Below are 51,336 nucleotides of genomic sequence, written 5' to 3' on the forward strand. Positions count from 1 at the left end.
ACGACAACGGGCATCACTCCGGCCCACCTCCCCGCGCCCCGTCGCGCCCCTATCCGCCAGGGCCTGTCCGGTGTTCCTCCCGCCGATCGGACAGGCCCTGGCCCCTGTTCAGGACCGATGGAACGGCCGCAGACGAGGACGGCCCTACGTCGTACCTGTCGGTCAACGCCCGGCGACGTCCCGTGTCAACGCGGTGTCGACACGGACGAGTTCTGGCAACTGGGCAGGGGCCGCCGGGGTGAGCGGAGCGCCGGTGGGGGCTTCGGCCGGCTCGGCCGGTGGCGTCGGCAGGATGCGGTCCTCCCACCAGGACAGGGCCATCACGGCGGCAAGCAGCACGAAGGGGGTCGAAGTGGAAAGGATCAGCGCGTACATGTGTGCCGCCTGCGGGAAACGTGCGACGCGACGGGCAGCAGATCGGTGCCCGCTTGGAGCACATCGGGAGAGCGTCAGGATCATGTGACGACAGACACGTGCGGGAACGGCTCGCTCGTGGCGACGCGGGTTCCGGCACCGATGCGCAGGGTGCGCCCCCTGGGGAGCGCGTGGGTGGTGCGACGCTGCCGGGGGCAGGGGCGGCATGTCGCACGCTAGCCCTCGCGGCAGTTCCCCGACAGGTGTCAAGCAGCCATTCACACAAGGCAGGACGCGTGGACGCCGCACGGTATCCGCAACCCTTGGGCAGGACTACGCTGTGGGGTGAGGCCCCAGTCCCCGGTATCGATGCTGTGTTCCGTTCCCCGGGGAGGCCCACCATGTTCGTTCCGCTCCTCTTCCTCAGCGCGGCCCTGTTCGGCCTCGGCTTCCTCGACCCCCTCTGGTGGGTGGCAGCGGCGGTGCTGGTCTTCGTCGCCACCCGCCACGGCCGCGATCGCGGGGGAGGCTGGATCCGCGGCGACGGCTCCGATCTCGGTGACTATCGGGACTACGAGAACCGCCGGGATCGTCAGGACCGCTGGGATCGCCGCTACAGCCGTCAGTACCGGGCGCGCCGGCGGCGCGAGGACCGCCGAGACCGCGAGCGCGGGTGACGGTCAAGTGGCCGGAGAAGCGGCGGGATCCGCGGTCCGAGGCCATGCGGGGGAACGCGCCTGTGGCACCGGATGCCGGGTGCGGACGCAGCGGAAAGCCGCGTCGTGCGCTGCGGCGAGCTCCCGTGCGAAACCAGGGGCGCGGATCACGACCCCCACGCACGTCGTCCAGGTAGGGAGAGACCATGATTCACGCAGCCGACGTCCGAGAATGGCGCAACCGCGATGTCGTTGACGCCGAGTCGCGCAAGATCGGGGTCCTTGAGGCGGTCTATGTGGACACCACCACCGACGAGCCGGCCATGGCCACGGTACGGACCGGACTGCCCACCCGGCACCGTCTGCTCTTCGTCCCCATCGAGAACGCGATCGTCGGGCCGGACTATCTCAGGGTCGGCTATGTCAGAACGCTGGTGAAGCAGGCCCCTTCGATCGGTACCGACGACGTACTGCCGGCCGAGCAGGAGGAAGCGATCTTCCACCACTACGGACTGGCCTACCAGCCCGGGGCGGCCGGAGAACGGCAGCTGGCGCGCCGCTGACCACCTATGGACGGGATGACTCCTCTGTGAAGTACGGACCGTGCCCCAGATGACCCCGCCCGGTGTGGAACATCGGTTGTCGAGGATTGTGCCGTCAGCGGGGAACGAGGCTCTGCTGGCCGAGGTCGTCGAACTGCGCGCCAGGAACCAGCAGTTGGGGCGCGCGATCGAGAGCCGGGAGGTGATCGACCAGGCGCGCGGCATGCTCATGGTCCTGGCGCCGTGTTCCAGCGAGCGAGCCTGGGACCTGTTGGTGGGCGTGTCGCAGCACAGCAACACCAAGCTCCGGGACGTGGCCGCCGCTCTGGTCGCCACGACGAGGGGCCGGACGCTTCCGGAACCGATACGGCGGGAGCTGCGCCGAGAACTGCGACGCCTCCATGAGGCGGACCGGAGATGACGGCGTACGTGCCCGGCGGACGGCACCGGGAGCTGTCCGGCTCAACTCTCCGGTGCCCTCATCCAGGACGGCCGTCGGACGTGTCTGTCGCGTAGCCCGCGTCGTGGACCCCCCACCATCTCGTGCGTTCCTTCTCCGTTCTGACTGATCACTGTTTCGCTGTCGACGCTTCGTCGGAAGTCGGCCGCCCCCTGCTTGGCGGCAGGCAGGCCGGGGAGCGCAGCAGTTCCTCGCTCTCGAAGAAACCGGTGCCGTCCGTTGTGAGCGACGCCACCGATGCGGCCTCCGCATGGTGCGGGTCAGGCCCCCAGGCCGGCGAGGGGTTCGGAGTTGTCGATGAGGGCGCGGGCCACGTCGGCCAGGCGCCGGTTGTGGGCGCGGGCGTAGCCGCGCAGCGCGCGGAACGACTGCTCCATGTCGATGCCCTGCCGTTCGGCGAGTTTTCCCTTGGCCTGTTCGATCAGCACTCGGCTGTTCAGCGCCGTCTGCAGCTGCTCGTTGAGCACCGTGCTGCGCTGAGCGGTGCGTTGTTGCAGCAGGCTGATGGTGGCGACGTCCGCCAGTGCCTGGGCGACCAGTGTGGCGGCCGGGTCGAAGGGACCGGGGGCGGCGCGGAAGAGGTTCAGGGCGCCCACGGTCTCCGCCCGCAGGCGCATGGGCAGGGCCTGGACCGCCCCGAAGCCGCTGCGGTGGGCCGCCGTGGCGAAGCGCGGCCAGCGGTCGATCTCCCGGGTCAGGTCGTGGATGATCACCGGTGTGTTGGTGCGGAAGCACTCCAGGCAGGGGCCTTCGTCGTTCTGCAGCTGGAAGAGCTCCAGCAGGCGCACCTGTTCGTCGGAGGCGGCCATGAGGCGGAGTTTGCCGTCCTGGTCGGCGAGCAGCACCCCGGCGGCGCTCGCGTCGAGAATGCCGACGCAGCGGTCGGTCAGCAGGCACAGGAAGTCGATGAGGTCGAAGTCGGCGACGAGGCTGTCGGCCAGCTCGACGAAGGTCTTGGCCAGAAGTTGTTGATCCATGGTGGGCACCCTCGATTGAGACTGTTCCCGGCCTGAAGGGACGGGAAGGACGGCACGTTCCTGGGTCGGCACCGACGCGTCAGATTTCCTCATCGGAATCGGACTGCTCCGGCTCCGTGTCCGGCTCCGTGTCCGGTGAGAAGCGAAGCCGACGGGCCACCACATCCGCGGCCACGTCGGCGAGTCGGTGTCCCCGCGTATAGGCGTAGGCGCGAAGCCGGACGAAGGCCTCCTCGATACCGACTCCGAGCTGGACCGTGAGCATCCCGCTGGCCTGGTCGATCTCCGCCCGGTACGCGCCCAGGTCCGCGAAGCCGTAGTCCGGCATCGGTCCGTCGGTGGGTGCGCCCGCTTCGTCGATCCTCGTGTCGAGCAGGAGCAGCGTCGCGAGATCGGCGAACGCCAGCGCGTCGGCCAGTTCCTCCGCGTCCAGCACGGTCGGAATGCCGGCGTACAGGTCCAGGACTCCCGGGCTGATCGCGCCCTTCTGCAAGGGGAGGGAGAACACCGCGCGGGCCCCTGCTTTCAGGGCCGCATCGGTGAACACGGCCCAGTGATCCCGAAGTTCAGCGGTGAGCAGATCGGGTGTCAGGACGGCCGAGCCGCTGGCAAAGGCGTCCACGCAGGGCCCCTCGCCCAACGTGAGCTGGAGCTCCTCCAGTTGCTCGCTGATGTCGTCGGTGCTGCACAGAGGATGACTTGCCGCGGTCCGTGACATCGCCGACAGCCCGGCCCCGCCGACCGGCAGCGCGGCCACGGCCGCGGTACACACATCCACGACACCGACCCGGGCACCTCGTCGGGCCGCCTGCTCGGCCACCAGCAGCCGTATGCGGTCCGATCGCCTGTCAGGTCCCACCGGGGTCACCGCCGCCGGGCATCGTGACAAGCCCCTCCAGCCGCGCCGTGGCGCGTTCCCCGAGGGGATAGACCAGCGCGCGGAACGTGGTGGCACCCAGTGGCCTGCGAAGCTCTCCGATGTCCAGCCATCCCCAGGAGCGGAGCGCGGCGAGAGTCGGGCGGTCGGCCTGGTCCACCAGGGTGGCGCCGAGCGATGCCTGACGGTCGGTCAGTAGCCGTTCCTGCACATGCCGGGCGATCCTCCGGTCCTGCGGGTGTGGCCGGATCATGATGCCGGCGAACGCGAAGACGCCGCCGGACACGGTGAGTTGCCCGACACCGCGCGGCAGTGTTCCCTCGAAGCCGAGCCACCAGGAGCCGTCGCCGCCCACCGGGAATCCGAAGGCGCACCCCGTCAGGCCGTCCGTCTCGGCGACCACCATGGCGAATCCCGGTCGGCGCATGTCCGTGGTGAGACGGTCCGAGAAGTTCTGACGGCTGGGACAGCGGTACGGATCACCCGTCGCCGTCGCGCGGGACTCCCCGTACAGGTCCACCAGGTCCTCACGCAGGCTCTCCACCAGCCAACGGTTCAGCCGGCGCAGCCGCGTCGGAGCCATGGCGCAGGGCTCGCCGTCCCTCGGTTGCCGTGACTGCCCCCGCCCGGGTCCGGCCGTCATCGCGCATCGCCCGCGAGAACAGGCGCAAGCGGGACAGAGCGGTGCGGCGGGGCCGGTCGGGGCACGGCCGCGGTGTCGCATCCGCGAGGCGAGGGCAGGTGGCCGAGCGGAAGGCCGAGGAGTACGGACCCGCAGTCGGAGAGGTCGACGATCCGAGCCAGGCCGGTCGGCGGGTGATGCAGTCGCAGTATCCCGCCGGCCAGGGTGGTCTGCCGCGCGGCGTGGAGGAGTGCGTTGAGTCCGCTGCAGTCGCAGAAGGTGACGGGGGTGAGGTCGACGTCGATGGTGCGGACACCGTCTCGCAGGCACCGAGCCAGGGACACGCGCACCAACGGCGCGGAGGCGAGGTCGATCTCACCGGCCAGGGTGATCAGCGCCCGTGCCCTTCGGTCGTGGCGGTAGACGGAGAGTTGTGGCTGGGGCATGACGCCTCGGTTCGCAGGGCCATCCGGCAGCGGACGCGCGGGTGCCGCAGTCCCGGCTCCCTGGGCGCGCGCTCCCGGCAGGGGCGATTTTCGGCGGAGGCAGAGCAGCGGCCGGCCCGGCAGCCTGCGTAGCAGGGCAATGGACCCACCCGGTTCCCTCCAGGGATGCCGCGGGTGACGGACGAAGTCCGCACCCCGCAGCCATCTGTGTTCAGCAACAGCAGGCCGCCGGGGTCTGGGGCGTCTCCACACCAGCGTAGCCCTCGCGTCGCTTGACGGACGGTCGGAAGCAGCCCGATCCCAGGATGCGGACTGTATCGACGTCGCCGCAGAGGTTCGGTTGACGGCGACGCGGGTGATGCGGCCCCACGAGGGCCAACACGTGCGTCAGTGCGGGCAGTTCGACCAGCTGATCTCGGGATCGGGGTCAGTCACCATGCACTGTCCAGGAGTCCGCGGAACCTGCCGTCGGTCTTCGACGCGAGACGCGCGACCGGTGCTGCGCCGGGCGCGTGGTGCGGCAGAGTGGGGAGCAAGGTCGTCGGCATGATGCGGACGCGTCTCCGGGCCGACTTTGCGGCGACCCGGGTTTCGTCCTCTCGCCGAGGACGACCGGCGGAAGCCGGTGTGCGAAGTGCCCTTGTCAGTGCCCTTGCCAGGGCCCTCGGTCGTGTCCGCGCTTCTTCGATTTCCTCCCACTCCTCCGCGCTCCACCGCGACGCGGACCTACGGCTGCCTAGGCCCTGCCCAGGCCGTGTTTTAGGTAGCGGGTGAGTCCTGGGCGGAGAGTTCTTCGGCCAGTTCCATACAGCGCAGGCGGGCTGGGGAGAAGTCGTAGGGCATCTTGCCGGTGGCTTCGAACACGCTCATGGACTGAGCCTCACGCCTGCCAGAGCTGAGGTCGGCCTCGCCCTCGCCCTCGCCGTCATCGGCGGTGGCAGGGTGCAAAGTGTCCCAGGCGTCGAAGAGGTCATCGTCGTCCTTACCCAGGCCGGACTCCTCGATGACGGCCTGTAGGGCGCTTTCGAAGGTGTGCCGCTCGACGGCCACTTGAGCCACCCGTGGATCATCGACGGCGACACTGTCATCGAGTGCCTCCTCGGCGTCATCGATGCGGTCGGAATCCTCCCGCAGAGTGGGATGCGTGGCCAGGACGACGAAGCGGGTGGCCTGGACGGCCGCGCCGAGCGGGCCGAAGATCCGCTCAGTGACCAGCAGACTGTCCAGGTCCGCCTGCCGCAGGGAGCCCTCGGGCAGGCTCCTGAGGCGTTCGGTGACGAAGTCGGAGAGCAGGCCCATCCGGCTGCCTTCGGTGCGCATCCGCTGCACGGCGGTCCGTTGCCGCCGCAATTCCGCCTCCTGCTCGGCGAGGGTTTCCTCCAACCGCTCCAGGATGCCCGCGACACCTTCTCCGCTGTCCGCACCGGCGGAAGCCGTGCCGGTGGTAAAGGCGTCACGGATGTCGTCCAGGGCGATCCCGGCATCGGCCATCCTGCGAATCCACAGCAGGCGGATCATGTCCTCGTACCCGTAGCGGCGGCGGTCATCGCCGCCCCGCTCAGGCTCGGGGAGCAGCCCGATCTCGTGGTAATGGCGTATCGCCCGTGGCGTGCTGCCGGCGAAGGCCGCCGCGTCACCGATCTTGACCTGGCGGGGTGGCATGAAAGACGAATGCATGAGCGGGGACCTTTCCTCAAGGCATCGGGACGTAAGTCCACCGGACCACATGCCGCTACGGAAGGTGCAACCCCATACACACCGCTCCGCCCAATGCCAAGGAATGCGCCCTTCCTCCGTAACGACCGCAGGGCCGTCCTTTCCTGCTGTGGTATCCGCACGACGGCAGGCTGAGGGTTCACAGCCACTGATGAGTCGCCGCGACCTGAACCGTCGCCTCGAACCGAACCGCAAGAGGGGGCCTAGAGGTTGAGCAGCCGTTGGGTGACCTCCCGGTACTGCCTCAGCGCCTGCCGGAGGTCGTCGGGCTGTGTCTCGGGGTCTCGGTCCTGCCACCCGGCGCGCAGGGCACGCCGCCGTTCCGCGAGGGCGCTCATGAGCTGGTCGGTGGCCTCGTCGTAGGCGCTCTCGGCTTCTTCCAGCGCCTCGCGCGGAGTGTCGGCGAAGGTGTTGAGGACGTGTCGGAGGCGCAAGAGGATCTTGTCCTTCTCGGCCGACGGGAGCAGAGGCTCCGTGCCCGAGGCACGGCGTTCGGAGGGGCCCCGGGTCTTGTCCGCGGGCTGCTGGGCGCGAGTCTGGTCGTACATCATGAGGTGCCGCTTCCGTCTCGTCCGAAGGCGTCCTTGGTGTTGTCGGCGGCCTGTCCAGGGCTCCGGGAGCCCCGGCCGGTCCTGTCCCGGCAGCGCGGTCGCCTGTGGCGGGCGACCCGGTCGAGGTCTTCGGTGATCCGCCCCTTCAGCGTCCCCGCTCTGTTCCTGGTCCGGCCCGTTGCCCCCTTGGTTTCGCGGTGTGTTCGAGCCTGTCCACGGCCGGTGATCGTAGGGGTGTGCCCTTCACGGTGCCCCAGCTGTGGCGGGGTCGAGCCGGGGGCGCAGCCCCCTACGGCTCTCGACCAGGCGGGTGAGTGCCGTGGGCGCCGTCCGCTACACATCACTGCCACCGAGGGGCGCCGCACGTCCCTGGGCCCGGACGCGGGAGTGTCGGAGTGGCGCTCCGGCCCGATGAAGACTGGCGAGGGCCAGCCGGTAGGAGGTGAGCAGCCCGGTCTCGACGTACTCCAGACCCAGTTCCTGGCAGTAGCGCCGCACGATGGTCCGGGCCTTGCGCAGGTTGGGGCTGGGCATGCTGGGGAACAGGTGGTGCTCGATCTGATGGTTCAGCCCGCCCAGTGCGATGTCGGTCAGCCTGCCGCCGCGCACGTTGCGTGAGGTGAGCACCTGGCGGCGGAGGAAGTCCGGGCGGTCCTCGCCCGTCACGATCGGCATGCCCTTGTGGTTGGGTGCGAAGAGGGAGCCGAGGTAGACGCCGAACAGGCACTGGTGGACGGCGAGGAAGGCGATCGCCAGGCCGGGCGGCAGCAGCCAGAGCAGGACGGTCAGGTAGAGCGCGAAGTGTGCGAACAGCAGGGTGCCGTCGAGCCGTCGGTGCTTGAGCGAGGGGTTGGCCAGCGCCTTCACGCTCGACACGTGCAGGTTGAAGCCCTCCAGTGTGAGAAGCGGAAAGAACAGGAACGCCTGCCAGCGGCCGATCAGGCGGGGGAGCCCCTTGGCGGCCCGGGCCTGCTCCTGGGACCAGACCAGCAGGTCGGGATCGAGGTCGGGGTCGAGTTCCTCATGGTTGGGGTTGGCGTGGTGGCGGGTGTGCTTGTCGTGCCACCACGCGTAGCCCATCCCGATACCGGCACCGGCGATCCGTCCGGACACCTCGCTGGCCCGGCGTCGCCGGAACACCTGACGGTGGGCCGCGTCATGGGCGAGCAGGGCGACCTGGCCGAAGACCACGGCCAGGAAGGCGGCGGCCGCCAGGGTCCACCAACTGTCGCCGACGAGTGCGACGGCGGCCCACCCACTGACGTAGAGCCCGGCCACTCCTGTGATCCGCAGTGCGTAATAGCCGGGACGGCGACCCAACAGGCCGGCATCAGCGATCTTTCTCGACAATCGGGCGAAGTCACTGCCGGACGTCTGCGAGGGCGGGGGACGGACCGTCGTATTTCTGCTCATGACGATGCAACTCTCTCCGAAGGAGGCAGTGGCCCGGCGCCGCCTTGGGGGCCGCTGAGACCGGGCCGCAGCTGGGTATGCGCTGCCTCCACTGCGGGAAGCGCATCGCGCGACCGCTGAGCGAGGACGACGTCTGTTTCGTCGACCAGAGGCCGCGCAGACCTCCTGTCGGGCTGCGAGTTCCCTGCCGGGCAGGTCTCACACCGTGACAGGGGAGGGCTTCCGGAGCGATCCGCGCGCCTTCATGGCAGAACGACACCGGCCGGGTGATGCGCGTCCGGCTGATCGCCGAGGAGCGCTCAGCACGGTGACCGGCCGGGTCCGTACGAGTCCGGCCGGGTCCGCATGAGTCCGGCTGGGTCCACATGAGTCCGCATGAGTCCGCATGGGTTCGTACGAGTCTGTACGGGCCTGTACGGGTCTGTACGGGTCGTCCCCGGCCGGCGGACCGGAGGTGAGGCCATTCGGGCCGTTCGTGGCCGAGGGCAGCGCAGCCTCGCAACGGCGGCCGTTGCGGCCCGGCCGGCTAGGCCGCGGTGTCCGTGATGAGGACGGCGACGGTGACCGGGCCCGCGGTGCCGGTGGTGGCTGCGGCTCCTACGGCTTCCCGGACGGCGCGGGCGACTACCCATGGATGGTGTCCGGCGGCGACCGCGAATTGGATCTCGACGTGCCGGCCGGGCGGATCGTCATGGTCCTCCGTCCTGACCGGGCGGCTTCCCAGCACGGCGGTGAGGCGAGCGACGCCCGGAACACCCGTCGCGACGCCCGCGAGCTCCCCGGCGAGCCCCTGTGTGGACCCTGTTCCGGTGACCAGGGGCGAGCTTCGCGCGACTGCCGCTTCCGGCGCCGGTCTCATGGGCCTCGCCGTGGTCCGCGACTTCACGCCTGTCTCATCAGGGCCCTCATGGAGATCCGTTACCCGCAGGTCGGCGGACACGGTGGCCAGGCCGAGCCGTTCAGTGGCCGCGTGGAGCAGTGTGCTCCTCAAACGGTCGGCGGTCTCAGACAACGGCTGTCCGAGGGGCGCTGTGAAGGCGGCTTCGATCCTGAGCGGGCCGGGCGGCAGCGCGCTGACCGGTGGAGGAACGGGCGGTGGCGGAACGGCCGACTCGGGCTCGGGCTCGGGCTCGGGCTCGGGCTCGGGCGGTGCCGACCCGATGCGCAGGGTCCCCAGTCGGACGCCGGGAATCCCGGAGGCCGCGCGCCCGAGGGCCCGGACGGCCGCTTGCTCGGTGATCCATGTCCCGTCGCCGGGGCCGCCGAGCGGGAGCAGTCTGCCCAGGCCGAGCTGGTGCCGTACTGCCTGCGTGCACGCCTCGGTCTTCACCGTCCGCTCACCCTCCTTCTTCCGTGCGCTGCGGGGCAGGGGTGCGCAGACCGCTCGGCCGACCACTCCGCCTCACGATCTGCAATTCACTCAAAAGGTGCTAAAACGACTATACTTTCAACGGTGAGTGCTGTGTGAGCCTCATGAGGGAGGAGTGTCCCGATGACTGAGAACACCGGCATAAGGGGCGGCGGCGCGCCCGGTTCTCGCGGCCGGACGTCCATCGCCGATGTGGTGGTGGAGAAGATCGCCGGGTTGGCGGCACGGGACGTGCTCGGCGTCCATGCCCTGGGCAGCGGGTTCGCGCGCTCGATGGGATCCATGCGGGAGCGGATGCCTGGCGCCGGCAGTGGCAAATCCGTCACACGCGGAGTGGGCGTCGAGGTCGGAGAGCTGCAGGCGGCCATCGATCTGGAGATCGTCGTCGACTACGGCGTCTCGATCACGGACGTGGCCGGTGCGGTGCGGGAGAACGTGATCTCCGCGGTGGAGCGGATGGCGGGTCGGGAAGTCGTGGAAGTAAACATCACGGTCAGCGACGTGAAGCTGCCCGACGACGAGGAGGACGAAGGGGTGGAGCGGCAGCGGATCCAGTAGCCGGGGCGGAGCAGCCCGCTTGGGTGCTTGAGTGAAGGAGCGCGTGATGAGCAGGGCCGTGGTGGGCTTGACAGCCGGAATGGCGCTGGGTTTCGCCGCGTATTTCGGTGGCTTCTGGGCTTTCGTGCTGGTGCTGGGGCTGGGCGTCGTCGGTCTCGTGGTCGGGCGGCTCATGGAAGGCGATCTCGAACCGGGCGACTTCGTCCGCCGCCGGGACCGATCGGAGCGGATCCGCGATGACCGGCGAGGGGCTCGGGGAGACTGGCGGCAGTGACCGGTGAAGCGGATCGGCGGCCGGGCATCCCCCGCGGGGAGCGCGGCGCGATCACCGTCGCCGACCGGGCCGTCGCGAAGATCGCTTCCCGGGTGGCGCGCGAGGCGCTGAGCCGGTTCACCGAGTCGACCGGCCACGTACCACCCGGACGCCGGACACCACACGTGACCACATCCGTGCGGCGGGCACCGGAGCGGAACACCGCAGGGCCAGACGCCGAATCCGCCGCCGGACGGCAGACGGCGCTCGGCGCGGCACGGATGCGCATCACCGTCGAGCTCGGCTACCCGTCGGACATCGGGGCGCAGTGCGCCGCAGTGCGCCGGGAGGTCACCGAACGACTCAGGACATGGGCCGGCATGGAGGTGTACGACCTCGTGGTGTCGGTGGAGAGGCTGCACTCGGTGCACGCGCGGCACACGAACCAGGAGAGGGTGAGATGAGCGCGAACACGAGGCGGCAGCCGACCGGCGACAGCGCCCCTCCCTCCGATTCCGGACCGGCAGCGCCGTCCGCCGACGGCACCCCGGGGGCGGGGACGGACCCGGGCGCGACGACGGCGAGGGATGAATCAGGCCGGACGGCGCGTCGTTTCTGGTCGGCGCGGCGGATTCCCGCGGCCTTGGTGGCCCTGCTGTCGGCCGCTGCCACGGGACTGCTCCTCTACGACGTGATCGCGGTGCGGGCAGGCCGTACCGCGATGGGTTGGAGGCGGCGGCTCGCCGAGGAACTGGCCACACGGCCACTGGACGACAGCTGGATGATCGTCGGGGCCGCAGTGGCGATGGCCCTCGGCCTGTGGCTTTTCCTGCTGGCGGTGACGCCGGGGCTGCGCAGGCTGCTGCCCATGCGCCGGCCCACCGGTATTCCCGGGACGGAGGAGCTCCGCGCCGGGCTCGACCGCCGCGCGGCCGCCCTGGTTCTGCGTGACCGGGCCGTGGGGGTGCCCGGTGTCCGGTCGGCACAGGTCACTGTCGGCCGTCGGAAGGTCAAAGCCCGGGCACAGGCCCATTTCCGCGATCTCGAAGAGGTCCACGCGGACCTGGACGCCTCACTGGGGGAAGCCCTCACGTCCTTGGGTCTCGCCCGGCAACCCAAGCTGACCGTGCACGTCCGGCGCCCGAAGAAGGGCTGAGGTGATCCTGATGCTCAAGACGGTGAACCGGGTGCTGCTGGGGCTTCTCGGCCTTGGACTGTTCGCCCTGGGCGGCGGCGTACTGCTGGGCGGGCTGGATCTGCAACGCCACTGGGATTTCGGCATGCCGGGCTGGTGGCCCTTCGTGGGGCCGGACGATGTCGTGCTGGGCGCCGAGGGACGCACCCGGTGGCGGGAAGAGGGCTGGTGGTGGCCGACCGTCATCGCGGTGCTCGCGGTGCTGCTGGCCCTGCTGCTGTGGTGGCTCCTCGCACAACGCAGACACCGACTGGGCCAGGTCCTCGTCCACAGCGAAGACGGCGTGGCGGCCCGGCTCAACGGCCGCACGCTGGAGGACGCCATCGAGGAGGAGGCACAAGCCCTGGACGGGATCGCGCGGGCTCATGTCCGGCTGACGGGCCGACGTACCGCTCCCACCGCACGCGTACGGCTGCTGCTGGAGCCTCACGCCGATCCGGCACGGAGTCTGGGGCGACTCAGCCGCGAAACGCTCGCACACGCACGAGACTCGGCCGGCCTGGACCGGCTCCCGTCGAAGGTCCGACTCCGGGAAGCCCGCCACCGCGCCCAACGTGCCGCCTGAGATCCCCTGACCGAAGCCCACAGGGGCTACCGGCCGCGAGATGTCCCGGCTTCCTGGAACCCGGACGCCTTGGCACACAGAAGATCAAAGGATCCGCACACCGCCTGGCGCACCCGCTTCGCTGTCAGCGTGTTCGAAGGCACCGGCCTTGGCCGTCGTCGGCATCGTCCTGAGAACCCTGGGGTCGGTGGGCCCGCCGTCGGCGGACGCCGCCCCTTCTGGTTTCCGCCATCGGCTCGGCACGACGCGGGAGTGCTTCCCGAGCCCGAGACGTAGCCTGCTCGACCCAAGGGCCGTCGCCTGCGGTATTCGCGGCCTCGGCTACGAAAGCCCTGGTCGGCGGCAGGCTTCAATCAGGGAGCGGGTGCATCGTCGCGGCTCAGTCGAGGCTGGTGAGGTGATCGGCGTCGCCCCCTCGCCACTCGACGAGGAAGATGGTCGCGTCGTCGGTCGTGGTGCCGCCGCGTTCGTGTTTCAGGGCGTGGGAGAGCGCTCGCACCACCGCCCGTACCTCCGCGCGGTCGCGGAGGATCCGGTTGGTCCACTCGATGAGCTGCTCCTCGCCGAACGGGTCCCCGCCGGCCTGGTGCTCCTCGATCAGGCCGTCGGTGAAGCACAGCAACCGGTCGCCGGGCCGCAGCATCCGCTCGCTGACCACCGGCTCCTCACCGCCGAAGCCGACCGGCAACGTGGTCGGGCTGTCCAGCCGGTCCACCACGGCGCGGTCCCGGATCAGGAGCGGGGCCGGGTGCCCTGCGTTGACCCACTGCAGTCGGCCTGTGGTGATGTTCAGAATCATCATCTGTGCGGTGACGAAGTGGTCGGGGCCGAACTGCTCGTTGATGGCCCTGTCCATGAACGCGTACACCTGGGACAGGTCGGTGTGGGCCCGTCGCGTGTGGCGATAGGCGCCGATCGCCACCGTCGCCATGGTCGCCGCGTCCAGCCCGTGGCCCATCGCGTCGATCATGGCCATGTGCAGGATGTCGCCGTTGAGGGCGTAGTCGAAGCTGTCGCCGGCCACGTCGTAGGCGGGCTCCAGGATTCCGGCCACCTCGACCTGCGGAATCGTCATCGACAGTGGGGGCAGCAGCGACCACTGGATCTCCGCGGCCACGCTCATCGGGGCGCTGCGGCGGGCCTGGAAGAACTGGTCGGTGTAGGCGTCCTTGGTGACGATCATGTCCGCGACCAGACCGGCGAGTCTGCGCAGCAGTCGCCGGTCGTCGTCATCGACGCTGTCCAGGGTGACGGCCATCACCCCGATCTGGTCGCTTCCGTCCAGCAGCGGCAGGTACATCCGCACACTGCCGTCCCTCGGCACCTCCACCGTTCTGCGGCCCAGGAACGCCTCGCCGGCGGGCGAGCCCTCGACCGGCTCGGGGCCGCCGACCCTCAGCCTCCGGCCCGGCAGCGGCACCAGCAGCACCTGCTCGTAGTCCTGCAGGAGGATGGAGACCTCCCGCCCCCCGACCCTGGCCACCTCTTCCGCGACGAGCGGGGCGATCAGCTCCGGCGGCATCTCGTGAGCCCGGTCCAGCAGCACGCCCAGCAGCCGTTCGCCGAACCCCTCCGACCGGTCCACCCCGACCCTGCCCGGCCTACGCCCACCGTCCGTCATGACTTCTGCTTTCCTTCGGCCCCTGACATGGGGAACTCAGCGGGGTGGCCGCGTCCACGCGGTGTTGGCCTGGCGGCCCGGTGCCCCGGCCTCGTCCCACCGCAGCCAGCGCGGGGCGGTGCCGGCCGGAACGGCGCCTCCGGGCACCCCGACGACGCATCCGGACGCGGTGCCCCGACGCAACGCACACCCTGCCCCTCTCGGATCCACCAGCAGGCAACCGCGATCAGCGTGGGACGACGCCGTCGACCGGCACAGGCTCGCATCGCCGACCGGTCCGACGAGCCGATTGCGCCATGGGCAGCATGTCGCCCCCCGAACGTCGTTCACCACAAGGAGCTTGGGCCGACGGGAGGCGGGGGGAGGCCGACCGGTCAGCGGGCCCGGGCCCGGGCCACCGGTCCTGATCACAGGGGGCTGACGGTGGCCGTGGCCGGCTGGTCGGTCGCGGCCTTCGCGCAGACCGCTTTCGGAATACCGATCCTGCGCCACTTCGGGTCCACGACGTCGTGGTCGCGCCACTTCGGACATCTGGTGCCCACTTCGGACATCGGGGGAACGGATCACGCCGTGCCCCGGGCGGCCGCGTCCGCCCGTACTCCAACGACCCCGGCGTATCCATACACCGGGGTCGCCCTTCCGGGCCGGTCGCACGTGAGAGTGTGCCGACCCGTTTTCATGCTATGCCCGGCGCGCATTGCGGGCATCCGGTGTTTCGCGGTTCTCGGGCCACAGCGATCACATGCCTTGCACCACGGCCGTTCCCGGACGGCGGTGCGGGGATTCCTGCCTCACCCGATACCTGCCGTCGGCGTAGCGCCCGCGGCGGATTCCCCAGCCCGATTCCAGCCCGACTCCATGCCGACTGTTCAGCGCAGTCCGGCTGCTTGAAGATGACGTACAGACCGGTGCGGACGACCGCCATCAGGACAGTCGCGAAGGGCTGTCCGACCACCCGGTGCAACTCCGGCATGTGCTCGATGTTCATCCCGTGAACAGTCCCGACCAGCGTCGGAGCGAAGAGGATCGCCGCCCAGGACGAGATCCTATTGAGGTGTCTCCCAGGTGGCGCTGACCTGTGGTGATGCGGTTTCAGCCGCCTCCGGCCTGCGCCGATGGTGCTTTCCTCGTCTTTCGGAGGCGTACCGCGTCATGCGGTTGATTCGCCTCCAGTGCCGCCCGTACCCCCGGATTCTCCCCAGGATGCGGCCCGTGAGAGTGCTGGTGTGACGTCGTAACGGTGTTCGGGGCATGAGGCGCACTGCTCATGTTCCGTCATGGCCAGTCTCGCGGCGGCCCCTCTGGCCGGTCGATGGAGAACAGGCCCGTACGCGATGGCGCGCCGTAGTGAAGTCCCCCGATCCGTTCTTCCGCTCTGGCTGGCTCTCTGTCACCGATCCACCACGAACTGCGCCCGATACGTGCGAAAATCCCACCCCGTCGATCATCACCGCGGAGGAGCCGCGTGCGCCGCCGTATCCGGAAGGGGAGCCGCGTATGGCCCTGCTGTCGTCGAGCCCGAAGTGGCCCTCCCTTCCCGACTACTTCCACGACTGGGCGCTGGTGGACGTGGAGACCTCAGGGCTGAGACCCGGCCGGGACCGTGTCCTCTCGCTCGCGATCCTCACGCTGGACGCACACGGCAACCAGACAGGGGAGTTCTCCACCCTCCTCAACCCGGGTTGCGACCCCGGCCCGGTGCACATCCACGGTCTCACTGCCGCCCGTCTCGCAGGTGCGCCCACCTTTGAGGAGATAGCACCGCAGGTGGGGGCACTGCTCAGCAGCCGTGTCCTGGTCGCGCACAACGCGCAGTTCGACTACGACTTCCTTGCCCACGAGTTCGCTCACGTCCGTTCCTGGGTCCCGGTCAGCAGGCGGATGTGCACCTTGGCCCTCAACCGTCTGGTCGGGCCCTCGACGCCCGATCTCAAGTTGGGCACTCTTGCCGCGCACTACGGCGTGCGCCAGGAGCGGGCCCACGACGCGCAGGACGACGTACGGGTGCTCTCGGGCATCCTGCGCGGCTCCCTGAGCGCGGCCGAGCAACTGGGCTTGTCCCTGCCGCTCCTGGAGTGTCCGCCCCGCCAGGACCACAAGCCCTACGTCCCCAAGACGCCCTGCGCCTACCGCAATCCGGGCCGGCTTGAGCCGGGCGGGCCCTTGGTCCAGGGCATGAAGGTTGCCATCACCGGGGACACGCAGATCTCCCGTGAGGAACTGGTCGCCCGCTCGGCGGCAGCCGGGCTGAACATGATGACCTCGGTCAGCGGCCAGACCAGCGTCGTCGTCACCAACGACCCCGGCGCCGCATCCGGGAAACTGCGGCGCGCCGCGGACGAGGGCGTCCCCCTCGTCGACGAGCCGACCTACCTGCGGCTGTTGCCGAGCGTGCGGCCCGGCCAGGCCAAGGGCACCGCCCGGCAGCGTGGTGTCACCGAGATGCCCGGGAGTGCGCCGACCACAGAGCCTGGGCCTGCGCCGAGTGTTCCGGCACAGCGCACGGCTACGCCGACCGCACCCACTTCCGGTGCGGACCAGTTGCTCACGGGGCGCAGGGTCTTGGTCCTGGGCGGCACTCACGAGGCAGCCGCGGAAGCGCGTGGTCAGGTTGTGGCTCTTGGCGCTTCCGCAGCCGTCAACCTGTCGGCCAGTGTGTCCGACGTCGTCGTGCTTCCCGGTGGTGAAGCAGACCGGCGCATGAGTCGCATCGCCGCCCTCGGTCTTCCTGTGCACAGCGCCGACTGGCTCCTCGCACCCGTGCCCGTGCCGGCACAGGACCGCGCCGGGAGCCGGCCGGACACGGCAGAGATACTGGTCCGAGGGGCTGTCATCGATCTGTCTGACACCGGCACGGCCTGGACGGTGGCCGCGACGTGGCGTCAGCAAACCGCCTGCGACGTGGACGTCGTTGCTTTCGCAGTCGACGCGCGGGAACAGGTACCAGGAGACGAGGACTTCGTCTTCTACGGCGCGCCGGAGCACCCGGACGGCACCGTGCGCCTCGCCACGGACGGTCCGACGGAGCAGGCCGTCACCGTCGACCTGGAGCGTCTGCCCCTGGAGATCCACAGAGTCGTCGTCGCCGCCGCGATCGACGGTGCCGCGACGTTCTCCGACGTCGGAGCCATAGAGATCACCGCAACCTGCGGAATCGGAGCGGCCCCGACCGCCCGGGCCACACTTGACGCCGCCACCACCGAGCGCACCATGATCCTTACCGAGATCTACCGCCGGGGAGAGGGCTGGCGGCTGCGTGCCGTCGGGCAGGGCTACGACCATGACCTGGCTGACCTCGTTCGCGGCTACGGAGTTGACGTCGCCGAATGACCGACGGGTCCGGTGCGGGAGGGGCCGGACCTCCAGGTTCCGGGCCCCGGTGCGCTTCGCCGCACCCCGGATCGGGGAACCCGAACGCCGCTGACCGGGCTTCCGCAGGATCAGCCCGGTGCCTGGAACACCACGACGCCGGTCTCGGAGCCGGGAAGCGGGTCAGGCTCCTGCCAGCCGAGGTGGCGGTAGAACGCGAGAGTGTCGAGAGCCTTGCTCCAGGTCAGCAGCCACGCCCGGCCGTGGGGAGCGGTGGTGATGGCGGACAGCAGGAGCCGTGCCAGACCGGTGCCACGGGCCCGCGACCGCACACCCAACTCGTCGATTTCGAAGGTGCCGACCAGAAACTCCTCCACCCAGTCCGCGCCGGGTCGGGCGGCCTACGGGTGCTGGACTCGGATGCGGAGCCGGCCACTACGCCGCCGAGCTGCTGAGGCCGGGGGACCGGCAGGTGGTCGGCGAACCATCCAATGGCCGGGGCACGGTCATGTTGACCCTGCGCCACGGGAGTTGACGGAGACCCCCCGAACCCAGCCGTGGCCGCCGCCGGCCTGACCCGGCCTCGGAATGGGTGCGGACGAGGCCGGTACCGCTACCTTGCCCAGGAGCAAGCGGACGAGCGACAGCCCGGTTGACGCCGTTCTCCTCGTCACGCGTGAGCGGGCGTACGGAGGAACGGTCGCCGACGGCACTGCGTCCTTCGCGTGCCCGGAAGCGCCCCAGGCAACGGATCCAGCGCCGTCACGGGTGCTGATCACCAGCGATACCGCGGCAGTTGCCACGACTACGAAACGGCCCCGGGCCGACCTGCGGAGCGAGGCATCCAACCTCGCTCCTACGGTCTCGCCGTACTCCTTCGTCGAAACGCCCCACCTCCTCGTGGTGGGAACGGAGTCGAGAGTCGCGGAATGAGGGCAGGGCGCCCGTGTGGTGAGGATCGCGGTGGCGTCGGCGGGCAGTTGGTAGCGGTACGTCGTGTCGCCCCACGGGACGTCGAACGCGGCGGTGCCGCTGCCGGAGTTGTGCGTCACCGACAGCCGGGTTCCGTCGGGCAGTTGAGCTTTCTTGCGCTGGAGACCCTTGGTGGCTCCGGCGCCCGAGGTGGCCTTGCCCTCGGGGACGAGGACGGAGACGTCGTGGATGGACCACCTGGCTGCTCGCCCCCGACTCGGTCGACATGGCCGCCTCCACCGACCGCGTGATCACCGCGCTCCTGGCCGACCTCACCGCCAGCCGCAGCTGATCTCAAGTCCCGCTCGGCGCCCCGGCTCTGCGACCCCGCGCCCGTGGCGACGCGCCGGTGCTCGGCTCCTTGATCACGAGCGGGTGCAGCTCCCACACGTCGATCGCGTGGCCGAGGCGCCTACCCGGCGTGCTGTGGGCCTGAAGTCGCCACGCACCCCGCCCTGTGGGGTAGAAGCGCAGAGTGAGGACCTGGCCGGTGGTGGTCAGGAAGATTTCGGCGATGGAGTGGTCGACGACCATGCGCAGCTCGACGGGACGGTCGGTTGCGCAGGGCATCCGGTAGGAGCCGCCGCGGGCCCGGGGGTCCAGTGAGGCGTGGTCACGGTCGACGACCAGTTCGCCCGCGTCGACGTCGAGGCGGATGTCGAGGTACTCGGAGCCGTCCGGGTTGGTGAGCAGCCGCAGACCGGCGTTGCCGGTCGGCTCGAGACGGGCCGTCAGGTCGAAGGCGCGGCTCACGCTGCCGAGGTCCACCGGCTGCGGGCCGTGCGTCGCACCTGCGGCGTGGATGATGTGCTCGCCACGCAGGGCGAGCAGTTCGGTGGCGGGCTGCTGGCGCAGCGTGCCGTCGCCGTCGACATGGATCTCGCGGGGCAGGGTGAGGACGCCGGCCCATCTGTCCGCGACGGCCCAGGCTTCGTCGCGGGCTTCCCACGACCAGCCCCACAGCAGCCACCGGTTGCCCGGCGCTCGCAGCAGGGCGGGTGCGTAGCAGTCGGGGCCGTGGTCGACGAGCACGGGCGGGCCGGCTTCGAAGACATCGCCGTGTTCCTCACCCATGAGGGCCGCGACGCACTGCGGGCCGTCGTCGAGGTTCCAGGCACTGAAGACGAGGGCGCCGGGTCCCGAGGCCGTGGGGAGGTACTGGGAGCATTCCCAGCCCTCTCCGGTGTGCAGACTGGTGCCGACGATCGGCTCCTTCTCGCGGGCCGCGAAGGGCCCCCGGTAGGTCCAGGTCTCCAGGTCGGGCGAGTCGTACAGGAGCGCGGCGGCGCTGCCGTCCGCGAGGGCGGCGCCGACCAGCATCCGCCAGCCGCCGTCGTCCTGCCAGACGTACGGGTCGCGGTACATGGTGCAGTCCTCGGGCAGCTCGGGGATGAGCAGTTCCGCGCGCGGGCTGAAGGTCCGGCCGTCGTCGTGGGAGACGGCGCAGGTGACCGGCTGGTGCTGGGGCGAGCGGTCCTCGCGGTGCGCGGAGTAGAAGGCGACGAGACGGTCGCCGTCGGAGACGGCGTTGCCGGAGAAGCAGCCGTCGGCGTCCACGCCACCGGTGGTCGGGGACAGGGCGATCGGCAGTGGCTCCCAGGTCAGCAGGTCGGGGCTGCGGAAGTGGCCCCAGTGCATGTTCGCGTGGGTCGCTCCGTACGGGTTGTACTGGTAGAAGACGTGGTAATGGCCGTCGTGGAAGACCAGCCCGTTGGGGTCGTTGATCCAGTTACGAGGCGGGCGCAGGTGCGCGACAGGGTAGTGCGGATCGCGGGGTGCGGGCGTGGTGGACACACGTGTGCCTTTCGGTATGTCAGACAGGGGCACCGCCCAGCGGTGCCGAGGGGCGCTGGGCGGTGGTCCTCAGGCCCTGATGCGGAACACCGCGCTCAGCTGCTGCTCCCGTCGTGAGCTGGGGCCCACACGGAGGGCGAACTCACCTGGTTCGACCACGCGCCGGTTGTCGGCCGTGACGAGTGAGCACCGCGAGGCAGGGATGCTGATGTTGACCTCCAGGCTTTCGCCGGGAGGGATTTCGACCTGGGTGAAACCCTTCAGCTCCTGCTCGGCCCAGGTGACGCTGGTCGTCAGGTCGCTGATGTATGCCTGGACCGTTTCCAGGGCCCGGCGGCTGCCGCTGTTGGTGAGCCGAACCGTGGCGTCGACGGTGCCGTCGACGGGGACGTCCTCCTCCCGCACCACAAGGTCGGAGTAGGTGACGCTGGTGTAGGTGAGGCCCTCGCCGAACGCGAACAGGGGGTCCTGGGTGAGATCCGCGTAGCGGTTCCCGTGCTGGCCGCGCACCTGGTTGTAGAAGACCGGCTGCTGTCCGACGTGGCGTGCGAAGGAGACCGGGAGCCGGCCGCTGGGTTCGGTGAGTCCGAGGAGGAGTTCGGCGAGGGCGCGGCCGCCGCGCATGCCCGGGTTGAACGCCTCGATGAGTGCCGCCGCGTTCAGTGCCGAGTCCGGGAGGGTGCTCGGCTTGGACTGGATCAGTACGACGATCATGGGTGTGCCGGTGGCGGCGACCGCGTCCAGCAGTGCGAGCTGGCCTCCTTGGAGGTCGAGCGTGGCCGTGGAGCGCACCTCGCCGGTGAGGTCGATGGTGTCCCCCACGACCACCACGGCGTAGTCGGCGGCCTCTGCCGCGGAGGTGGCCTCCCGGAGTTGTACCTGGTCGACCGGGGCGGGGGAGAAAACGGGCGGCTGCGGTTGACCGTCGGGCCCGAGGGACCACTCGGAGTGGGTGGCGGGGCTTGCGATGTCGGCTCCGCGGGCGTAGGTGATGGTCCAGTCGACGGGTACGACGGCGCGAAGGCCGTCGAGCACGGTCGCCACCGTCTCGCGTGGATGTCCGTCGGGCATCCACGGGACCTGGCCGGTGGCGCCTGCCCAGTCGCCGAGCATGGCTTGCGGGCTGTCGGCGTTGGGGCCGATGACCGCGATCGTCCGCGGTGTGCCCTGGCTCGCGGCGCGGCCGGTTCCGTCCGAGGCCAGCCCGCCTTCGAGGGGCAGGGTGCCGTCGTTGCGCAGCAGCACCAGGGAGCGTCGGGCGGTCTCCAGGTTGAGGTCGGCGTGTGCGCGGCAGCCGATCACCTGCGCCTGCCGCTCGGGGTCGGGGGCGCGGGGGTCCTCGAAGAGCCCGAGCTCGAACTTCAGCCGCAGAACCCGCCGTACGGCGTCATCGATCTGTTTCTCGTCGACCAGGCCGCGGGCGACCGCCTCCTGCGCGCCCTCGAAGAACTGCGGCGTGGCCATGATGAGGTCGTTCCCGGAGTTGACGGCGACCGCCGCCGCCTCGGCGTAGTCGGCGCAGGTGCGCTGGTCGTAGACCATCCGGCCGACGTTGTCCCAGTCGGTCACCAGCGTCCCGGTGAAGCCCCACTCGCCCTTGAGCACGTCGTTGATCAGCCACTGGTTCGCGGTGATGGGCACACCGTCGATCGACTGGTAGCCGAGCATGACGGCGCGGCAGCCGGCCCGGACCGCTTGCTCGAACGGGGGCAGGAACCACGAGCGCAGCTTGCGTGGGCTGAGATCGGCTTCGCTCGCGTCGCGCCCGCCCAGGGTTTCGGAGTAGCCCGCGAAGTGCTTGGCGTACGCCAGCACGGCGGTTGGGTCGCTGAGGCCCTCTCCCTGGTAGCCGCGCACCATCGCCGCGCCGAGTTCGCCGATCAGGAACGGGTCCTCGCCGAACGTCTCGTTGATCCGGCCCCAGCGCAGGTCCCGGGTGATGCACAGGACCGGGGAGAAGGTCCCGTGGATTCCGGTCGTCGCGATTTCGGTCGCGGCCGCGCGGGCCACCCGGTGGAGCAAGGAGGGGTCCCAGGTGCAGCCCATGGCCAGCTGGGTCGGGAAGATGGTCGCGCCCGGCCAGAACGAGTGGCCGTGGATGCAGTCGTCGACGGTGAGCAGGGGAATGCCGAGTCGTGTCCGCTGGGCCATTTCCATGGCCTCGGGCATCCGTTCGGGAGTCACATGCAGCACGGACCCGGCCAGCTTGGTCGACAGGATGTCCACCAGGTCCCCGTGTTGTGCGTCGAGCATCAGCAACTGCCCGACCTTCTCCGGCAGGGTCATCCGGGACAGCAGGTCCTCGGTTCTCGCTTCCACGGCCGCTTCCGGATCCAGGTACGTGGCAGGGCGGACCGGCTGTCCCACTATGTTCTCCAAGTCATCAGTAGTCGCGGGTTGGAAAGTTCGTTGCGGACCGGGGTGGTTGCCGCGGTCGGCGGCGCTTCGCCGCGGAGACACTGCCGCCCGCCACGGCGGGGCTCGCGGGCTGTCCGCCCGCCGCCCGGTCGGGACCGGGAACGGCACAGGGCAGCGAGGCGGACGCCGGGGTGTCACTTCAGGCCGGTGGTGGCGATGCCGGCGATGAAGTGGCGCTGGAAGAGGAGGAAGACGATGGTCACGGGGAGCAGGACGACGACGGCTCCGGCGAGCAGGATGCCGTAGCGGGTGAAGTCCTGTCCGCTGCTGGCCAGGGCGAGGCCGACGGGGAGGGTGTACTGGCTCTCGTTCTGGGCCACGACGAGCGGCCACAGGAAGTTGTTCCAGGAGCCCAGGAAGGTGATGATCCCGAGGGTGGCCAGGGCCGGTCGGGTCAGGGGCAGGATGATCTTCCAGAAGATGGCCAGTTCGCGGCAGCCGTCGACGCGGGCGGCGTCGATGAGTTCGTCGGGCAGCGAGGAGATGAACTGCCGCATCAGGAACACCCCGAAGGGGGTGGCCAGGAAGGGCAGGATCAGCCCGAGCAGGGAGCCGGTGAGCTTCATGTTGGCGACCAGCACGTACAGCGGTACGAAGGTGACCAGGCCGGGGATCATGAGGGTTCCGATGACCACCGTGAACACGGCGCGCTGTCCGCGGAACTCCAGCTTGGCCAGGGCGTAGCCGAGCATCGAGCAGAAGAGCAGGTTCCCGGCGGTGACGGCCAGGGCCACGATCACGGAGTTGGCGAACATGCTCGTGAAGTCGAGGCTGCTGAACAGTTCGTGGAAGTTGGCGGTAGTGGGTGCGGTGGGGATCAGCACGGGCGGTACGGCGCGGATGTCGGCCTCGGGTTTGAAGGAACCGGAGAGCATCCACAGGAACGGCGCGATCATCAGCAGTAGAGCGCCGGCAAGTGGTACGTACAGCCAGGGGAGGCCCCAGGTCTGCCGGATGCGGCGGCGCCGCAGAGCCCGGTCCGCGCCGGATGGTGCTGTTCGGAGGGTGGAGAGGGTGCTCATGGGGTATCAGTCCTTGTCTCGCAGTATCCGGAACTGCAGGACGGTCAGCGCGACGATGAGGACGAAGATGACGTAGCCGGCGGCCGAGGCCACGTCGTAGTTGCCGTTGCCGAACTGGTTATAGGCGTACATCGTGGCCGAGAGGGTGGAGTCCAGCGGTCCGCCCTGGGTCATCACGAAGGGTTCGTCGAAGAACTGCAGGTAGCCGATGCCGGTGGTGACGGCGGTGAGCAGCAGGGCGGGGCGCAGGAGCGGGAAGGTGACCCGCCAGAAGCGCTGCCAGGCGCCGGCGCCGTCGAGTTCGGCGGCTTCCATCAGGGACTGGGGCACGGACTGCAGTCCGGCCAGCATGATGATCATGACGGTGCCGAGGTTGCGCCATACGGCCATGAGGATCATGACGGGCAGGGCGAAGCGGGTGTCGGCCAGCCAGGCGGGGCCGTCGATCCCGAACCAGCCCAGGACGGTGTTCACCAGTCCCGCCTGTGGGTCCAGGAGGGTTCTCCAGACCACGGCGACGGCCACGATGCTGGTGATGACCGGGAGGTAGAAGCCGACCCGGAAGACGGCCCTGAAGCGTCGGATGCCGCGATCGAGGGCGACCGCCGCGGCGAGCCCGGCGGCCAGCGTCAGAGGCAGACCCACCACGACGAACACGGCGGTGTTGCGCAGGGCGTGAACGAACTGCTCGTCCTGGAAGAGCCGTACGTAGTTGTCGAAGCCGGTGAACGACACGTTCAGCGGGGTGCGCAGGTCGGCGCTCTGGGTGTCGGTCAGGCTCATCAGCAGCGACCAGACGACCGGCAGCAGCATGAAGGCCAGGAACAGGGCGAGGAACGGGGCGGCGAGAATCCAGGCGGCCCTGGTCTGCCTGCCGCGCGCCGTGCTCCGGAGCGCGAAGGGCCGGCGACCGGCGTTTCGCTGCGGCCCTGCGGTGCTCGGCTCGTGGGTGTCGCCCCGCCCGGGAAGCGTTTTCGTGGACATGGATGTCATCCGTCCCTACGAGGGGTGCTCACGCGGCGGCGCTCAGCGGCCGGTGCCGATGGAGGTGGCCTTGGACTGCAGCGCCTGCTGCACCTGGGCGACCGTGGCCTCGCCGAGGGACAGCCTCTCCAGCTGGGAGTCGACGACGTCGGCGATCTGCTGCCAGGTCCCGATGGCGGGCGGCGCCTTGCTGACCTTGAGCTGCTCGGCGAACGCCTTCATCGTCTCGTCCTCGCTCAGCTTCGCCCGGTCCCAGGCGCTGACCGACGGCGGAATGTTGCCGGTGGCCTTGGCGTAGGCCGCGAGGTTGGCGGGCTCGGTGAGGAACCGGGCGAACTTCCATGCCGCGTCGGCGTTCTTGGCGTCCTTGAACACCGCCAGGTCGCTGCCGCCGGCGAACCCGGCGGGCTGCTCGGAGTACGGCAGCGGCGCGGTCTTCCACTTGCCGTCCAGCTTCGGGGTGTCGTTGTGGAGGCTGCCGCCGACGCCCGGTCCCTCCTGGTAGGTGGCGATCTGGCCGGCCTGGAACGCCGGCATGCTTTCGGTCTTGTCGGTCGGCGCCAGGCCCTGCCTGGGGATGCTCGCGTAGTACTCCAGAGCCTTGGCGACCTCGGGCGAGTCGAAGGTGAACTTCCCGGTCTTGGCGTCGTAGATGTCACCGCCCTGCTGCCAGACCAGCGGCAGCCAGAAGATCCAGGAGTTGAAGCCGATGTTCCACCCGGTCGAGTGGCGCAGCTTGGGGTTCTGCTTGCCGGCGGTGGCCTGGATGGCCTTCAGGTCCTTCAGGTAACCGTCCCAGTCCGCGGCCGGGGCGCCCTTGATGCCGGCCTTCTCGGTCAGGTCGGTGCGGTAGTAGACCACCATGGTGTTCGCTATGAACGGCACACCGTAGGACGTGTCCTTGTACTTGGTGGTGTCCCACTGGCCGGGGTAGAAGCTTGAGGACTTGATCGACGCCGGGGTGGCCTGGAAGCCGTTCATGGCGGCCATCTCGGCCATCCAGGTGGTGCCGATCACGGACATGTCCGGTGTGTTGCCACCGGCGATCGCGGTGGTCAGCTTGTCGTGGGCGGCGTCCCACGGGACGGGGGTGATCTTGACGTGGGCGTCCGGGTTCTCCTGCTCGAACTTCTTGGCCAGGTCCTTCAGGGCGGGGTCGGTGTCACCCATGGACCACATGACCAGTGTTCCCTTGGCCTTGCCGCTGCCGATCTTCGCAGGAGCGTCCTTGCCGGGGCCGGAGTCCGCGCTGCGGCCGCAGCCGGTGGCCAGCAAGGCTGCTGTGACGGTGATGCACAGGGCCTGGACGGTTCTGACAGTGTGACGAGTGGTGGTACGCATCGTGCGGCTCCTTTTGCCGTTGAGCGGTACAGGACTCGGGGGGCGGCAGAGGGCGGGAACGGTCGGGTGACCGGCAGGGTCAGGTCACGGGTCGCAGACCTGGGGACCGGCGGTGACGTCGACGGTCGGGCGCGGATCGCGGCTGCGGCGTCCGACGCGGTCCTGGTGGCGGCCGGGCTGGGTGTGCCTGGCGTACCGTTCGGTGTCCCGGATCGGGAAACGGCGGGGGAGTACGTGGATCTCGGCGGTGACGCGTGATCCTGGTTTCGCGTGGATGGCGGTGAAGCCGTCCGGCACGCGGGCAGGCAGGTCGGGCCGATGTGTGCGGCGGTTTCAGCTGGACCTGGACGACCTACCGGCCCGCCCGAGGGCCGGTGTTGGTCGTTCCACGGCCAGGTGGAGTCCGTCCCCGCCTGCGGGGCTGGAAGGGCGGCGGAGACGGACGGTTCAGGAATGGTGACGACTCATACGCCCACAGGGTGCGGCCGAGAGCCCTGCCCAGGGCAGAGGGCGGACCGAGCCCTTGGCGGTCCCGGAGCCGGTGGCCGCGCGATGACGTCGCGTCAGTTCAGGTTCGGCTGAAACGACGATCCACGGATCACGAGGCTGGTCGGAATGGTGCGTGAGGGGGCGGCCTCCGGCGATCCGCGCACGTGGTCCAGGAGCAGACGCGCAGCCGCCTCACCCATCTCCCACATCGGCTGGCGGATCGTGGTCAGTGCCGGATAGGTGTACGACGCCAGCTCGACGTCATCGAAGCCCACCACGGCGACATCCCGCGGAATCTCAAGGCCGGCGCCGTGCAACGCCGCGAGCACGCCGGCCGCCGAGGGGTCGTTGTGCCCGAAGACCGCGTCGAACTCCACGCCGTCCGCGAGAGCTTGCGCGACCGCGCTCCGGCTGTTCTCGAACTGGAAGTCGCCGCAGATGATGCGGCGCTGGTCGAGTTCGATCCCGGCCTGCGCATAGACATCCACGAAGCCGCCCAGCCGTTCCCGGGTACAGCCGTACGCCTCGGGACCGGTCACCACCAGAGGACGACGGCGCCCGATCTCCAGCAGGTGCCGCGCGGCCTGCTCGCCCCCCTCCCGGTTGGTGGTGGTCACGTAGGGGAATCCGGGCCGCTGGAAGCGGTCGTCGATCAGCACCACCGGCAGCCCCGATTCGTGCAGTTCCGTGATGTACCCCAGGGCCCCCTCGGGCTCGAGCACCAGCAGGCCGTCGAACGACTTGGCGGCGACCTGAAGGCCCAGCCTGCGCAGTGACTCCTCACCGCGATTCCAGGTCAGCATGCGCAGTCCGAAGCTCTCGCTCTCCAGCGTGTCGACGACCGCCTGCACGATGCCGGACCAGACCCAGGCCAGATCAGGGACCAGCATGCCGATCATCTGTGTCGTGCCGCGGGCGAGCCCCACAGCCCCGGCGCTCGGCACGTAGCCGAGCTCCGAGATCGCCTTGCGGACCTTCAAGACGGTGTTCTCGTGGATCTCGCCTTTGCCGTTCAGCACCCGCGAGACCGTCGTCTTGCTGACTCCGGCCCGCGCGGCCACGTCGGCGATGGTGCTTCCCATGCCACCCTCCCCTCCCTCCATGCAACGGCGGAAGGCAGTCCTCCCGCACCGAAGGACCGATCGTACAAAGACTCATGGCACCGGTACCGGAAGCGATTCCGGAACCGGTTTCGGTACCGGTTCCGGAAGTGAAGCACCGAGATGTCCCACCGGTCAACACGCCGGACCCAACTCGGTAACAAGGAATGTGCGACCTACGACCGCCCCGCCTGTCACCCCGAGCAGGTCGGACGGCCTCGCACACACAACGCGCCGCGGTGAAATGATCACCTCCGCCTCGGGCGGCCCGGACAGGAGCCGACGGGGCGGAGGTCAGCGCCGTCCTCGAGGAGTGCGAGACGGACGGTGGCGAGGCTGGTCGCCTCCCGGTCCGGTCTGCGATGGCCTGCAGGGACAGGTGGCCTTGTCCGTACCGGACGCGCCACTGCCTCACGCGGGTGGCGGTGTGCTGGTGCGGCGAAAGCGGGGCGGGCTCCAGCCGACGGGGTCCACTCCTTGAAGCCAAGCTGCGAACCCGCGTCCGAGTGACGGACCGGTTCCCCGGGCTGGGGGTGGGGTGCCGACGTGGTCGCGTTCCCACAAGCCCATCACCAAGACGGCAAGCACGAGTTCGGTGTGTTCGGTGGCGGCGGATCAGCCGGCGATCCGGCGGGAGAAGGTGTCGACGACGAAGGCGATGTAGACGGTGCTGGCCCAGGCTGCGCCATGAGTGAAGTCCGCGACCCAGGTGCGGGTTCGGCGCGGCGGCCACGAAATCGCGGTCAACGAGGTCGGGTGCTCGCTCGGCGGACCGGTCCGCCATGGTGGTGATGACCCTCTTGCCACGGCCCGGACATCGCCAATTCAACCTGGGCACTGATTGCTGCGCAGGTTGGTGAACCAGTCTGGGGCTGGTGGACGCTTCCAGCCTGCCCCGAGGCCGGTGGCATCGGGATGGCTGATCTCACGGCGAGATGGAGCAGGTGCTAGGAAGGCGGTGCGGCGCGCGGCTGAGGTCCTCGCGACGGGCGTCATCGTGCGGATGGGCCAGGCGGTCTCGTCGACGTCCCAGTCGCCGAGTCCTGCCCGGTCGTCGCGGCGGTGGCGGAACCAGCCGTCGTCCAGGACGAAGCGTTCCACGCCGACCTGCGCGCCGAGGTCGGCGAGATGGGTGAGCTTGTCGAGGTCGTGGTCGAAGTAGACGGCTTCCCCGACTGGTTGGAGCGGGGCTTGGGGTGCCGACCCGATGACGGCGTCGTGTCCCGTCCCTATGGGGCGATGTAGCCGCCGTCGTCGCCGACGACGAAGCCGGCTCCGGGGCTGCACAGCCACAGGACCGCCTGGGCGATCTTCTCGGCGGTGCCCAGGCGGTTGATGGGCTGGTTGGCCTCGGGGCGGTGGCGCGGCCCGATGCCGGATGCGGCTCCGGTCACGAAGGCCACCTTGCCGGAGAAGGCGTGGTCGTTGACGCGCACGGCGGATCCTCTCGTTCGGTGCGGCGGAAACGTCGTAGCGGCTCGTGGCGGATGCCGCCCGGACTCAGCGGTGCGACGGTGTCTGCGCGGCTACGTCATCCAGCGCGTGGGCCGGGGCAGTGCGCTGGGCCACGATTCGGCTCCTGGTGGAGGTGGAGCGGACGGCGAGGGCGATGAGCGGGAGCAGGGTGAGTGTGGCGATGACCGTGCCGACCAGGGGCGGGCCGGTCAGGCCGAGGGAGGAGTCCAGAGCCTCACCGGCGATCCAGGAGCCGCCTGCCACGCCGACGTTGAAGGCGGAGGTGGTCAGCGCGGACGTGAGGGTGGGGGCGTCGTCGGCGAAGCGCATGGCGAGCGAGGTGACGACGGGGTTCACTGTGAATCCGGTCAGGCCCATGAGGAGGACGAGGACGGTGGCCGTGACCGCGTTGGTGGACAGCGGGATCAACAGGAACAGGACCAGGGCGGTGGCCGCGGCGGCGGTGATGGTGGTGGCCATCGGACGGCGCTCACCCAGACGGCCGCCGGTGGTGGTGCCGCCCAGGGCGCCGATGCCGAAGGCGATGAGGACGAACGGTACGGCGCCCGCAGGGATCCCGGCGCGGTCGGTCAGCAGCGGGGTGACGTAGCTGTAGGTCGCCAGAACACCGCCCATGATCAGCATGGCGGCGCTCAGCGCCAGCCAGAGCCGGCCCTGGCGCAGGGCGCCGAACTCGGCGCGCAGTGAGACGGTCGCGCGCTGTTCCTGGGCGGGGATGAAGCGGCCGATGAAGACGGCGGCGAGTGCGGAGAGGGCGGCCAGGGCCCAGAAGGGGCCGCGCCAGCCGACGTACTGGCCGGCGAAGGAGCCGATGGGCACGCCGACGACGTTGGCCAGGGTCAGCCCACCGATCATGACTCCGGTGGCGCGGGTGGCCCTCTGCGGGCCTGCAGCGGTGGTGGCGACGACGAAACCGACGGACCAGAACGCTCCGGTGGCCAGCGCGGTGACGACGCGGGCGGCGAGGACGACGGTGAAGGAGGTGCTGAGGACGGCCACCACGTGACCGAGGCTGAAGACCGACAGGGCCAGGATCAGCGTCTGACGCTGGGGCAGGCGCAGGGTGGCCAGGGCCATGGTCGGCGCCCCGATGATCATGCCGACGGCGAAGGCGGTGATCAGCAGCCCGGCCTGGGAGGTGCTCACACCGAGGCCGGTGGACAGTTCGGGCAGCAGTCCGGCGATGACGAACTCGGTGGTGCCCATCAGGAACGTACCAGCAGCGAGCGCCCAGACGACGAAGGGGAGGTTGCCGGCGGTGGTCCCGGATGCGGGAGGCATACGTGTGGTCTCTCCTTGAGCGGAATGACGGAATAAGGGCAGGCCAGAGTGGGGTACGGGGAGGCCGCCGGGACGGGCGGCGGATACCTCTCTCGCGGTTTCACGGCTGAACGGGGACAAAAAGGGGAGGATGTTCTCCCCCTCAGTGGCGCTGGCCTCTGTGGCGCCGGCCGAAAGCCGGCGGCAGCTACCGGAGGGGTCAGGGGGCGGCTTCGATCGTGATGCGGTCGGCTGTGCCGAGCCGGTCGGCGTCGGCGTCGACGTGGCCGAGGATGAGCAGGTCGGCGGAGGCGGAATCGCCGTCGCGGTAGTAGAGAGCCAGGTTGCCCCAGGGTGCGTAGTAGGCCAGGTCACCGCTCCGGGGCACGGCTGGGTCCGGGGCGCCGGAGGTGGTCAGCCTGCGCGGCAGGTCCGCGATCCGCTCCGTCTGGTGGAAGTCCTCCAGATCGAGGGTGAGCGGGAGCAGGTCGGCGAAGTCGCGGGCGGCAGGGCTGGCGTTCAGAGTGGCGTCGACGGGCCGGCCGTCGATGGTGACGCGGATGGCCATGGCGGTGTTCCTGTCGGCTGATGCACTGGGTGCGGCGGATGTCGATGTCTCCTGCCGCCCCGACGATGCCGGGGAGGAGGACGCGGAGGCCGGCGTGGCTTCTGACGAGTCGCTGGTACAGGCGGTGACGGCCAGGAGGAGAGCGGCTGCCGGAACGGCGCGGACCAGGGCGCGGCGGGTGGCGAAGTTCATGGGCGTGTTCCGGTGGCTCAGTCGGGAAGGGGCTCGGAGTAGTGGCGGAAGCCGTCGCGCTCGAGGTGGATGTCGTACAGGCGCCGGGCCAGAGCGTCGGGGCTGCTGTGTTCGGCGTCGGGCCGGATGGCGCCCGGCACGATCAGCTGGGCGACGTGGATGTTCTGCGCGGCGAGGGTGTCGTGGAGCATGTGGGCATAGGCGCTTTCGGCGGCGAAGGCGACCGAGGTGCCGGCGACGTTCGGGTTGGGGCGTACGGCGCTGGAGCCGTTGACGAACAGCAGGGTGCCGCGGCCGAGTTCGCCCATGCCGGGCAGGACGGCGTTCACTGCGGTGACGGGGCCCCGGACGGAGAAGGTGAGGGGGGCGTCGAGGTCGTCGGCGCTCGTGTCGAGGACCGGCTTCATGAAGTCGGCGCGGGGCACGGGGCTGTACTGGAGGATCTCGATGGTCCCCAGCGAGGTACCGGCCGCGTACAGGGCCGCGGTCAGGGACTCGATGTCGAGGACGTCGGCGGCGAAGCCGCGGGCCTCGATGTCGTCGCGGGCCAGCTCGGCCGTCAGGCCGTTCAGGCGCTGAGTGTCACGGGCGACGAGGGCGACGGAATGGCCGGCGGCGCCGAAGCGGCGGGCGGTCGCGAGCCCGAGGCCGGGGCCGGCGCCGATGAGGGCGAAGGTGGTCACGGTGAGTCCTTGGTGGAGATGGGCCGTGTCGGGGCCGGGTTTCGGACGCGCGGCCCCGAGAGCGGGACGGTTTGCGGTCAGGGCTTCAGAAGGGTCTTGATGGCGCGACGTTCGTCCATCGCCTGGTAGCCCTCGGCGACCTGGTCCAGAGGCAGGGTGAGGTCGAAGACCTTGCCCGGGTTGATCCGGCCCGACAGGACGTGGTCGATGAGATCGGGCAGGTAGCGGCGCACGGGGGCGGGGCCGCCGCGCAGGCCGACCTGGGAGAAGAACAGCTCCTGGCCGTCGATCGCCACGTCGTGGGGGACGCCTACGAAGCCGACGTTGCCGCCGGGCCGGGCCGAGTGCAGGGCCTGCCGCATGGACTCGGGGGTGCCGACACACTCCAGCACGGAGTCGGCGCCGATACCGCCAGTGAGGTCCTTGACGCGGGCAACGCCTTCCTCGCCCCGCTCGCTGACGATGTCGGTGGCGCCGAATTCCAGGGCGAGCTTCTGCCGGGACTCGTGACGGCTCATCGCGACGATCCGCTCGGCGCCCAGTTCCCTGGCGGCGATGACACCGCACAGGCCGACCGCGCCGTCGCCGACGACCACCGCGGTGGAGCCGGGCTTCACCTCGGCCGCGAGGGCGGCGTACCAACCGGTGCCCATCACGTCAGAGACGGCGAGCAGGCTGGGCACCAGCTCGCCGGACGGGTGCTCGTCGGTGGCCACGAGGGTGCCGTGGGCGTTGGGTATGCGCACATAGTCTGCTTGGCACGTGCTCATGAACTCCCGGTTGAGGCAGCTGGACTGCCAGCCCCTCTGGCAGTTCGCACAGGTGTTGTCCGAGGTGGCGAAGGAGCCGACCACGAACTGGCCGGGCTCGACGTTGGTGACCTCGCTGCCGACCTCCTCGACGATGCCGACGTACTCGTGACCCATCGGACGAGGCTCGTCCACCGATTCAGCGCCGCGGTAGGGCCACAGGTCCGAGCCGCACACGCAGGTGGCGACCGTCCGGATGATCGCGTCGGTCGGCCGGTTGATCTTCGGGTCGTCCAGGGTCTCGAAGCGCACGTCGCCGGGGGCATGAATGACTGCACCACGCATGAGTGGATCTTCCTTCGATACGAGGTTCGTGAGCCGCAGCCAACGTCGGGAATGGCTGCTCACGATCGAACCTCACACGCGACGGCGGGTGTGAAAAGCGGAGGAATCTATCCGGGGAGAGAACATCCAGGGAGGAAATTCTCCCCCTTTCCCCAGGTGCGATCGATGTCATGCTGGGAAGCATGACCAGCGATGCCACCCTGAATGAACTGGGAGAATTCCTCAAGAAGCGCCGCTCAGAGCTGAGCCCGCGCGCGGTCGGGTTGCCGGAGACAGGCGGTCCCCGACGGGTGGCAGGGCTGCGCCGTGAGGAGGTCGCCCAGCTCGCCTCCATCAGCACGGACTACTACACGCGGCTGGAGCAGGGCCGTATGCAGGCGTCGGCTCCCGTGCTGGACACCATCGCCCGCGTCCTTCACCTGGACGACGACGAGCGGGGCTATCTCTTCCAGCTCGCGGGCAGGACCACCATCCGCACCCGGCGCCACGGCAGGCAGAAGGTGCAGCCCCAGCTGCAACGCGTGCTGGACGACCTCACCGCCACCCCGGCCATCGTGCAGGGCCGGCGCGGGGACATTCTGGCGTGGAACGCGCTGGCGGCAGCCCTGGTCACCGACTTCTCCCGCATTCCGGAGAGGCACCGCAACTACCCGCGGCTCATCTTCACCGATCCGGCGATGCGCAGCCTGTACGCCGACTGGGAGAGCTCGGCACGCATCGCCGTGTCACAGGTACGGATGGAGGCGGCTCAGTATCCCGAGGACCCCCGTCTCATCGCACTGGTCGGTGAACTGTCCACACGCGACCAGCAGTTCGCCCAGTGGTGGGGCGACCACAAGGTCGCCGCCCGCACCGTGGGCACCAAGACCCTGAACCACCCGGTCGTCGGAGAACTCGTCCTGGACTGGGACACCCTCACGGCCAACACCGATCCCGACCAGCACCTGACCGTCTGGACCGCCGCCCCCGGTTCTCCCACCCACGAGCGGCTGCGCATCCTCGCCTCCTGGGCCGCCGACCAGAACATGGCGCCCTCTTCGTCGCTCCGCTGACCGGTGCCGCGCCCACACTGACGGTGGCTCCGCCGGGTCGTACCTCACGCTCTGTCGGTCGGCGAGCGTGACCGGCTGCTCGCCGGTGGGACGAGCCGAGCGCCGCGTCAGGCAATGTCCTGAGCGCCGCACCCGATCGACTGGTCTGCGGCTGCTCCGGGCTGAGGCGGGAGCGTCTCGGAGCGGGTGGCGCGCATCAGCGCGAGTGCGGTGAGCGGTACGAGGGTGAAAGCGGCCGCCACCGTGCCGACCAGCGGGGGCCCTGCTTGTTCCAGCGGCGAGGTCAGGGCGGTGCCCGCCGCCCAGGAACCGATGGCGATGCCCACGTTGGGTGCCGCGCCGCTGAGGCCGGAGACGAGGGTGGGTGCGGAACCGGCGAAGCGCAGGGCCAGTGCGCCGAGCGCCGGGTTTGCGGCGAAGCCGGCCATCCCCATCAGTGTCACCAGGACGACGGCAGCCACAGGGCTGGTGGAGAGAAGGGTCAACAACAGCAGGACCAGCGTGGTCGTGGCGGCGGCCGTGAGGAGCGTGACAAGGGGGCGACGGTCGCCCAGGCGCCCGCCGACCGTGGTGCCCAGCAGGGCGCCCAGGCCGTAGCCGGTCAGGACCATGGGCACGGCCCCAGCGGAGATGTCGGCCCGTTCGGTGAGCAGGGGCGAGATGTAGGTGTACGTCGCCAGGACACCGCCCATCAGCAGCGTCATGGAACTCAGCGTCAGCCAGACCCGAACATCCCGCAGCGCGGCGAACTCGGCTCGGACGGAAGGCGCTTCGCGTCGCTCGTCGGCAGGGATGTACCGTCCGATGACCGCGGCTGCGCCGGCTGACAGCGCGGCCAGCACCCAGAACGGTCCGCGCCAGCCCGACAGCTGCCCCAGCCACGCGCCCAGCGGTACGCCGGCGACGGTGGCCACGGTCAGACCTCCCAGAAGCATGCCCAGGGTGCGTGACGTCGCTGCCGGCCCTGCCGCGGTCGTGGCCACGATCGCGCCGACGCACCAGAAGGTCCCGGTGGCCAGTGCAGTCACCACGCGGGCCGCGAGCACGAGAGCGAAGGACGAACTGAGCGCGGCGACCAGGTGGCCGAGGGCGAAGACGGCGAGCGCGAGGACCAGCGTGGAGCGCCGGGGCAGGTGCAGCGTCGCGACAGCCATCGCCGGTGCGCCGACGATCATGCCTGCCGCGAATGCCGTGATGAGCAGACCTGCCTGAGGCAGGGAGACATTCAGATCATCGGCGATATCGGGGAGCAGGCCCGCGATGACGAATTCGGTGGTGCCCATGAGGAATGTTCCGGCAGACAGCACGAATACGACGAAGGGCAGCTTGCGGGGTCGGCCGTCACTCGGGGGTGTCATTCGGTGGCGTTCTCCTTTCAGGGCGACGTGCGACCGCTGCAGGGTGGGGACGCCGTTGAGCATCGCACCGCACGGGCGTTCTGTGAGGGGGAGGAATTTCTCTCTGCTTTGTGGCGGAGCGGCAAAGTGATCTCCGCCGGCGAACGACTCCCGGTTCCCCCTAGCCGCCGATTGCGGACATCGGGCGGTCCGGCTGGACGAACGTCGGGTCGTCCAGGCCCGCGCCCGCCTTCTTGCCCCCCATCGCCACCTTCCAGATGCGGGCCATCTCCTCGTCCGGGGCTCCCGAGCGCAGGGCCGCGCGCAGGTCGGTCTCCTCCGTTGCGAACAGGCAGGTGCGGACCTGGCCGTCGGCGGTGAGGCGGGTGCGGTCGCAGGCTGAGCAGAAGGGGCGGGTGACCGAGGCGATGACGCCGACCACGTGCGGGCCGCCGTCCACCAGCCAGCGTTCCGCCGGGGCCGAGCCGCGCTTTTCGGAGCCCTCTTCCGTCAGGTCGAAGCGGGTGCGCAGGGAGGTGAGGATGTCGCCTGCGGTGATCATGCCGTCGCGCTTCCAGCCGTGCTGGGCGTCCAGGGGCATCTGCTCGATGAAGCGCAGCTCGTAGTCGTGCTCGACCGCCCAGGCCAGCAGGTCGGGGGCCTCGTCGTCGTTCAGGCCCGGCATCAGGACCGAGTTGACCTTCACCGGGGTCAGGCCCACCTCACGGGCCGCGTACAGGCCCTCGATGACGTCCTTGTGGCGGTCCCGGCGGGTGAGGGTCTTGAAGACGTCCGGGCGCAGGGTGTCCAGGGAGACGTTGACCCGGTCCAGGCCCGCCGCCTTCAGCGCGGTCGCGGTGCGCTTGAGGCCGATGCCGTTGGTCGTCAGCGACATCTGAGGGCGGGGCTCCAGGGCCGCCACCCGCTCCACCATGCCCACCAGGCCAGGGCGCAGCAGCGGCTCGCCGCCCGTGAAGCGGACCTCCTCGATGCCCAGCGAGGTGACCGCGATGTCGATCAGGCGGACGATCTCGTCGTCCGAGAGCAGATCGGGCTTGGCCAGCCACTGCAGGCCCTCCTCGGGCATGCAGTACGTACAGCGCAGATTGCACCGGTCGGTCAGCGAGACCCTCAGGTCCGTGGCCTGTCGGCCGTAGGTGTCGATCAGCACGTGCCTGAGACCATTCCTGCCCCGTGCGGCGCTGTCTTTGGCACCGCCCCGGAAACGCGGTGGATCGGGCCGCTGACCCGGACCAGAGGCAGGCCACTCGCTCCGCCGGCGTGGGCGATGATCTCGGCGGTGATGGAGATGGCCGTCTCCTCGGGGGTGCGGGCGCCGAGGTCGAGGCCGATCGGGGAGCGCAGCCGGGCCAACTGCTCCTCAGTGGCGCCGACTTCGCGCAGGCGGTCGAGACGTGCGTCGTGGGTCCGCCGGGAGCCCATGGCTCCGACGTAGCCGACGGGCAGGTCGAGGGCGAGCTGGAGCAGGGGGATGTCGAACTTGGCGTCGTGGGTGAGCACGCAGACGGCGGTACGGTCGTCCACGGCTGTCCGGGCCAGGTAGCGGTGGGGCCAGTCGACGACGACCTCGTCGGCGTGCGGGAATCGGGCTTCGGTGGCGAAGACGGGGCGGGCGTCGCACACGGTGACGTGATAGCCGAGGAAGCAACCGGCCTGGGCGAGGGCGGCGGCGAAGTCGATGGCGCCGAAGATGAGCATGCGGGGGCGGGTGGCGGCCGCGTGGACGAGGACGGTGAGCTTCTCGGGGCAGGTGTCGGTGTCTCCGCCGAGCGCGAGGAGAGCGGTGCGTCCGGTGCGCAGTTGCGCGGTGGCCCGGTCCGCTACCGCCCGGCCGGTAGCCCCCTCACCGAGCGCGCGGTCGGCGATCCAACCGTCGCCGAGGACGCTCAAAGTGGTGCCGAGCAATCCCTGGGGCCCGTCCACGACTTGGGCGACGGCAGCGGGCCGGCCCTCGGCCGCCTCGGCGAGCGCCGCGCCGAGATGCGGCTGGGCGGCCGGGTCGAGATGCTGTACGAGTACGTCGAGTTCGCCGCCGCAGGTCAGGCCCACTGCGAAGGCGTCGTCGTCGGAGTAGCCGAACCATGCACGCTGGGGGATGTCTCGGTGCTGGAGGACCTGGCGGCAGAGCTCGTACACCGCGCCTTCGACACAGCCGCCGGAGATGCTGCCGATGGCGTTGCCGTCCTCGTCCACCGCCACCGACGTACCGATGGGCAAGGGTGCGCTGCCGGTGACGTCGACGACCGTGGCCAGGGCGAAGGGGCGTTCCTCGCGGCACCAGCGGTGCAGTGTGTCCGCGATGTTCAGCATGGGGGTCTCCAGCACAGACGGTCGCTGTCGCAGATGGTGGGTCGGGCCGCCGCCGCGTCCACGGGGGCGCATGCGCGGCGGCGGCCCGGGGAGGTCCGGCAGCCGTACGGGGAGTTCGGCTGCCGGACCGTGCATGGAAGCGGTGTCGTCAGAGCAACGCCTCCGCGGTGATGGGCAGTTGGCGGATCCGTCGGCCGGTGGCGTTGAAGACCGCGTTGCCGATCGCGGCCGCCACACCGACCTGGACGACCTCGCCGAGTCCCTTGACGCCCAGCAGGTTGCCGGCGTTGTCCTCGCCCTCCAGGTAGATCGACCTGATCTCGGGGACGTCGGCGTTCACGGGTACGAGGTAGTCGGCGAGACTGGAGTTCACGATCCGCCCGTCGCGGTGGTCGGTGACCGTGTGCTCCAACAGTGCCTGGCCGATGCCGCCCACGATGCCGCCGAACGCCTGGCTCTCGGCGAGCTTGGGGCTGATGATCCGCCCCGCGTCGTACACGCCGAGCATTCTCCGCACCCGCACCAGGCCCAGGTCCGCGTCCACCGAGACCTCGGCGAAGGTCGCGCTGTAGGCGAAGTAGGCGGACCGCTCGGAGCCAGGTCCCTCGTAAGAACCGTTCGCCTCCAGACGGGAGCGGTCGTTGCGGGCCAGCAGGCTCTGGTAGGTCTCACCGCGCGCCGTGTCGTTCCGCACGTGCAGTCGGCCGTTGCGCACGACCACGTCGTCCGCGTTCACCCCGTACAGGGGTGACTCCCGGTCCTCCACGGCCAGCTTGATCGCCTGTTGCCGCACCTTGTCGCAGGCGTCGACGACGGCCGAGCCCACACTGGCCATGGTCGCCGAACCGCCGTGTGGCGAGGTGAACGGATACTCCGAGTCACCCAGCCGGAACGTGACCGTGCGCATGGTCAACCCGAGGGCGTCCGCGGCGACTTGGGTCTGGGACGTGTACGTGCCCGGCCCCATGTCGGTGGTAGCCGCCTCCACGACCGCTGTGCCGTCGGCGTCCAGCCGCGCCCTGGCCTGTGCCGGAAATCGCCCGCAGTCGTAGGCCCCGGCGGCCATGCCCAGGCCGATCAGCAGGTTCCCGTCCCGCGTGGAGCGCGGCTCGGGGTTGCGGCGGTCCCAGCCGAACTCGCGGGCGCCGACCGTATAGCACTCGCTCAGTCGCCGGGTGGAGAACGGCTCGTCGGTCGACTCGTCCTCGGCCGGTTCGTTGCGCCGGCGCAGCTCGATCGGGTCGATGCCGAGCTCGTCGGCGAGCTCGTCCATGGCCGACTCGATCACGAACGACGCGGGGGCGAAGCCGGGCCCGCGCATCCAGATCGGGGTGTTCACGTCCAACGGCACCTGCCGGTACGCCTGGCGGACGTTGGGCATGCTGTACATCATCTGGCCCGTGCCCAGAACGGCCTCGGAGAACGTCTCGTACGACGAGGTCTCGTGGTCGATGTCGTGGATCGCGGCGTTCAGCCGGCCGCGCCGGGTGCTGCCGAGGCGCAGCCGGTACTCGTAGGCCGGCCGGAATCCGGTGCCGAAGTACATCTGCTTGCGCGACAGCACCAGCTTCACCGGGCGCCGCGTCACCCGCGCGGCCAGCGCGGCGACGATCGTGTGCGGCCAGCAGCGCAGTCCACTGCCGAAGCCGCCGCCGACGAACGGGTTGATGACCCGCACCGCGTCCGCCGGGAGGTCGAAGACCGCGGCGATCTCGTCGTGCGTGCCCATCACCCACTGCGTCTTGTCCCACACCGTCAGCCGGTTGCCCTCCCAGCGGGCGACGGTGGCGTGCGGCTCCATCGGGTTGTGGTGGTTGCGCGCCAGTTCGTACTTCAGGTCCAGCCGTACGGCGGAGGAGCGCAGCCCTGCTTCCGCGTCCCCGCGCGCGTAGGGCGTCGGCTCGCCCGGCTTGGCCTTGGTGATGTCGGTCGAGGGCTTTTCGGCGTCGTAGCGGACCTTGACCAGGCTCGCGCCGTGCTGCGCGGCCTCCAGGGTGGCGGCCACCACCACGGCGACGGGCTGGCCGTGGAAGAGAACCCTGTCGTCCTGGAAGACCCGAAGTCTGCGTCCGGCCGGGTTGTTGGAGCCGGCGTTGTCGCGGTACGGCAGTTTCGGGGCGTTGCCGTGGTGGATCACCCGCAGCACGCCCGCGTGTTTCTCGGCGTCGCGTGTGTCGATGGACCTGATGCGGCCACGTCCGATGCTCGCGTCGACGATGACGGCGTGCACGGCACCCTTGATGTCATGTTCGGCGGCGTACTCCGCCTTGCCGGTGACCTTGAGCCGGCCGTCCACGCGGGACAGCGGCGCACCTACGGCTGCCTGCGGCTGGGAGCTCATTCCATTTCTCCTACAGTGCGCAGCTGGCGTTCGACGGTTCGCTTCAGGAGCTCGATCTTGAACCGGTTGTGCTCAAGGGGGCGGGCGCCGTCGGCCGCGTGACTGGCGGCCTCGGCCCACAGCCGGTCCGAGGGGCGCTCGCCGATCAGGGCCCGCTCGACGGCGGACAGCTTCCACGGCACCGTGGCCACGCCGCCGGCGGCGACCTTCGCCTCGCGGATCACGCCTCCGCGTACATGCAGCGCGACGGCCGCCGAGGCGAGCCCGAACGAGTAGGACTGCCGGTCGCGGATCTTCAGGTAGGCCGACTTGAGCGGGCGCGGATACGCCGGGATCTCGACCGCCGTGATCAACTCGCCCCGCCGGATGTTCTGTTCGTGCTGCGGGGTGCTGCCGGGCCGGAGCAGGAAGTCGGCGAAGGGGAGGCTGCGCTCCTTGCCGTCCGGGGCCTGCAGGTGGACCGTCGCCTCCAGGGCGGTGAGGGCCACGGCGAAGTCGGAGGCGTGGACGGCCACGCAGTGATCGGAGCCGCCGAGGATCGCGTGGCCGCGGTTGTAGCCCTGCAAGGCGGCGCAGCCGGAGCCGGGCTCGCGCTTGTTGCAGTCGGCGGTCACATCGCGGAAGTACGTGCAGCGGGTGCGCTGCATGATGTTGCCGCCGATGGTGGCCATGTTGCGCAGCTGGGCCGAGGCGCCTCGCAGTGCCTGGGCGGCCACCGGGTAGAGGGAGTTCAGCTTGACGTCGGCGGTCACCACGGCCATCGGGGACAGGGCGCCGATGCGGATGCCGCCGCCCTTGGTGGCGGTGATCTCACGCAGGGGCAGGGCGCTGATGTCGACCATCGTGTCGGGGGTCTCGACGTTCTCGCGCATCAGGTCGACCAGCGTGGTGCCGCCGGCGATGTAGCGGCCGCCGCGTCTGCCGGCGTCCAGGGCTTCCCGGACGCTGTTCGCGCGGGTGTAGGCGAAGGGATACACGGGGCCGCTCCTTACTTGCGGGCGGCGGTCTGCTCGACCGCGCGCACGATCTTGACGTAGCAGCCACAGCGGCAGACGTTGCCGCTCATGTACTCCCGGATCTCTTCCGGGGAGTTGGTGTGGCCCTCCTGGATGCAGCCGACGCCGGACATGATCTGGCCCGGAGTGCAGAACCCGCACTGGAAGGCGTCCTCGTCGATGAACGCCTGCTGCAACGGGTGCAGTTCGTCGCTCTTGGCCAGGCCCTCGATCGTGGTGACCTCGGCGCCCTCCAGCCGAACGGCCAGCGTCAGGCAGGAGTTGACCCGCTGTCCGTCGACCAGCACCGTGCACGCCCCGCAGGCCCCGGCGTTGCAGCCCTTCTTGGAGCCGGTCAGGTCGAGGTGCTCGCGCAGCAGGTCAAGGAGCGAGGTGCGGTTGTCCACCGTCACCGTGCGGCGAGTGCCGTTGACCGTCAGGGAGACCCGGCTGGAGGGCGCCGGTTCCGCTGCGGTGGCTTCCTTTGAGCCGGCGAGGAGCGTCCCTCCGGCCACCACGGCACCGCTCACCACGACACCGGTGGCGATGACGGTACGCCGACTGGGCCCCGAGGGGGACTCACCCGATTCGGTCGAGGGTGGAACTGCGGATTCAGAGAGGTCAGCAGACATACGTACGCCTTCGCATCACGGACGGGACAGACGTGAACAACAGCGGGGCAGCAGGCGTGGGATCAACACCGCCGCGAGGAAAGGGCGACCCTGCGCCTTGGCAGGGCGGCTGGTCACGCCGGAAGTCTTGCACCACAGGCGTCACTCATGGCAGGGAGGGTTTTATCCCCCCTTGCTTTTCCTTGGTCACCCCTTGGTCTTTCCGTCCGCAAGTAAGCGCTGAATGAAGGAGGCGGGCCGTCGAAGGTGCGGCAAGTCGTCGTCCCTGTTGATCAGAGACTCAAAGGGTTCTCTTCGAGGGGGTAGCGGACGTGGGGGCCGCCGAAGTAGCCGCGGACGGTGTGGGGCTGGCGCTGGCGGCGGTGGAAGAACCTGCGGGTCTCGGCTGCGAGTTGGGCCTGGTTGCGGGCCCTGCTGCTCATGGGCAGGCTTCGTTTGAGGTCGGCGTTGACGAGTTCGTCGGGGTTCAGATCGGGTGAGTACGAGGGCAGGAAGTGCAGCTCGATCCTGTCGGCGTGGTCGGCCGGCCATGTGCGGACCGCGCGGGAGCGGTGTGCGGAGTGACCGTCCACCACGAGGTGGATCTTGCGGTCGAAGTAGCCGATGAGCCGGTCGAGGAAGCGGCACATGACCTTCGCGTCGAAGGTCTCGGTGAACACCATGAAGTGCATCCGGCCCTTCGTGCTGATCGCGGACATCGCATTCACGGAGAACCGGTTGCCGGTGCGGCGCACGACGGGGGTACGGCCCTTCTCGCCCCAGGTGCGACCGGTGACCTGATCGGAACGGATGCCGACCTGGTCGGCGAACAGCACCTCACCGTTCTCGGCCTTCGCCGTCGCCCGGATCGCCGGCCATGTCACCTCCAGCCAGGTCCGCACCGCCTCCGGGTTCTGCTCGACCGCGCGCTTGTCGGGCCGCTGGAACGACAGTCCCCGGCGCCGCAGGTACTTGCCCACCCCGGGCTCGGTCATCCGCACCCCATCCGCACCCCATCCGCACCCGATACAGCTTCGCGATCAGCTCACCCACCTGGCCACGCGTCCACAGCTGGCCACGAAGACCCAGGTCACACGGCAAGTGATCCAAAATCGCCTGCCGCACCGCCGCCTGCTCGGCCCCGGACAGCACCTGATGCTCACCCACGCGCCGCCCACGCGGACGCGCCCTCAGCGCCTCTCGCCCACCGGCCTGCCACTTCGCCCACCAGCCGTCCACCGCCTTGAGCGAGACCTTGAACACCGCCGCGACGTCCTCGCGGTCCCGGCCCTCCACCAGCGCGGCCACCGCCCGCAGCCGCAACGCTTCCTGCGCCGACGGCGACAACTGCCGTGCGTCAAACACCAGTTCACTCACGCAGCGTTCAACGACCCAGAATGCTCACCGTTTCGGATCAATAGCAGAGGAGCGAAGGAGGTGTCATGGCCGGTGCGAACCACCGATAATCACGTGGTTGAGTTGCCTGGATTCACGGACGTCGGCCGCGGTGTCGGCGTGTGAACCTTGGCCGAGTTCTCGTACATGCGCCTGAGAGCACACAGAAATTTCGGTCGTGGTGGTCATGGGCGCCCTGTTCGGCACCACCACCCACCACCGCACGGCACTGTCCCGCTCCGGGATCGGTGCAGGCTCCATGCCGTTGGCTCCAGCCGATGGTCAGGGCTGCTGAAGAGCGTGGTGGCTGACCACGTGCTCGTGGGGCGGGTTTCGCCGGTCGCGGCGTGGAGGCGCTGGTCGTTGAACCAACCGGCCCGTCCACGGTGCCGATCGAGGCGTCAACGCCCAGCCTCGATCGGGTGTGCGGTGAACGCGAAAGTCGTGTATTGACCGCCCGAATCCGAATGGTGAGCAGTCCCGTCGCGCCTAGTCCAACGACCGTTCTGATTGCGAGAGCCGATCCTTTTCTCTTTCGTCCTGGCATCCCTTGTTGGACATCTGGCCTGTATGACAGGGTGGTTCACGCTTGGAACAATCCGTATCCGGCGTACCGGCTCACACGGGTCGTGGCGTTGCCCGCTCCCCCACAAGGCGGTCGCGCGGCATCGCCCGGGCGGTCACCACCTCCACCCCTCCCTCTCCGCACGGCCACACCAGGTCCGCGCTGCTGCTAGTTCCCGCATCGGCCCGGGATGAGGCTGCCCAGCGCGCCCTGGGAGAAGGAAAGCCCCTGTGTCTTTCGCTCACCCGTTTCCCGCAAGCCCGGCTCCCGACCCCGAGACCGCTCCAGGAATGTCCGACGACGCCCTCGTCGCCGCGCTGAGGATGTCCCGGACCATCGAGGGCACAACGCCAGTCGCGGCGTTGATCGCGCGACACGGCCCTTCAGTCTCCGAATATGCGGAGATCTGCGCCTCCGGTTCATCCGTCATTGCGCGAGCGCTCGCCGCTGCGGCGTTCCGCCATGTGGTGCAAGGCCTCCAAAGAGCCGGGTCCACTGATGCCCTGCGCCCTCGCCTGCTCGTCGCCGTACGGGACACCGCGCGTGCGCGCTCACAGACCGGCAACATTTCGGGGCTGTCGTACGACCAGGCCGGGGCCGCCGACAGCGGCAGGCCCCCACCCCATTCGGTCGCCGAGAATCGGCACCTGAGCCAGGTCGCTTTTCTGCGGCTCCCGAGGACCACGCAGTACGTTCTGTGGCATCTGGACGTGGAAGCCGAATCATCGGCCGTTCCTGCAGCCTTGCTCGGAATCGAAGGAGACATACCGCCCTTCGAGTTGGACCGGGCCCGGGAGCAATGGCGTTCGGCGCTCCTGCGCACGCATGTCGAGAATGCAGCGGGAAGAGAGTGCCGGGACTACAGCCGCCTCCTCGACGCGCCCTCACACGGTGCCGGTACGACGCTGCCCGAGGTGCAACTGCATCTGGATCAGTGCTCCTACTGCCAGGACACCGCCGAACAGCTCAGGCTCTGCGCCACGAGACCGGGCGTACTGCTGGCGGAAGCGCTGCTCGGCGAGCGCGCTCACCCCTATCTGGCTGCTTGCCGGGCACGCCCTTCGCGCACAGTGCCCGTTGCCGCGACCGCCGAGGGAGCCCACGCCCGGCCCTCGGACACCCCGCAGAAGCCACAGAAGCCGGCAAGGAAGGGAAGGCCTGGCTCCACCCGCAAGGGCATGAAGATCTTCGTCGCCGGGATCGCCGCGAGTTCGGCCGCTGTCGCGGCAGCAATCGTCGTGGCCGGCACTTCGTCCGACACCACCGCACCGGCTCCGGCGACACAGCGGCCTACGCCCACGCCGTCACCCTCCTCCCCCACGACCTCGACCGCCCTCCCTGTCCCCCCGGGGAGCGGCCGACTGCGCAATGCGGCCGCGGACCTGTGCATGGACGTCCGGGGAGCGCAGCCCGAGCGTGGCGCGGAGGCCACCCTGTCCGCCTGCTCAGCCGCCAGCACGCAGCGGTGGACCTACGTCGAGGACGGGCTTCTGCGCAACCTCGCCGAACCGGATCTGTGCCTGGACGCCGGCGGGGACGACGAAGTGCTGGATCTGGAGTACTGCGACTCCTCGGGCGACGTCTCGTTCGGGCTCCGCTTCGAGCTGAGCCCCGAAGGAGAACTCCTCACCCGCGACGAGAGAAACCTCGTGATCGCCCCCGCCTCGCCCGACACCGGCACCGTTCTGGTACCAAGTCCCCGCAATGGAGAGGCGGAACAGAGATGGCTGGTCGAGCCGGTCCCGGGAGCATCCACACTCCAGTCCGCGACTTGAGACTCGCCGGTACCGAACACGGCCTCACAGCGACCCCGGCAGGGGCGGACACCATGACGCGTCGGCTCTTGGCCCCGGCCCGGACGGACCAGCACATCCAGTTGTTCCTGCTCCCGCAGCACCTGCAACAGCTTCAACGGCGCCTACGCCCAGGACATCCTCGCGGAGACGCGGACGGCGATCGACGCGGGGGTGAATGGTGCCGGGACCACCGATGAAGAGGCGGCGGTCGAGGGGCTACCACGTGCTGGACGAGTGGTGCGTGCAGTAGCTTCATGGCGTGTCCACGCCCCCGCCGCAGCGGTCTCCCACGACCCAGCCGTACCTCCTGCCGCCTCCCCGGCAGAAGAAGAGCCGGGTCGGTGTCGTCCTGGGGGTCGTATCGTTGGCCGATGCGAGAGCAAAGACCACAGAAGAACTGGGCTCGACAAGAGGTGGTCAGAGCCAGTCCCGCCGCCTGAAAATTAAGTACAAACTGACACAAACCACCCCCATCAGGCCGATGGCAAAGGGGTATCCGAAGCTCCAGCTCAACTCGGGCATGTGCTTGAAGTTCATGCCGTAAATCGTTCCCACCAGTGTGGGAGCAAACAGGATCGCCGCCCACGACGAGATCTTCTTGATCTCCTCGTTCTGTTCGAAGCCCGCCTCCGCCAACGCCCGCATCTCCGCGTTCTGTTGCTGGGTGACCAGGGTGGCGTTCACGGTGAGGATGTCGGTGAGGGCCTGGCGGTAGCCGTCGACGCGTTCGCTGGTGTGGGTGACGTGGTCGGCGACGTCGCGGAGGTAGCGCTGGAGTTCGTCGTCCGTCTCGTACTTGGCGAAGCCGGCCATGAGGCCGTGGAGCATGCCGACGAGGGGGCGCGTGGCGCGCTGGAACTCGACCATCTCGCGGGAGAGTTCGTAGATGCGGCGGGAGACCTCCGGGTCGCCGCGGAAGACCTCCGTCTCGATCTCGTCGACGTCGTTCTGCACACCGGCGACGACGGGCGCGTACCCGTCGACCACCGCGTCGAGGATGGCGTAGAGGACCGCCTCGGGGCCGAGCTTCAGCAGCTCCGGGGTCTCCTCCATCCGTCGGCGGACGGCCGACAGGTCGGGTGCCGCGCCGTGCCGGACCGTGATGACGAAGTCCGGCCCCACGAAGACGTGCAACTCGCCGAAGTCCACCTCCTCGGAGGCGTCGAGGTAGCGGGCGGCGCGCAGGACGACGAAGAGGGTGTCGCCGTAGCGCTCCAGCTTGGGGCGTTGATGGGCCTCCATCGCATCCTCGACGGCGAGCGGGTGGAGGTCGAACTCGGCGGCCAGGGAGAGGAGTTCGGCCTCGGTCGGGCGGGCCAGCCCGATCCACGCCATGCCGGCCGGTGCCTCCCGCAGCTCGCGGAAGGTGTCCGCGAGTGTGGCGGGGGAGGCGACGCGTACGCCGCCCTGGTACAGGGCCGCCTCCACCACGCTGGCCGCCCGCTCGGCCGTGGTCGCCGCCGGATCCGGGTGCGGTGCCGTGGGCTCGGCGGGTGGTGTCGACGGAGGGGGCAGGGCGCGACGCCAGCCGCCCTTCCGGCCGCCCTTCGAGGCTGGACCGGTGCTCTTCGCGGCCGGGCGGGCGCGTCGATCGGCCATCGTGGATGCCTCCCGCGTTGCGCGTACACGTACGACTGTGTGATCACCGAGCAGGATATACGGGGCAAACGCCGCGGGGGTCGGTGAGGGGGGGCGGGAGGTGGAGGGGGTGGAGAAGCACGTGAGGTGGGGGAGGTGGGGGAGGTGAGGATGCAGGAGGCGGGGAAGCAGGCAGGGTGGCGGGGAACCGGGTACCCGGCCGGACCGGACGTGGGGCCGGGCGGGGAGTGGGGAGCCAGGGAATCGCGGACGGGATGAGCCGTGGCGCTCTCGGCGGTTCGAACGCGGACCGCATCAGGACTGTCGCGGACAGAACCTGTCCGCGATCCCCGCTAGCGTGCGCACCATGACGAACAAGGCGAACCAGACCGCTCCCCGGCTCGGCACCCACGCCCTCAACCGCGCGACCCTGGCCCGCCAACTCCTCCTGCACCGGGCGCCCGTGTCCGCACCCGCCGAGGCCGCCCCTACCGAGGCCGCCCCTACCGAGGCCGCCTCCACCAAAGCCACCGGTTCGGCGGCCCAGCCCCCGCCCATGTCCGTCCACGACGCCGTCACACACCTCCTCGGGCTCCAGGCGCAGAACGTACGGCCGCCGTACTACGCGCTCGCCGCCCGACTGGACGGCTTCGCGCCCGAGCAGCTCTCGGCGCTGATGGCCGACCGGGACGTCGTACGCATCGTCACCATGCGGTCCACGATCCACACGCACACCGCGGAGGACTGCCTCAGCCTGCGGCCGTTGGTGCAGCCGGCCCGGGAGCGGGAACTGAACCTGTTCCGCAAGGGGCTGGCCGGGGTCGATCTCGACCGGCTCGAAGTGATCGCGCGGGAACTGGTCGAGGCCGAACCGCGCACCCTGAAGCAGTTGCGTGAAGCGTTGATCGTGGAGTGGCCCGACGCCGACCCGTTCGCCCTCGGTGTCGCCGCGCGCTGCAGGCTGCCGCTCGTCCAGGTCACCCCGCGCGGCCTGTGGGGCAGGAGCGGGCAGGTCGCCCTGACCACCGCCGAGCACTGGCTCGGCCGCCCCGCCGAACCCGCCCCGGCGCCCGAGACCGTCGTCCGGCGCTATCTCGCCGCCTTCGGGCCCGCCTCCGTCAAGGACATGCAGAGCTGGGCCGGACTGACCCGCCTGCGCGAGGCGTTCGAGCGGCTGCGCCCGGAGCTGCTCGTCTTCCGCGACGACAGCGGCACCGAACTCTTCGACCTGCCGGACGCGCCCCGCCCCGACCCGAAGACCCCGGCCCCGCCCCGGCTGCTCCCCGAGTTCGACAACCTGCTCCTCTCCCACGCCGACCGCTCCCGCGTGGTGCCGCCGGACCTCAAGGGCCGTTCCTGGCAAGGGAATCAGGCCCATCGCACCTTCCTCGTCGACGGCTTCCTGGCCGGCCTGTGGAAGCTCGACGCCGACGTCCTCACCCTCGAACCCTTCGGCCGCCTCACCCAGGGGCAGCGGGCCGACCTGGTGACGGAGGCGGAGCGCACGCTCACCACGCTGCACGGGGACGGGGGCGGCGCCCACGACGAGGGTGGAGCGCACGACATCCGATTCGGCACCGTGGCCACGTGACACCCGGCACGCACCCGGACATTGGAGAGGGGGCGCCGCGAACCGCTCGTGGCAGGTTCGCGGCGCCCCCTGGCAGTTCCTGAGGAAGTACCTCAGGAGTCTGTCGGCTCGCGCCCGGCCTCGGCTACGAGGCGATCTGGGCGGCCACCGTGTTGGAGAAGGTGGTCAGCCGGGTGTAGATGCCGGGGTACTGCGCGTCGGCGCAGCCGTAACCCCAGGAAACTATGCCTGCCAGGACGCCCCCGATCATCAGGGGACCGCCGCTGTCGCCCTGGCAGGTGTCAACGCCGCCGGATGAGTAACCGGCGCAGACCATGGAGCTCGCGACGAACTCGGAGCCGTACGAGCTGGAGCTGCCGCAGACCGAGTCGGCCACGACCGGAACGGTCGCGGTGCGCAGCTGGTTGGAGGAGGAACCGCCTGAGGACGTGGTGCCCCAGCCGATGATGCGGGCGGTGGTGCCGGCCGCGTAGACGCTCGTCTGCGAGGAGCTGACGTAGGACGCCGTGGTGTACGGCTGCGCGACCGCCAGCGTCAGCACGGCCACGTCGCTGGTCATCGTGGAGCTGTTGTAGCTCGGGTGGATCCAGATCTTGCTGAGCGTGCTGACGGTGCCGTTCGTGCCGTTGCGGTAGGTACGGCCACCGACGACACGGGTGTTGGAGGTGGTTCTGCCGACCATGCAGTGGGCGGCGGTGATCACCTTGGTGGGGGACACGAGGGTGCCACCACAGAACTGGCTCTGCGAGGCGTTCGTGATCTGCATGACGTACGGGTACGCGCTCGCGGTGGTGGTCGTACCACCCACGATGGGCTGGGGAGCGGCGACGGCGCCGGGGGCGGTGAGCAGCGCGGCCGCGGCGGCGGCAGCGGTGGCAGCGGCGGCGATCATCGACTTCTTGACGCGGTTGAACCCGAACATGGTTCTCCTTGTGGGGGAGTTGCCGGTGGGGGACGCGCGGGTGGGGGTTAGGTGCACAGAGCCTGCGGTGCCGCCCCCGCTCGGGGGAGCCGAGCGGGGGCGGCGGGCCGGTCTGTGTGCCCTGGCGTGCGGCACGTCACAAAAAATAGGAGCCGGAGTGATCCTCTCCCAAGGGGGGATCCCCCTAGGCGAGTTGGGGAGGGAAAACCCTCGATGACCCGGGCCGGGGTTTGAGCCTAGGCTGGAGCCGCAAGGCCGCTGCGCGCACTTGGTCCGCCGAAGCAGGACGGACGGGAGTGTGACGACAGGGCCCAGGTCCCGGGAGGGGCTCGTCAGCCGGTCCCGGGGAGGTCAGTTCGTACGGTGTCCCGCCGCCAGACGCACGATGTCCACACGCGACCGGATGCCCAGCTTCCGGTAGACGCGGGTGAGTGTCGCCTCGACCGTCTTCACGCTGATGTACAGCCGGCCGGCGATCTCCCGGTTGGTCGCACCCTCCATGACCAGCTCCGCGACCTGGCGTTCGGTCGCCGCGAGCGCGGCGAGGGCGTCCAGCGCCGACGGAGCGATCGCGGGCTGCTGCGGGGGCGCCGGGGTGACCGAGGCCTCCTCCACCTGACGCAGCCACGGCAGCGCACGGCAGCGGCGGAACAGCCGCGACGCCTCGTCGTACGAGCCCGGACCGGACACGGGCGTCGTCCCCGGACGGGCGAGACCGAGAGTCTGCGGGAGCGTGCGCAGCCCCGCCAGGGCGTACGCGGCCCGCGCCTCCTCAAGGCCGTAGCCCAGCTTCGCCAGCCGGTCCTGCGCCGACGTCAACTGCCGTACGGCGGCGTCCTGTTCACCTCGCGCCGCCCGCACCAGCGCCTCGGCCCGGTCGAGGACGGCGAGCACGCTCTCCCGCCCGAGCCGCAGCGCCTGCTGCCGGGTGACGTCGACGACGTCCTGCGCCTCCGCCAACTCGCCCACCCGCACCAGGGCTTCGGCGAGATCGCCGTGCCACCGGCCGCGCGCGGGGTCGTTGATGCCGAGTCCTTCCTCCAACTCCCTCACCCGGCGCAGGGACTGCACCGTGCCGGGTGCGTCCCCCGTCACCAGCTGGGCGTGCCCCAGGGCGCCCAGGGCGCGGGAGAGGTACATCAGGTCGCCGTCCTGCTCGGCGCGGTCGGCGGCCTCGCGGGCGAGCGCCCGGGCCCGCTCCACGTCACCACCGGCGGCTTCCGCGAGCGAGGTGAGCATGGCGGACGCGCCCTCGCCGATGCCGGCGTCACGGGCGAGGACATAGCCCTCGCGGGCGAGGTCGAGGGCCCGGCCGCAGTGCCCGGAGCGCAGTTCGGTCTCGGCGAGGAAGCGCACGTAGTGCACCTCGCTCTCGACCATGCCGCGCCGCCGCACCTCACGCAGCAGCGAGGTGATCGTCGCGCGGGCCTCACCGAGCTGGTCGCTCATCATCAGCCAGCGGAAGCGGGTCGCGCCCGCCCCGTTGTGGTGGCAGGCGAGCTGCGGGTCCTGCGGTTCCTTCAGGGCCCGCTTGATCGTCATGGGGGCGTCCGGGTGGCCCATCAGTATCTCGGCCTGTGCCTGGAAGGCGAGCGCGAGCAGCTCGGTGCGCCGGTCCTCGGCCCGCGCCGCCAGCTCCGCCGCCCGCGCGGCCTCCTCCCGGCTCTGGGCGAAGTCGCCTTCGAGGACCAGGGCGCGCCAGGCCAGCTGGTAGCGGACCAGGCCGAGCAGCCGCGGGTCGTCGCCCGCGTCGGCGAGGACCTGCGGGTAGACGGCGTCGACCTCGGCGAGCGACTGCCCGGCCGCGTCGATCACCACCATCCAGGCCCGGACCCGCTCGGCCGGGTCGGCGGCCCGGCTCAGCACGTCACGGGCGATGTCCCGGCCGAGGTCGGTCTCCCCGGCGGTCAGCGCGTTCTCGGCGGCCTGCAACCGCCGCTCGTCG

Annotated in this window: 47 protein-coding genes and 3 pseudogenes; 12 read left to right on the forward strand and 38 right to left on the reverse strand. The window is 70.0% G+C overall.

Annotated features, from left to right (window positions below; all coding sequences use genetic code 11):
* Positions 1 to 162 precede the first annotated feature (162 nt).
* Positions 163 to 375 carry a hypothetical protein gene (locus AWZ10_RS30775; protein ID WP_060892601.1) on the reverse strand — a complete coding sequence of 71 codons (213 nt, stop codon included), beginning with the start codon at positions 373 to 375 and terminating at the stop codon, positions 163 to 165.
* 380 nt (positions 376 to 755) lie between these two features.
* Here AWZ10_RS30775 and AWZ10_RS30780 point away from each other — a divergent pair, with 380 nt between their 5' ends.
* The 3 genes from AWZ10_RS30780 (at position 756) to AWZ10_RS30790 (ending at position 1,973) form a co-directional block, all read left to right on the forward strand.
* Positions 756 to 1,031, forward strand: coding sequence for a hypothetical protein (locus tag AWZ10_RS30780; protein WP_060892602.1), 276 nt, complete (start codon positions 756 to 758; stop codon positions 1,029 to 1,031).
* A 185-nt stretch (positions 1,032 to 1,216) separates the two neighbouring features.
* Positions 1,217 to 1,573: a PRC-barrel domain-containing protein gene (locus AWZ10_RS30785; RefSeq protein ID WP_037692411.1), complete on the forward strand. Its 357-nt coding sequence runs from the start codon at positions 1,217 to 1,219 to the stop codon at positions 1,571 to 1,573.
* Between the two features lie 49 nt (positions 1,574 to 1,622).
* Positions 1,623 to 1,973: an ANTAR domain-containing protein gene (locus tag AWZ10_RS30790; protein WP_173531525.1), complete on the forward strand. Its 351-nt coding sequence runs from the start codon at positions 1,623 to 1,625 to the stop codon at positions 1,971 to 1,973.
* Positions 1,974 to 2,272: 299 nt separating this feature from the next.
* On the opposite strand, the gene AWZ10_RS30795 is transcribed toward AWZ10_RS30790, so the two are convergent.
* The 8 genes from AWZ10_RS30795 to AWZ10_RS30830 form a co-directional block, all read right to left on the reverse strand.
* Positions 2,273 to 2,989 carry a GAF and ANTAR domain-containing protein gene (locus tag AWZ10_RS30795; RefSeq protein WP_046705161.1) on the reverse strand — a complete coding sequence of 239 codons (717 nt, stop codon included), beginning with the start codon at positions 2,987 to 2,989 and terminating at the stop codon, positions 2,273 to 2,275.
* Between the two features lie 79 nt (positions 2,990 to 3,068).
* Entirely contained in the window at positions 3,069 to 3,848 is a 780-nt protein-coding gene (locus AWZ10_RS30800; RefSeq protein ID WP_046705170.1) for an ANTAR domain-containing protein, read from the reverse strand.
* The gene (locus tag AWZ10_RS30805) at positions 3,838 to 4,449 is read right to left on the reverse strand and encodes a hypothetical protein (RefSeq protein ID WP_046705160.1); all 612 of its coding nucleotides are present in this window, start codon (positions 4,447 to 4,449) and stop codon (positions 3,838 to 3,840) included. Before AWZ10_RS30805 ends, AWZ10_RS30800 begins: the two co-directional genes overlap by 11 nt.
* Before the next feature lie 56 nt (positions 4,450 to 4,505).
* On the reverse strand, positions 4,506 to 4,934 hold the full coding sequence (locus AWZ10_RS30810) for an STAS domain-containing protein (RefSeq protein WP_060892603.1): 429 nt from the start codon (positions 4,932 to 4,934) through the stop codon (positions 4,506 to 4,508).
* Positions 4,935 to 5,693: 759 nt separating this feature from the next.
* Positions 5,694 to 6,611, reverse strand: a complete 918-nt coding sequence (locus tag AWZ10_RS30815; RefSeq protein WP_046705158.1) for a MerR family transcriptional regulator — start codon at positions 6,609 to 6,611, stop codon at positions 5,694 to 5,696.
* A 242-nt stretch (positions 6,612 to 6,853) separates the two neighbouring features.
* On the reverse strand, positions 6,854 to 7,201 hold the full coding sequence (locus AWZ10_RS30820) for a hypothetical protein (protein WP_046705157.1): 348 nt from the start codon (positions 7,199 to 7,201) through the stop codon (positions 6,854 to 6,856).
* A 333-nt stretch (positions 7,202 to 7,534) separates the two neighbouring features.
* Positions 7,535 to 8,614 carry a fatty acid desaturase family protein gene (locus AWZ10_RS30825; protein ID WP_046705156.1) on the reverse strand — a complete coding sequence of 360 codons (1,080 nt, stop codon included), beginning with the start codon at positions 8,612 to 8,614 and terminating at the stop codon, positions 7,535 to 7,537.
* Positions 8,615 to 9,140: 526 nt separating this feature from the next.
* Positions 9,141 to 9,944, reverse strand: a complete 804-nt coding sequence (locus AWZ10_RS30830) for a hypothetical protein (RefSeq protein ID WP_060892604.1) — start codon at positions 9,942 to 9,944, stop codon at positions 9,141 to 9,143.
* A gap of 162 nt (positions 9,945 to 10,106) precedes the next feature.
* Between AWZ10_RS30830 and AWZ10_RS30835 the strand changes: the two genes are divergently transcribed.
* From AWZ10_RS30835 to amaP, 5 genes are read left to right on the forward strand one after another with little or no spacing between them, the layout of a single operon-like run.
* Entirely contained in the window at positions 10,107 to 10,541 is a 435-nt protein-coding gene (locus AWZ10_RS30835) for an Asp23/Gls24 family envelope stress response protein (protein WP_046705155.1), read from the forward strand.
* 46 nt (positions 10,542 to 10,587) lie between these two features.
* On the forward strand, positions 10,588 to 10,815 hold the full coding sequence (locus AWZ10_RS30840; protein WP_046705154.1) for a hypothetical protein: 228 nt from the start codon (positions 10,588 to 10,590) through the stop codon (positions 10,813 to 10,815).
* Entirely contained in the window at positions 10,812 to 11,258 is a 447-nt protein-coding gene (locus AWZ10_RS30845) for an Asp23/Gls24 family envelope stress response protein (protein ID WP_060892605.1), read from the forward strand. Before AWZ10_RS30840 ends, AWZ10_RS30845 begins: the two co-directional genes overlap by 4 nt.
* Positions 11,255 to 11,950, forward strand: coding sequence for a DUF6286 domain-containing protein (locus AWZ10_RS30850; RefSeq protein ID WP_046705152.1), 696 nt, complete (start codon positions 11,255 to 11,257; stop codon positions 11,948 to 11,950). The genes AWZ10_RS30845 and AWZ10_RS30850 overlap by 4 nt, the downstream gene beginning before the upstream one ends.
* A 10-nt stretch (positions 11,951 to 11,960) precedes the next feature.
* Positions 11,961 to 12,554 carry an alkaline shock response membrane anchor protein AmaP gene (gene amaP, locus AWZ10_RS30855; protein ID WP_046705168.1) on the forward strand — a complete coding sequence of 198 codons (594 nt, stop codon included), beginning with the start codon at positions 11,961 to 11,963 and terminating at the stop codon, positions 12,552 to 12,554.
* A 379-nt stretch (positions 12,555 to 12,933) separates the two neighbouring features.
* Here the strand turns inward: amaP and AWZ10_RS30860 are convergent, their stop codons facing one another.
* The 3 genes and pseudogenes from AWZ10_RS30860 to AWZ10_RS54085 form a co-directional block, all read right to left on the reverse strand.
* The gene (locus tag AWZ10_RS30860; protein ID WP_046705151.1) at positions 12,934 to 14,175 is read right to left on the reverse strand and encodes a PP2C family protein-serine/threonine phosphatase; all 1,242 of its coding nucleotides are present in this window, start codon (positions 14,173 to 14,175) and stop codon (positions 12,934 to 12,936) included.
* A 407-nt stretch (positions 14,176 to 14,582) separates the two neighbouring features.
* The gene (locus AWZ10_RS51705) at positions 14,583 to 14,726 is read right to left on the reverse strand and encodes a hypothetical protein (protein WP_159015065.1); all 144 of its coding nucleotides are present in this window, start codon (positions 14,724 to 14,726) and stop codon (positions 14,583 to 14,585) included.
* A 326-nt stretch (positions 14,727 to 15,052) separates the two neighbouring features.
* Positions 15,053 to 15,229: pseudogene (locus AWZ10_RS54085) on the reverse strand (CorA family divalent cation transporter); the annotation flags it as partial.
* 443 nt (positions 15,230 to 15,672) lie between these two features.
* Between AWZ10_RS54085 and AWZ10_RS30865 the strand changes: the two are divergent.
* Entirely contained in the window at positions 15,673 to 17,505 is a 1,833-nt protein-coding gene (locus tag AWZ10_RS30865) for a TerD family protein (RefSeq protein ID WP_046705150.1), read from the forward strand.
* A 110-nt stretch (positions 17,506 to 17,615) separates the two neighbouring features.
* Here AWZ10_RS30865 and AWZ10_RS30870 read toward each other — a convergent pair whose 3' ends face one another.
* The 15 genes and pseudogenes from AWZ10_RS30870 to AWZ10_RS30935 form a co-directional block, all read right to left on the reverse strand.
* Positions 17,616 to 17,861: a GNAT family N-acetyltransferase gene (locus AWZ10_RS30870; RefSeq protein ID WP_060892606.1), complete on the reverse strand. Its 246-nt coding sequence runs from the start codon at positions 17,859 to 17,861 to the stop codon at positions 17,616 to 17,618.
* 889 nt (positions 17,862 to 18,750) lie between these two features.
* Positions 18,751 to 20,250 (reverse strand): glycoside hydrolase family 32 protein, encoded by a 1,500-nt coding sequence (locus AWZ10_RS30875; protein WP_060892607.1) that lies wholly within the window; start codon positions 20,248 to 20,250, stop codon positions 18,751 to 18,753.
* Between the two features lie 69 nt (positions 20,251 to 20,319).
* Positions 20,320 to 22,536, reverse strand: a complete 2,217-nt coding sequence (locus AWZ10_RS30880) for a glycoside hydrolase family 3 N-terminal domain-containing protein (RefSeq protein WP_425264514.1) — start codon at positions 22,534 to 22,536, stop codon at positions 20,320 to 20,322.
* A gap of 266 nt (positions 22,537 to 22,802) precedes the next feature.
* Positions 22,803 to 23,690: a carbohydrate ABC transporter permease gene (locus AWZ10_RS30885; protein WP_046705146.1), complete on the reverse strand. Its 888-nt coding sequence runs from the start codon at positions 23,688 to 23,690 to the stop codon at positions 22,803 to 22,805.
* A gap of 6 nt (positions 23,691 to 23,696) precedes the next feature.
* The gene (locus AWZ10_RS30890) at positions 23,697 to 24,683 is read right to left on the reverse strand and encodes a carbohydrate ABC transporter permease (RefSeq protein WP_046705145.1); all 987 of its coding nucleotides are present in this window, start codon (positions 24,681 to 24,683) and stop codon (positions 23,697 to 23,699) included.
* A gap of 33 nt (positions 24,684 to 24,716) precedes the next feature.
* The gene (locus AWZ10_RS30895; RefSeq protein WP_060892609.1) at positions 24,717 to 26,015 is read right to left on the reverse strand and encodes an extracellular solute-binding protein; all 1,299 of its coding nucleotides are present in this window, start codon (positions 26,013 to 26,015) and stop codon (positions 24,717 to 24,719) included.
* 84 nt (positions 26,016 to 26,099) lie between these two features.
* The gene (locus AWZ10_RS30900) at positions 26,100 to 26,312 is read right to left on the reverse strand and encodes a hypothetical protein (protein ID WP_060892610.1); all 213 of its coding nucleotides are present in this window, start codon (positions 26,310 to 26,312) and stop codon (positions 26,100 to 26,102) included.
* Between the two features lie 266 nt (positions 26,313 to 26,578).
* Positions 26,579 to 27,586 carry a LacI family DNA-binding transcriptional regulator gene (locus AWZ10_RS30905; RefSeq protein ID WP_046705142.1) on the reverse strand — a complete coding sequence of 336 codons (1,008 nt, stop codon included), beginning with the start codon at positions 27,584 to 27,586 and terminating at the stop codon, positions 26,579 to 26,581.
* Between the two features lie 633 nt (positions 27,587 to 28,219).
* On the reverse strand, positions 28,220 to 28,351 hold the full coding sequence (locus AWZ10_RS55230; protein ID WP_267893526.1) for a hypothetical protein: 132 nt from the start codon (positions 28,349 to 28,351) through the stop codon (positions 28,220 to 28,222).
* A gap of 78 nt (positions 28,352 to 28,429) precedes the next feature.
* A complete protein-coding gene (locus AWZ10_RS55845; protein WP_425264515.1) occupies positions 28,430 to 28,837 on the reverse strand; it encodes an alpha-galactosidase in 408 nt (135 codons plus the stop codon).
* Positions 28,834 to 28,947 (reverse strand): annotated as a pseudogene (locus AWZ10_RS50575) (oxidoreductase); the annotation flags it as partial. The gene AWZ10_RS55845 and the pseudogene AWZ10_RS50575, both read right to left, overlap by 4 nt.
* 157 nt (positions 28,948 to 29,104) lie before the next feature.
* Positions 29,105 to 30,361 carry an MFS transporter gene (locus AWZ10_RS30920; RefSeq protein WP_060892612.1) on the reverse strand — a complete coding sequence of 419 codons (1,257 nt, stop codon included), beginning with the start codon at positions 30,359 to 30,361 and terminating at the stop codon, positions 29,105 to 29,107.
* A gap of 199 nt (positions 30,362 to 30,560) precedes the next feature.
* Positions 30,561 to 31,100, reverse strand: coding sequence for a cyclophilin-like fold protein (locus AWZ10_RS53045; RefSeq protein ID WP_060892613.1), 540 nt, complete (start codon positions 31,098 to 31,100; stop codon positions 30,561 to 30,563).
* A gap of 17 nt (positions 31,101 to 31,117) precedes the next feature.
* Positions 31,118 to 31,783 carry an SDR family NAD(P)-dependent oxidoreductase gene (locus AWZ10_RS30930; protein ID WP_060892614.1) on the reverse strand — a complete coding sequence of 222 codons (666 nt, stop codon included), beginning with the start codon at positions 31,781 to 31,783 and terminating at the stop codon, positions 31,118 to 31,120.
* Positions 31,784 to 31,860: 77 nt separating this feature from the next.
* A complete protein-coding gene (locus AWZ10_RS30935; protein WP_060892615.1) occupies positions 31,861 to 32,877 on the reverse strand; it encodes a zinc-dependent alcohol dehydrogenase family protein in 1,017 nt (338 codons plus the stop codon).
* A 170-nt stretch (positions 32,878 to 33,047) separates the two neighbouring features.
* Here AWZ10_RS30935 and AWZ10_RS30940 point away from each other — a divergent pair, with 170 nt between their 5' ends.
* On the forward strand, positions 33,048 to 33,929 hold the full coding sequence (locus tag AWZ10_RS30940) for a helix-turn-helix domain-containing protein (RefSeq protein WP_079104500.1): 882 nt from the start codon (positions 33,048 to 33,050) through the stop codon (positions 33,927 to 33,929).
* A gap of 107 nt (positions 33,930 to 34,036) precedes the next feature.
* On the opposite strand, the gene AWZ10_RS30945 is transcribed toward AWZ10_RS30940, so the two are convergent.
* From AWZ10_RS30945 to AWZ10_RS55850, 8 genes and pseudogenes are all read right to left on the reverse strand, one after another.
* Positions 34,037 to 35,287: an MFS transporter gene (locus tag AWZ10_RS30945; protein ID WP_060892616.1), complete on the reverse strand. Its 1,251-nt coding sequence runs from the start codon at positions 35,285 to 35,287 to the stop codon at positions 34,037 to 34,039.
* Between the two features lie 160 nt (positions 35,288 to 35,447).
* Complete coding sequence (gene moaA / locus AWZ10_RS30950) at positions 35,448 to 36,437, reverse strand: GTP 3',8-cyclase MoaA (protein ID WP_046705134.1); 990 nt, start codon at positions 36,435 to 36,437, stop codon at positions 35,448 to 35,450.
* Positions 36,431 to 37,597, reverse strand: coding sequence for an XdhC family protein (locus AWZ10_RS30955; RefSeq protein ID WP_046705133.1), 1,167 nt, complete (start codon positions 37,595 to 37,597; stop codon positions 36,431 to 36,433). Before AWZ10_RS30955 ends, moaA begins: the two co-directional genes overlap by 7 nt.
* A gap of 148 nt (positions 37,598 to 37,745) precedes the next feature.
* A complete protein-coding gene (locus AWZ10_RS30960) occupies positions 37,746 to 39,938 on the reverse strand; it encodes a xanthine dehydrogenase family protein molybdopterin-binding subunit (RefSeq protein WP_060892617.1) in 2,193 nt (730 codons plus the stop codon).
* Entirely contained in the window at positions 39,935 to 40,915 is a 981-nt protein-coding gene (locus AWZ10_RS30965; protein WP_046705131.1) for an FAD binding domain-containing protein, read from the reverse strand. The genes AWZ10_RS30960 and AWZ10_RS30965 overlap by 4 nt, the downstream gene beginning before the upstream one ends.
* Positions 40,916 to 40,926: 11 nt before the next feature.
* A complete protein-coding gene (locus AWZ10_RS30970; protein ID WP_060892618.1) occupies positions 40,927 to 41,565 on the reverse strand; it encodes a (2Fe-2S)-binding protein in 639 nt (212 codons plus the stop codon).
* Between the two features lie 272 nt (positions 41,566 to 41,837).
* A complete protein-coding gene (locus AWZ10_RS30975; RefSeq protein ID WP_425264513.1) occupies positions 41,838 to 42,539 on the reverse strand; it encodes an IS630 family transposase in 702 nt (233 codons plus the stop codon).
* A gap of 232 nt (positions 42,540 to 42,771) precedes the next feature.
* Positions 42,772 to 42,921: pseudogene (locus AWZ10_RS55850) on the reverse strand (IS630 family transposase); the annotation flags it as partial.
* A 1,326-nt stretch (positions 42,922 to 44,247) separates the two neighbouring features.
* On the opposite strand from AWZ10_RS55850, the gene AWZ10_RS48355 reads away from it, so the two are divergent.
* Complete coding sequence (locus AWZ10_RS48355; RefSeq protein ID WP_159058399.1) at positions 44,248 to 45,279, forward strand: RICIN domain-containing protein; 1,032 nt, start codon at positions 44,248 to 44,250, stop codon at positions 45,277 to 45,279.
* 438 nt (positions 45,280 to 45,717) lie between these two features.
* Here the strand turns inward: AWZ10_RS48355 and AWZ10_RS30985 are convergent, their stop codons facing one another.
* Positions 45,718 to 46,899, reverse strand: coding sequence for a magnesium and cobalt transport protein CorA (locus tag AWZ10_RS30985; protein WP_046705128.1), 1,182 nt, complete (start codon positions 46,897 to 46,899; stop codon positions 45,718 to 45,720).
* A gap of 346 nt (positions 46,900 to 47,245) precedes the next feature.
* On the opposite strand from AWZ10_RS30985, the gene AWZ10_RS30990 reads away from it, so the two are divergent.
* On the forward strand, positions 47,246 to 48,469 hold the full coding sequence (locus AWZ10_RS30990) for a winged helix DNA-binding domain-containing protein (RefSeq protein ID WP_060892620.1): 1,224 nt from the start codon (positions 47,246 to 47,248) through the stop codon (positions 48,467 to 48,469).
* Between the two features lie 124 nt (positions 48,470 to 48,593).
* On the opposite strand, the gene AWZ10_RS30995 is transcribed toward AWZ10_RS30990, so the two are convergent.
* Both AWZ10_RS30995 and AWZ10_RS31000 read right to left on the reverse strand, forming a co-directional pair.
* Positions 48,594 to 49,391 (reverse strand): S1 family serine peptidase, encoded by a 798-nt coding sequence (locus AWZ10_RS30995; RefSeq protein ID WP_046709847.1) that lies wholly within the window; start codon positions 49,389 to 49,391, stop codon positions 48,594 to 48,596.
* Positions 49,392 to 49,742: 351 nt separating this feature from the next.
* Positions 49,743 to 51,336 (reverse strand): helix-turn-helix transcriptional regulator (locus AWZ10_RS31000; RefSeq protein ID WP_167366004.1); only part of this gene is annotated, 1,594 nt, incomplete at its 5' end.

This window comes from Streptomyces europaeiscabiei (genome assembly GCF_001550375.1).
GTDB lineage: Bacteria > Actinomycetota > Actinomycetes > Streptomycetales > Streptomycetaceae > Streptomyces > Streptomyces europaeiscabiei.

Coding starts and splice junctions, on each gene's coding strand:
- AWZ10_RS30775 (WP_060892601.1), bottom strand. CDS start 375: ATGTACGCGCTGATCCTTTCCACTTCGACCCCCTTCGTGCTGCTTGCC.
- AWZ10_RS30780 (WP_060892602.1), top strand. CDS start 756: ATGTTCGTTCCGCTCCTCTTCCTCAGCGCGGCCCTGTTCGGCCTCGGC.
- AWZ10_RS30785 (WP_037692411.1), top strand. CDS start 1,217: ATGATTCACGCAGCCGACGTCCGAGAATGGCGCAACCGCGATGTCGTT.
- AWZ10_RS30790 (WP_173531525.1), top strand. CDS start 1,623: ATGACCCCGCCCGGTGTGGAACATCGGTTGTCGAGGATTGTGCCGTCA.
- AWZ10_RS30795 (WP_046705161.1), bottom strand. CDS start 2,989: ATGGATCAACAACTTCTGGCCAAGACCTTCGTCGAGCTGGCCGACAGC.
- AWZ10_RS30805 (WP_046705160.1), bottom strand. CDS start 4,449: ATGGCTCCGACGCGGCTGCGCCGGCTGAACCGTTGGCTGGTGGAGAGC.
- AWZ10_RS30810 (WP_060892603.1), bottom strand. CDS start 4,934: ATGCCCCAGCCACAACTCTCCGTCTACCGCCACGACCGAAGGGCACGG.
- AWZ10_RS30815 (WP_046705158.1), bottom strand. CDS start 6,611: ATGCATTCGTCTTTCATGCCACCCCGCCAGGTCAAGATCGGTGACGCG.
- AWZ10_RS30820 (WP_046705157.1), bottom strand. CDS start 7,201: ATGATGTACGACCAGACTCGCGCCCAGCAGCCCGCGGACAAGACCCGG.
- AWZ10_RS30825 (WP_046705156.1), bottom strand. CDS start 8,614: ATGAGCAGAAATACGACGGTCCGTCCCCCGCCCTCGCAGACGTCCGGC.
- AWZ10_RS30835 (WP_046705155.1), top strand. CDS start 10,107: ATGACTGAGAACACCGGCATAAGGGGCGGCGGCGCGCCCGGTTCTCGC.
- AWZ10_RS30840 (WP_046705154.1), top strand. CDS start 10,588: ATGAGCAGGGCCGTGGTGGGCTTGACAGCCGGAATGGCGCTGGGTTTC.
- AWZ10_RS30850 (WP_046705152.1), top strand. CDS start 11,255: ATGAGCGCGAACACGAGGCGGCAGCCGACCGGCGACAGCGCCCCTCCC.
- amaP (WP_046705168.1), top strand. CDS start 11,961: ATGCTCAAGACGGTGAACCGGGTGCTGCTGGGGCTTCTCGGCCTTGGA.
- AWZ10_RS30860 (WP_046705151.1), bottom strand. CDS start 14,175: ATGACGGACGGTGGGCGTAGGCCGGGCAGGGTCGGGGTGGACCGGTCG.
- AWZ10_RS51705 (WP_159015065.1), bottom strand. CDS start 14,726: ATGTCCGAAGTGGGCACCAGATGTCCGAAGTGGCGCGACCACGACGTC.
- AWZ10_RS30865 (WP_046705150.1), top strand. CDS start 15,673: ATGGCCCTGCTGTCGTCGAGCCCGAAGTGGCCCTCCCTTCCCGACTAC.
- AWZ10_RS30880 (WP_425264514.1), bottom strand. CDS start 22,536: ATGACCCTGCCGGAGAAGGTCGGGCAGTTGCTGATGCTCGACGCACAA.
- AWZ10_RS30885 (WP_046705146.1), bottom strand. CDS start 23,690: ATGAGCACCCTCTCCACCCTCCGAACAGCACCATCCGGCGCGGACCGG.
- AWZ10_RS30890 (WP_046705145.1), bottom strand. CDS start 24,683: ATGACATCCATGTCCACGAAAACGCTTCCCGGGCGGGGCGACACCCAC.
- AWZ10_RS30895 (WP_060892609.1), bottom strand. CDS start 26,015: ATGCGTACCACCACTCGTCACACTGTCAGAACCGTCCAGGCCCTGTGC.
- AWZ10_RS30905 (WP_046705142.1), bottom strand. CDS start 27,586: ATGGGAAGCACCATCGCCGACGTGGCCGCGCGGGCCGGAGTCAGCAAG.
- AWZ10_RS30920 (WP_060892612.1), bottom strand. CDS start 30,361: ATGCCTCCCGCATCCGGGACCACCGCCGGCAACCTCCCCTTCGTCGTC.
- AWZ10_RS53045 (WP_060892613.1), bottom strand. CDS start 31,100: ATGAACTTCGCCACCCGCCGCGCCCTGGTCCGCGCCGTTCCGGCAGCC.
- AWZ10_RS30935 (WP_060892615.1), bottom strand. CDS start 32,877: ATGCGTGGTGCAGTCATTCATGCCCCCGGCGACGTGCGCTTCGAGACC.
- AWZ10_RS30940 (WP_079104500.1), top strand. CDS start 33,048: ATGCTGGGAAGCATGACCAGCGATGCCACCCTGAATGAACTGGGAGAA.
- AWZ10_RS30945 (WP_060892616.1), bottom strand. CDS start 35,287: ATGACACCCCCGAGTGACGGCCGACCCCGCAAGCTGCCCTTCGTCGTA.
- AWZ10_RS30955 (WP_046705133.1), bottom strand. CDS start 37,597: ATGCTGAACATCGCGGACACACTGCACCGCTGGTGCCGCGAGGAACGC.
- AWZ10_RS30960 (WP_060892617.1), bottom strand. CDS start 39,938: ATGAGCTCCCAGCCGCAGGCAGCCGTAGGTGCGCCGCTGTCCCGCGTG.
- AWZ10_RS30970 (WP_060892618.1), bottom strand. CDS start 41,565: ATGTCTGCTGACCTCTCTGAATCCGCAGTTCCACCCTCGACCGAATCG.
- AWZ10_RS30975 (WP_425264513.1), bottom strand. CDS start 42,539: ATGACCGAGCCCGGGGTGGGCAAGTACCTGCGGCGCCGGGGACTGTCG.
- AWZ10_RS30985 (WP_046705128.1), bottom strand. CDS start 46,899: ATGGCCGATCGACGCGCCCGCCCGGCCGCGAAGAGCACCGGTCCAGCC.
- AWZ10_RS30990 (WP_060892620.1), top strand. CDS start 47,246: ATGACGAACAAGGCGAACCAGACCGCTCCCCGGCTCGGCACCCACGCC.
- AWZ10_RS30995 (WP_046709847.1), bottom strand. CDS start 49,391: ATGTTCGGGTTCAACCGCGTCAAGAAGTCGATGATCGCCGCCGCTGCC.